Source organism: Nonomuraea sp. NPDC052265 (assembly GCF_044547985.1).
Taxonomy (GTDB): Bacteria; Actinomycetota; Actinomycetes; order Streptosporangiales; family Streptosporangiaceae; genus Nonomuraea.
In genome coordinates this window covers 1-56,996 of record NZ_JBIUBJ010000001.1, presented here as the reverse complement: position 1 = coordinate 56,996, position 56,996 = coordinate 1, and the positions used below count along the sequence as shown (strand labels likewise).

At 69.6% G+C, this 56,996-nt stretch carries 55 protein-coding genes (1 of these 55 running past the window's edge); 37 read left to right on the top strand and 18 right to left on the bottom strand.

What is annotated here, in order from left to right; genetic code table 11:
* From betA to ACIHAD_RS00255, 5 genes are all read right to left on the bottom strand, one after another.
* Positions 1-229, bottom strand: partial view of a choline dehydrogenase gene (betA, locus tag ACIHAD_RS00275; RefSeq protein ID WP_397352109.1) — the 5' portion only. Its footprint begins 1,418 nt before the window's first position; 229 of the gene's 1,647 nt are visible here — the first part of the coding sequence; it begins with the start codon at positions 227-229; its stop codon lies off the left edge, out of view.
* Positions 205-1,140 (bottom strand): ABC transporter substrate-binding protein, encoded by a 936-nt coding sequence (locus ACIHAD_RS00270; protein WP_397352108.1) that lies wholly within the window; start codon positions 1,138-1,140, stop codon positions 205-207. Before ACIHAD_RS00270 ends, betA begins: the two co-directional genes overlap by 25 nt.
* A gap of 62 nt (positions 1,141-1,202) precedes the next feature.
* Complete coding sequence (locus tag ACIHAD_RS00265; RefSeq protein ID WP_397352106.1) at positions 1,203-2,180, bottom strand: ABC transporter substrate-binding protein; 978 nt, start codon at positions 2,178-2,180, stop codon at positions 1,203-1,205.
* The gene (locus ACIHAD_RS00260) at positions 2,177-4,090 is read right to left on the bottom strand and encodes an ABC transporter permease (RefSeq protein ID WP_397352105.1); all 1,914 of its coding nucleotides are present in this window, start codon (positions 4,088-4,090) and stop codon (positions 2,177-2,179) included. Before ACIHAD_RS00260 ends, ACIHAD_RS00265 begins: the two co-directional genes overlap by 4 nt.
* Positions 4,087-5,067 (bottom strand): glycine betaine/L-proline ABC transporter ATP-binding protein, encoded by a 981-nt coding sequence (locus ACIHAD_RS00255; RefSeq protein ID WP_397352104.1) that lies wholly within the window; start codon positions 5,065-5,067, stop codon positions 4,087-4,089. Before ACIHAD_RS00255 ends, ACIHAD_RS00260 begins: the two co-directional genes overlap by 4 nt.
* Before the next feature lie 416 nt (positions 5,068-5,483).
* Between ACIHAD_RS00255 and ACIHAD_RS00250 the strand changes: the two genes are divergently transcribed.
* From ACIHAD_RS00250 to ACIHAD_RS00240, 3 genes are read left to right on the top strand one after another with little or no spacing between them, the layout of a single operon-like run.
* Complete coding sequence (locus tag ACIHAD_RS00250; protein ID WP_397352103.1) at positions 5,484-8,174, top strand: nitrate- and nitrite sensing domain-containing protein; 2,691 nt, start codon at positions 5,484-5,486, stop codon at positions 8,172-8,174.
* A complete protein-coding gene (locus ACIHAD_RS00245) occupies positions 8,174-8,596 on the top strand; it encodes a roadblock/LC7 domain-containing protein (RefSeq protein ID WP_352321436.1) in 423 nt (140 codons plus the stop codon). The genes ACIHAD_RS00250 and ACIHAD_RS00245 overlap by 1 nt, the downstream gene beginning before the upstream one ends.
* 12 nt (positions 8,597-8,608) lie before the next feature.
* Complete coding sequence (locus tag ACIHAD_RS00240) at positions 8,609-8,977, top strand: DUF742 domain-containing protein (protein WP_397352102.1); 369 nt, start codon at positions 8,609-8,611, stop codon at positions 8,975-8,977.
* Positions 8,978-8,984: 7 nt separating this feature from the next.
* Here the strand turns inward: ACIHAD_RS00240 and ACIHAD_RS00235 are convergent, their stop codons facing one another.
* On the bottom strand, positions 8,985-9,944 hold the full coding sequence (locus tag ACIHAD_RS00235; RefSeq protein ID WP_397352101.1) for an SIS domain-containing protein: 960 nt from the start codon (positions 9,942-9,944) through the stop codon (positions 8,985-8,987).
* Entirely contained in the window at positions 9,941-11,062 is a 1,122-nt protein-coding gene (locus ACIHAD_RS00230; protein WP_397352100.1) for a hypothetical protein, read from the bottom strand. Before ACIHAD_RS00230 ends, ACIHAD_RS00235 begins: the two co-directional genes overlap by 4 nt.
* A 596-nt stretch (positions 11,063-11,658) precedes the next feature.
* On the opposite strand from ACIHAD_RS00230, the gene ACIHAD_RS00225 reads away from it, so the two are divergent.
* The 4 genes from ACIHAD_RS00225 to ACIHAD_RS00210 are packed head-to-tail and all read left to right on the top strand — an operon-like array spanning position 11,659 to position 15,481.
* A complete protein-coding gene (locus ACIHAD_RS00225; protein ID WP_397352099.1) occupies positions 11,659-12,780 on the top strand; it encodes a spermidine/putrescine ABC transporter substrate-binding protein in 1,122 nt (373 codons plus the stop codon).
* An 11-nt stretch (positions 12,781-12,791) separates the two neighbouring features.
* Positions 12,792-13,646: an ABC transporter permease gene (locus ACIHAD_RS00220; RefSeq protein ID WP_397352098.1), complete on the top strand. Its 855-nt coding sequence runs from the start codon at positions 12,792-12,794 to the stop codon at positions 13,644-13,646.
* Positions 13,639-14,445 (top strand): ABC transporter permease, encoded by an 807-nt coding sequence (locus tag ACIHAD_RS00215; protein WP_397352097.1) that lies wholly within the window; start codon positions 13,639-13,641, stop codon positions 14,443-14,445. Before ACIHAD_RS00220 ends, ACIHAD_RS00215 begins: the two co-directional genes overlap by 8 nt.
* Positions 14,432-15,481, top strand: a complete 1,050-nt coding sequence (locus tag ACIHAD_RS00210) for an ABC transporter ATP-binding protein (protein ID WP_397352096.1) — start codon at positions 14,432-14,434, stop codon at positions 15,479-15,481. The genes ACIHAD_RS00215 and ACIHAD_RS00210 overlap by 14 nt, the downstream gene beginning before the upstream one ends.
* Here the strand turns inward: ACIHAD_RS00210 and ACIHAD_RS00205 are convergent.
* On the bottom strand, positions 15,475-16,080 hold the full coding sequence (locus tag ACIHAD_RS00205) for a TetR/AcrR family transcriptional regulator (RefSeq protein WP_397352095.1): 606 nt from the start codon (positions 16,078-16,080) through the stop codon (positions 15,475-15,477). The two genes, ACIHAD_RS00210 and ACIHAD_RS00205, sit on opposite strands and share 7 nt — an antisense overlap.
* 149 nt (positions 16,081-16,229) lie before the next feature.
* Between ACIHAD_RS00205 and ACIHAD_RS00200 the strand changes: the two genes are divergently transcribed.
* The 7 genes from ACIHAD_RS00200 to ACIHAD_RS00170 all read left to right on the top strand — a co-directional run bounded on the left by ACIHAD_RS00200 (position 16,230) and on the right by ACIHAD_RS00170 (position 24,051).
* A complete protein-coding gene (locus ACIHAD_RS00200; protein WP_397352094.1) occupies positions 16,230-17,480 on the top strand; it encodes a glycosyltransferase in 1,251 nt (416 codons plus the stop codon).
* Between the two features lie 17 nt (positions 17,481-17,497).
* A complete protein-coding gene (locus ACIHAD_RS00195) occupies positions 17,498-18,895 on the top strand; it encodes an aminobutyraldehyde dehydrogenase (protein ID WP_397352093.1) in 1,398 nt (465 codons plus the stop codon).
* Between the two features lie 252 nt (positions 18,896-19,147).
* Positions 19,148-22,387, top strand: coding sequence for a nitrate- and nitrite sensing domain-containing protein (locus ACIHAD_RS00190; RefSeq protein WP_397352092.1), 3,240 nt, complete (start codon positions 19,148-19,150; stop codon positions 22,385-22,387).
* A gap of 5 nt (positions 22,388-22,392) precedes the next feature.
* Positions 22,393-22,806: a roadblock/LC7 domain-containing protein gene (locus ACIHAD_RS00185; RefSeq protein WP_201760494.1), complete on the top strand. Its 414-nt coding sequence runs from the start codon at positions 22,393-22,395 to the stop codon at positions 22,804-22,806.
* A 19-nt stretch (positions 22,807-22,825) separates the two neighbouring features.
* A complete protein-coding gene (locus tag ACIHAD_RS00180; RefSeq protein WP_055507219.1) occupies positions 22,826-23,230 on the top strand; it encodes a DUF742 domain-containing protein in 405 nt (134 codons plus the stop codon).
* Between the two features lie 7 nt (positions 23,231-23,237).
* The gene (locus tag ACIHAD_RS00175) at positions 23,238-23,789 is read left to right on the top strand and encodes a GTP-binding protein (RefSeq protein ID WP_397353014.1); all 552 of its coding nucleotides are present in this window, start codon (positions 23,238-23,240) and stop codon (positions 23,787-23,789) included.
* 64 nt (positions 23,790-23,853) lie between these two features.
* Positions 23,854-24,051, top strand: coding sequence for a hypothetical protein (locus tag ACIHAD_RS00170; protein WP_397352091.1), 198 nt, complete (start codon positions 23,854-23,856; stop codon positions 24,049-24,051).
* A 12-nt stretch (positions 24,052-24,063) separates the two neighbouring features.
* Here ACIHAD_RS00170 and ACIHAD_RS00165 read toward each other — a convergent pair whose 3' ends face one another.
* Positions 24,064-24,837, bottom strand: coding sequence for an ABC transporter ATP-binding protein (locus ACIHAD_RS00165; protein ID WP_397352090.1), 774 nt, complete (start codon positions 24,835-24,837; stop codon positions 24,064-24,066).
* Positions 24,838-24,942: 105 nt separating this feature from the next.
* Positions 24,943-26,235 carry a flavin-dependent oxidoreductase gene (locus ACIHAD_RS00160; protein WP_397352089.1) on the bottom strand — a complete coding sequence of 431 codons (1,293 nt, stop codon included), beginning with the start codon at positions 26,233-26,235 and terminating at the stop codon, positions 24,943-24,945.
* 81 nt (positions 26,236-26,316) lie between these two features.
* On the opposite strand from ACIHAD_RS00160, the gene ACIHAD_RS00155 reads away from it, so the two are divergent.
* Positions 26,317-26,751, top strand: coding sequence for a pyridoxamine 5'-phosphate oxidase family protein (locus tag ACIHAD_RS00155; RefSeq protein ID WP_397352088.1), 435 nt, complete (start codon positions 26,317-26,319; stop codon positions 26,749-26,751).
* On the opposite strand, the gene ACIHAD_RS00150 is transcribed toward ACIHAD_RS00155, so the two are convergent.
* From ACIHAD_RS00150 to ACIHAD_RS00140, 3 genes are read right to left on the bottom strand one after another with little or no spacing between them, the layout of a single operon-like run.
* On the bottom strand, positions 26,738-27,568 hold the full coding sequence (locus ACIHAD_RS00150; RefSeq protein ID WP_397352087.1) for an ABC transporter permease: 831 nt from the start codon (positions 27,566-27,568) through the stop codon (positions 26,738-26,740). The two genes, ACIHAD_RS00155 and ACIHAD_RS00150, sit on opposite strands and share 14 nt — an antisense overlap.
* Entirely contained in the window at positions 27,565-28,386 is an 822-nt protein-coding gene (locus ACIHAD_RS00145; protein WP_397352086.1) for an ABC transporter permease, read from the bottom strand. Before ACIHAD_RS00145 ends, ACIHAD_RS00150 begins: the two co-directional genes overlap by 4 nt.
* A complete protein-coding gene (locus ACIHAD_RS00140) occupies positions 28,383-29,258 on the bottom strand; it encodes an ABC transporter substrate-binding protein (protein ID WP_397352085.1) in 876 nt (291 codons plus the stop codon). The genes ACIHAD_RS00145 and ACIHAD_RS00140 overlap by 4 nt, the downstream gene beginning before the upstream one ends.
* Positions 29,259-30,023: 765 nt before the next feature.
* On the opposite strand from ACIHAD_RS00140, the gene ACIHAD_RS00135 reads away from it, so the two are divergent.
* From ACIHAD_RS00135 to ACIHAD_RS00120, 4 genes are all read left to right on the top strand, one after another.
* Positions 30,024-32,846: a nitrate- and nitrite sensing domain-containing protein gene (locus ACIHAD_RS00135; RefSeq protein ID WP_397352084.1), complete on the top strand. Its 2,823-nt coding sequence runs from the start codon at positions 30,024-30,026 to the stop codon at positions 32,844-32,846.
* Positions 32,843-33,265 (top strand): roadblock/LC7 domain-containing protein, encoded by a 423-nt coding sequence (locus ACIHAD_RS00130; RefSeq protein WP_020546542.1) that lies wholly within the window; start codon positions 32,843-32,845, stop codon positions 33,263-33,265. Before ACIHAD_RS00135 ends, ACIHAD_RS00130 begins: the two co-directional genes overlap by 4 nt.
* Before the next feature lie 71 nt (positions 33,266-33,336).
* A complete protein-coding gene (locus ACIHAD_RS00125) occupies positions 33,337-33,684 on the top strand; it encodes a DUF742 domain-containing protein (protein WP_352350491.1) in 348 nt (115 codons plus the stop codon).
* A 7-nt stretch (positions 33,685-33,691) separates the two neighbouring features.
* A complete protein-coding gene (locus tag ACIHAD_RS00120; protein WP_125632596.1) occupies positions 33,692-34,258 on the top strand; it encodes an ATP/GTP-binding protein in 567 nt (188 codons plus the stop codon).
* A 25-nt stretch (positions 34,259-34,283) separates the two neighbouring features.
* Here the strand turns inward: ACIHAD_RS00120 and ACIHAD_RS00115 are convergent, their stop codons facing one another.
* From ACIHAD_RS00115 to ACIHAD_RS00100, 4 genes are read right to left on the bottom strand one after another with little or no spacing between them, the layout of a single operon-like run.
* Entirely contained in the window at positions 34,284-35,288 is a 1,005-nt protein-coding gene (locus ACIHAD_RS00115; RefSeq protein WP_397352083.1) for a methyltransferase, read from the bottom strand.
* 16 nt (positions 35,289-35,304) lie between these two features.
* On the bottom strand, positions 35,305-36,099 hold the full coding sequence (locus tag ACIHAD_RS00110) for an ABC transporter permease (RefSeq protein ID WP_397352082.1): 795 nt from the start codon (positions 36,097-36,099) through the stop codon (positions 35,305-35,307).
* On the bottom strand, positions 36,093-36,869 hold the full coding sequence (locus ACIHAD_RS00105) for an ABC transporter permease (RefSeq protein ID WP_397352081.1): 777 nt from the start codon (positions 36,867-36,869) through the stop codon (positions 36,093-36,095). Before ACIHAD_RS00105 ends, ACIHAD_RS00110 begins: the two co-directional genes overlap by 7 nt.
* Complete coding sequence (locus ACIHAD_RS00100) at positions 36,869-37,855, bottom strand: ABC transporter substrate-binding protein (RefSeq protein WP_397352080.1); 987 nt, start codon at positions 37,853-37,855, stop codon at positions 36,869-36,871. Before ACIHAD_RS00100 ends, ACIHAD_RS00105 begins: the two co-directional genes overlap by 1 nt.
* A gap of 390 nt (positions 37,856-38,245) precedes the next feature.
* On the opposite strand from ACIHAD_RS00100, the gene ACIHAD_RS00095 reads away from it, so the two are divergent.
* From ACIHAD_RS00095 to ffh, 5 genes are read left to right on the top strand one after another with little or no spacing between them, the layout of a single operon-like run.
* Positions 38,246-41,107: a nitrate- and nitrite sensing domain-containing protein gene (locus ACIHAD_RS00095; protein ID WP_397352079.1), complete on the top strand. Its 2,862-nt coding sequence runs from the start codon at positions 38,246-38,248 to the stop codon at positions 41,105-41,107.
* Complete coding sequence (locus tag ACIHAD_RS00090; protein ID WP_020546542.1) at positions 41,104-41,526, top strand: roadblock/LC7 domain-containing protein; 423 nt, start codon at positions 41,104-41,106, stop codon at positions 41,524-41,526. The genes ACIHAD_RS00095 and ACIHAD_RS00090 overlap by 4 nt, the downstream gene beginning before the upstream one ends.
* Positions 41,527-41,531: 5 nt before the next feature.
* Positions 41,532-41,924, top strand: a complete 393-nt coding sequence (locus ACIHAD_RS00085) for a DUF742 domain-containing protein (RefSeq protein ID WP_397352077.1) — start codon at positions 41,532-41,534, stop codon at positions 41,922-41,924.
* A 7-nt stretch (positions 41,925-41,931) separates the two neighbouring features.
* A complete protein-coding gene (locus ACIHAD_RS00080) occupies positions 41,932-42,492 on the top strand; it encodes a GTP-binding protein (RefSeq protein ID WP_397353013.1) in 561 nt (186 codons plus the stop codon).
* 57 nt (positions 42,493-42,549) lie between these two features.
* The gene (ffh, locus tag ACIHAD_RS00075; RefSeq protein ID WP_397352076.1) at positions 42,550-44,103 is read left to right on the top strand and encodes a signal recognition particle protein; all 1,554 of its coding nucleotides are present in this window, start codon (positions 42,550-42,552) and stop codon (positions 44,101-44,103) included.
* A gap of 310 nt (positions 44,104-44,413) precedes the next feature.
* On the opposite strand, the gene ACIHAD_RS00070 is transcribed toward ffh, so the two are convergent.
* Positions 44,414-45,712 carry a hypothetical protein gene (locus ACIHAD_RS00070; RefSeq protein WP_397352075.1) on the bottom strand — a complete coding sequence of 433 codons (1,299 nt, stop codon included), beginning with the start codon at positions 45,710-45,712 and terminating at the stop codon, positions 44,414-44,416.
* Positions 45,713-45,966: 254 nt separating this feature from the next.
* Between ACIHAD_RS00070 and rpsP the strand changes: the two genes are divergently transcribed.
* The 13 genes from rpsP (at position 45,967) to ACIHAD_RS00005 (ending at position 56,429) form a co-directional block, all read left to right on the top strand.
* On the top strand, positions 45,967-46,413 hold the full coding sequence (gene rpsP / locus ACIHAD_RS00065) for a 30S ribosomal protein S16 (protein WP_397352074.1): 447 nt from the start codon (positions 45,967-45,969) through the stop codon (positions 46,411-46,413).
* A gap of 1 nt (position 46,414) precedes the next feature.
* Positions 46,415-46,660 (top strand): RNA-binding protein, encoded by a 246-nt coding sequence (locus ACIHAD_RS00060; RefSeq protein WP_397352073.1) that lies wholly within the window; start codon positions 46,415-46,417, stop codon positions 46,658-46,660.
* Between the two features lie 74 nt (positions 46,661-46,734).
* Positions 46,735-47,235: a ribosome maturation factor RimM gene (rimM, locus tag ACIHAD_RS00055; protein ID WP_397352072.1), complete on the top strand. Its 501-nt coding sequence runs from the start codon at positions 46,735-46,737 to the stop codon at positions 47,233-47,235.
* On the top strand, positions 47,235-48,014 hold the full coding sequence (trmD, locus tag ACIHAD_RS00050) for a tRNA (guanosine(37)-N1)-methyltransferase TrmD (protein ID WP_397352071.1): 780 nt from the start codon (positions 47,235-47,237) through the stop codon (positions 48,012-48,014). The genes rimM and trmD overlap by 1 nt, the downstream gene beginning before the upstream one ends.
* A gap of 137 nt (positions 48,015-48,151) precedes the next feature.
* The gene (rplS, locus tag ACIHAD_RS00045) at positions 48,152-48,514 is read left to right on the top strand and encodes a 50S ribosomal protein L19 (RefSeq protein ID WP_357707128.1); all 363 of its coding nucleotides are present in this window, start codon (positions 48,152-48,154) and stop codon (positions 48,512-48,514) included.
* Between the two features lie 142 nt (positions 48,515-48,656).
* Complete coding sequence (gene lepB / locus ACIHAD_RS00040; RefSeq protein WP_397352070.1) at positions 48,657-49,514, top strand: signal peptidase I; 858 nt, start codon at positions 48,657-48,659, stop codon at positions 49,512-49,514.
* Positions 49,514-50,110 carry a signal peptidase I gene (gene lepB / locus ACIHAD_RS00035; protein ID WP_397352069.1) on the top strand — a complete coding sequence of 199 codons (597 nt, stop codon included), beginning with the start codon at positions 49,514-49,516 and terminating at the stop codon, positions 50,108-50,110. Before lepB (ACIHAD_RS00040) ends, lepB (ACIHAD_RS00035) begins: the two co-directional genes overlap by 1 nt.
* Positions 50,111-50,160: 50 nt before the next feature.
* A complete protein-coding gene (locus ACIHAD_RS00030; protein ID WP_397352068.1) occupies positions 50,161-50,829 on the top strand; it encodes a ribonuclease HII in 669 nt (222 codons plus the stop codon).
* 39 nt (positions 50,830-50,868) lie between these two features.
* Positions 50,869-51,192, top strand: a complete 324-nt coding sequence (locus tag ACIHAD_RS00025) for a DUF2469 domain-containing protein (RefSeq protein WP_026215037.1) — start codon at positions 50,869-50,871, stop codon at positions 51,190-51,192.
* An 850-nt stretch (positions 51,193-52,042) separates the two neighbouring features.
* The gene (locus ACIHAD_RS00020; protein WP_397352067.1) at positions 52,043-52,396 is read left to right on the top strand and encodes a YraN family protein; all 354 of its coding nucleotides are present in this window, start codon (positions 52,043-52,045) and stop codon (positions 52,394-52,396) included.
* Positions 52,397-53,938 carry a YifB family Mg chelatase-like AAA ATPase gene (locus ACIHAD_RS00015; RefSeq protein WP_397352066.1) on the top strand — a complete coding sequence of 514 codons (1,542 nt, stop codon included), beginning with the start codon at positions 52,397-52,399 and terminating at the stop codon, positions 53,936-53,938.
* Positions 53,939-54,029: 91 nt separating this feature from the next.
* Positions 54,030-55,283, top strand: a complete 1,254-nt coding sequence (gene dprA / locus ACIHAD_RS00010; protein WP_397352065.1) for a DNA-processing protein DprA — start codon at positions 54,030-54,032, stop codon at positions 55,281-55,283.
* Positions 55,284-55,361: 78 nt separating this feature from the next.
* Positions 55,362-56,429 carry a tyrosine recombinase XerC gene (locus ACIHAD_RS00005; protein ID WP_397352064.1) on the top strand — a complete coding sequence of 356 codons (1,068 nt, stop codon included), beginning with the start codon at positions 55,362-55,364 and terminating at the stop codon, positions 56,427-56,429.
* Positions 56,430-56,996: the final 567 nt, after the last annotated feature.

Sequence of the window (56,996 nt, the reverse complement as noted above, 5' to 3'; positions counted from 1 at the left end):
GCTCGGGCTCGGACTCGTACTTCCAGTCGTAGAACCGGCTGCCGATGGGGAACATCAGCGCGGCGGGCATGTGGATGAAGACGTCCCAGAGGTAGTCCGGCCGGCCCGCCTCCAGCACCAGCACGGACACCGACGGATCGGCGCTCAGCCGGTTGGCCAGGGCGCAGCCGGCCGAGCCGCCGCCCACGATGACGAAGTCGAAGCTCAACGCGGGATCCAGTCCTTCCACACGATCTTGTTCTCCTCCACCCACTGCCGGGCTGCCTGCGCGGCGGTCTTCCTGCCGTTGACCATGTCCCCGGCCACGGCGTTCTGGTTGTCGTTGGTCCAGGTGAAGTTGCGCACCAGCTCGTACGCCTTCCCGCCGCGCTCGGCGAACCGCCTGCTGACGATCTTGTCCAGCAGGTACGGCGGGTAGTCGCAGGCGACCTTGGCGGGCACGTCGTCGCACCCGATGGCGTACGCGGGCAGGTTGACCTTGACCAGTTTGACCCTGGTGAACAGCCATTGCGGCTCGTAGAAATACATGAGCAGGGGTGTGCGGTTCTTCGCCGCGGACTGCGCGGCCTTGATCAGGGCGTCCTCGCTGCCGGAGTAGACGACCTTGTAATCGAGGCCGAGGTTCTTGATGAGAACCTCGTCGTTGGTGACGAATGTCGGGTCCCCGTCGAGTACCTGACCCAAATTTCCGGTTTTGGAGGTCCGAAAGAGGGGGGCGTACTTGTTCAGGTTCCGATAGTCGGTTATGTCTGGATATTTCTTGGCCATCCACTCGGGGACGTACCAACCGATCACACCTTTGTTGCCGGTGAGGCCGGCCGACAGCGCCACCTTCTTCTGCTCGATGTACTCCTTCTTCAGGTCGTTGTGTCCCCAGTTCTCGACGATCACATCGACCTTGCCGGATTCGAAATCGCGCCAGGAATCGCTCTCGTTCATCTTGCGCGTGCTGACCTTGTAGCCCAGCTCGTGTTCGAGCAGGTAGGCCAGGACGGCGGCCTGGGCCTCGTACCCGACCCAGGCGTGCACGTCGATGTTGACCGTCCCCTTGGCGGCGGCCGCGGTCTCGGGGGCGCCGCCGGAGCAGGACGTCAGGAGCAGGGCCGCGAGCAGCGGCCCGGCCGGCTTCTTGGTTCGCATGAGAGGTCTCCGCGACCGCGGCCCCTCCGGCGGGCGGCCGGAGGAGGCGCGGTCAAGAGGGGTCACTTGGGGAGCCAGGCCTGCCACTTGGCGGTGTTGGCCTCGACCCACTTCTTGGCTGCCTGCTCGCCGGTCAGGCCGTTGTTGGTCATGTCGTTGGCGACCGCGTTCTGGTCCTCGTTGGTCCAGCTGAAGTTCTTGACCAGCTCGTACGCCTTGCCGCCGGTGTCGGCGAACTTCTTGCTGACGATCTTGTCGAGGTCCAGCTCGGCGTAGTCGCAGGCGACCTTCTTGGCGTCGGCGTCACAGCCCTCGGTGTACGGGGGCAGGTTCACCCGGGTCAGCTCGACCTTGTCGAACAGCCAGTGGGGCGTCCAGAAGTAGAACAGCAGCGCCTTCTTCTGCGCCTGCGCCTGCTCGGCCGCCTTGAGCAGGGCCGCCTCGCTGCCGCCGGTCACCACCTTGTAGTTCAGCTTGAGGTTCTTGACCAGGGCCTCGTCGTTGGTGACGTAGCTCGGGTCGCCGTCGAGGAGCTGGCCCTTGCCGCCGGACTCCGACGTCTTGAACAGGTCGGCGTACTTGTTGAGGTTCTTGGAGTCGGTGATGTCCGGGTACTTGTCGGCCATCCACTTGGGCACGTACCAGCCGATGACGCCCTTGTTGCCGGTGGAGCCCGCCGTGAGCGCGACCTTCTTCTTGTCGATGAACTTCTTCTTCAGGTCCGGGTGACCCCAGTTCTCGATGATGACGTCGACATCGCCCGTCTCGAAGCCCTCCCAGGCGACCTGCTCCTTGATCTCGGGCAGCTCCACGTTGTACTTGAGCTCGTTCTTCAGCAGGTAGGCGACGACGTTCGCGCTGGCCTCGTAACCGACCCACGGGTTGATCGCGATCTTGACGGTGCCCGCCGTCGCCGCGCCGGAGGCGGCGCCGGCCGACGGGGCGGCGGCGCTGGGGGAGGTCTCCACCTTGGCGCCACCGCCGCAACCCACGGCGGTGAGGCCGAGAACGAGCAGGCCTGCGAGCAGGCGAATCTTCATGTGCGCTTCCTCTTTCGGGGGGAAGGGCGCCTGTCGGCGCCCTGCGTGATGCGGTCGAGCATGACTCCGAGCAGGACGGTCGCGATGCCCGCCACGAAGCCCATGCCGAAATCCGTGCGCTGGGAGAAGCCGACGACCACGTCGTAGCCGAGCGCGCCCGCCCCGACCAGGCCGCCGACGACGACCATGGCCAGCGTCATCACGATGCCCTGGTTGGCCGCGAGCAGGATGGCCCGCCGCGCCATCGGGAGCTGCACCTTCCACAGGAGCTGGCCCGGGGTCGAGCCCGCCGACGTGGCCGCCTCGACGACCGTGGCGGGCACCCCTCTGATGCCGTCCTCGACCAGGCGCACCACGGGCGGCACCGCGTAGATCACCGAGGCGAAGATCGCGGTGAACCGGGTCGTCTCGAACAGGGCCAGCGCCGGCAGCAGGTAGACGAACGCGGGCATGGTCTGGGCGGCGTCCAGCAGTGGGCGCTGGATCGCCGACCAGCGCGGCGAGCGGGCCGCGGCCACGCCCAGCAGCAGGCCGATGACCAGGGTGACGAGCACCGCCACCGCGACCGTGGTCATCGTCTGCATGGCGTGCTCCCACACGCCGAGCAGCGCGATCGCCAGCAGGCAGCCGAGCGCGGTCAGCGCCGGGCGTACCCCGCTCACCCGCCAGGCGAGGGTCAGCACCGCGAGGGCGATCAGCCACCACGGGGCCGAGGTGAGCAGGCCCTCCAGCGGGTTGAGCAGGAAGGCCGAGGTCAGATCCTTGACGAACGTCGTGACCGGGTACCAGGTCGTCTCCGCCCAGCGGACGGCGTCGTTCACCTGCGCGGCGAAGCCGATCGTCAGGTTCTCCGGCCACCCCGCCGGCAGGACGGAACCGGCCACGATCCCCACGACGGCGACCGCCGCCGCGACGGCCAGGTCGAGCCGCCCGGCCGTCGTGTGCGCCTGGCGGCGGGCCACCGACATGAGCATGCGGTCGAGCACCACGGCCATGACCACGATCGCGAGGCCCGCCGGGAGCATGATGCCGACCTGGGCCCGCGACAGGCCGCGGATGATGTCGCCGCCCAGGCCGGGGGCCGAGATCAGGTTCGCGATCACGACCATGGACAGCGCCATCATGATGGTCTGGTTCACCGCCAGCGCCATCGTCGAGCGGGCCAGCGGCAGGTGCACCTTGAACAGCGTCTGCCGGCGGGTCGCGCCCAGCGACGCCGACGCCTCGACCGCCGTGGGGGAGACCTCCTCGATGGCCAGCGCCGTGATGCGGATCGCGGGCGGGATCGAGTAGATCATCGTCGCGATCGCCCCGGCCGGCGCGCCGATGTGGAAGAACAGCACGAGCGGCGCCAGGTACGCGAACGTCGGCATGATCTGCATGACGTCGAGCACCGGCGTCAGCACCCGGTGCACCCGCGGCGACAGCCCCGCCCAGACGCCGAGCGGCACGCCCACCGCCAGCGACAGCAGCACCGAGGCCGCCACCAGCGCCAGCGTGTCCACGCTCGACTGCCACAGGCCGAGCACCCCGAACGCGCCCACACCCGCCGTCGCGAGCAGCGCGATGCGCCGGCCGCCCGCCAGCCAGCCCAGCGCGCCCAGGACGCCGATCAGACCGGGCCAGTTCAGGGCCGTGAGGACGGTCTGGAAGAAGGTGTAGAGGCCGTCGACGAACAGCCGGATGTAGTTGAGGAAGTACAGGAAGAGCGGGCTCTCGTTCCGGTGGTCGTCGATCCACTCGCGCAGGTCGGTGACCGCCAGGAACTGCGGCGCCTCCTTGTCGTGCGGCAGCGTGCCGGTGCCCCGGAAGACCAGGTACGCCACGGCGAACAGCACCGCCACCCCGGCCGCACCGGCCCACCTCGGGATCCTGAGCCTGCCGGGGGCGCTGACCGCGGTGGTGCTCACGCGCCTGCCCTTACCGCCGCGTCCTCACCGGCGAGGAAGGACAGCAGGTCCACGCGGTCCACGACGCCGGTCAGCTCGTCGCCGTCCATCACCCGGATCGGGCGGGAGGAGGCCGAGGCCGCGGCGATGGCGTCCTTGACCAGGGTGGTGACGGGGAGCTGCGGGCCGTCCAGCGGCTCGCCGGGCTCGGGGTCGCGGCGGATCCAGCGCAGCGTCAGCACGTGGCTGCGCGGCACGTCGCGGACGAAGTCGGCCACGTAGTCGTCGGCCGGCGCGCCCACCAGCTCCTCGGCCGTGCCGAGCTGCACGATCGAGCCGTCCCGCATGATGGCGATCCGCTCGCCCAGCTTGAGCGCCTCGGACAGGTCGTGGGTGATGAACACCATCGTCTTGCCGACCTCGCGGTGGAGCCGGATCACCTCGGCCTGCATGTCGCGCCGGATCAGCGGGTCGAGCGCGCTGAACGGCTCGTCGAACAGCATCACCTGGGGATCGACGGCCAGCGCGCGGGCCAGGCCGACGCGCTGCTGCATGCCGCCGGAGAGCTGGTCGGGGTAGGCGTCGGCGTGTCCGTCGAGGCCCACGAGGGAGAGGATCTCGGCGGCCCGCGCGTGCCTGGCGGCCTTGGAGGTGCCCTGGATCTCCAGACCGTAGGCAACGTTGTCAACGACCTTACGGTGCGGCAACAGCCCGAAATGCTGGAAGACCATGCTCACCTGGTGACGGCGCAGTTCGCGCAGCCGGGCGGGGGAGGCGCGGCCGACGTCCTCGCCGTCGATCATGATCTGGCCGGCGCTGGGCTCGACGAGCCTGGTGAGGCAGCGTACGAGGGTGGACTTGCCGCTTCCCGACAGGCCCATGACGACGAAGACCTCGCCGGGGCGCACCTCGAAGCTCACGTCGCGGACGGCGGCGGTGCAACCGGTCCTCTCTCGCATCGCGGCGGGGTCGAGGTGTCTGTCCTCGCTGTCCAGCACCTTTTGCGCCCTGGATCCGAAGATCTTCCAAAGCCCGTCGACGCTGATAGCCGCGCTGTCGGGAGAATCCCGCACCCTCGCCTCCTCGTTTGCCGGGGCTCAACATATGCGGTGAATAACGCAAATCTCAACGCTGTGACCCGTGAGAGACCTGGCTGCTCCTCCCGTGTTATGCGCTTGGAACGCGCTAATCGCCCATAAGTGGACATATAAACATATGGTGGGGTATTTCTCGCCGGACTGAGGACGAGATGGGGCTCCAGCTTCTCGTCCCACTGGACACAGAAGTTGAATTGCGTCCCGATATGTGCGGCTGGCCACGTCCGCTTAGGATGTGTTCCAATTACCCGCACTTGCTGATTTCTCTCAAGGGGCACAGCCCTGACAAATACGCCGATTCGGGCGAGGTGCGTTCGGTGACAACACAGCTGGGCGAGAGGCGGGCCGTCGAAGGCAACTGGCGCCTGCGCAATTGGCGCGTACGTGCGCGCCTGGTCGCCCTCATCCTGGTGCCGACGGCCGCCGCCGTGCTGCTGGGCGGCGTCCAGGTGCTGTCCTCGACGGGCGCCGCCGCCGACTACGACCGGACGAACCGATTAGCCGTGCTCTCGGAGCAGGTGGGCGACCTGACCCACCAGCTCGCCGGCGAGCGGGCCAAGACCGCCTGGTACATCGCCAGGAACCGGCCCGTGAACGGGCTCGGCGGCGTCCAGTCCCAGATGGACCAGGTGGACGTCGCCATCAGAGAGGTACGCGGCACCGCCCAGCAGATCCTCGCCGACGTCGAGGGCCGCACCGCCGACCAGATCGAGAACATGCTCAGCCGCCTGGACGACCTGACCTCGCTGCGCCAGCAGGCGCTGGAGGCCAATCTGCTCCCCGGTCCCGCCGTCGACCTCTACACGACGGTGATCAGCGAGCTCCTGTCCATCCACACCGAACTCATCAAGGGCAGCTCCGACGACGAGCTGTTCCGCCAGACCCGCATGCTGGACGGCCTGGCCAGGGCGAAGGAGAGCGTCTCCTACCAGCAGGCGCTGCTCACCACCGTCCTCGTCGAGGGCGCCTTCGGCCAGGATCAGCTCAAGCGCTTCCTCGGCGAGCTGTCCGGCGAGACCGCCGAGCGCAAGGGCTTCGCCGCCGAGGCCACCGCCGACGAGCGCCGCTTCTTCGACGAGACCGTGAACGGCCGCAGCGCCGACCGCATGTTGTTCCTGCGCGAGCTCGTGCTCATCAGGGCCTCGGCCTCGCTGCCGCTGCGCGGGCTGGACCTGGCCAAGCGCGACGACGCGAAGGAGTGGTTCGAGGCATCCAACGTCGTCGTGGACTCCATGCGCACGGTCGAGCAGCGCCATGCCGCCGGGATCGTGGCGCGCAGCCGTACGCTCAGCGGCCAGGAGCAGCAGCGGGCGCTGGTCATCGCGGGCGCGGTGCTCGCGCTGCTCGTCGCCGTCCTGCTGATCACCACCGGCGTGGCCAGGTCGCTGGTCCGGCCGCTGCGCAGGCTGCGCGGCGAGGCGCTGGAGATCGCCGGGCACCGGCTGCCCGACTTCGTCCAGCACCTGCGCGAGTCGCGCGACGGCGCGGTCAACGCCGAGGTGCCGCCCATCGGCATCTTCTCCAAGGACGAGGTGGGCGAGGTCGCCCGCGCCTTCGACGAGGTGCACCGCGAGGCCGTACGGCTGGCGGGCGACGAGGCGCGGCTGCGCTCCAACGTCAACGCCATGTTCGTCAACCTGTCGCGGCGCAGCCAGACCCTGGTCGAACGGCAGCTCACCCTGATCGAGCGCCTGGAGCGCGGCGAGCGGGACGACGACCGCCTGGGCGACCTGTTCAAGCTCGACCACCTGGCCACCCGCATGCGCCGCAACAGCGAGAACCTGCTGGTCCTGGCCGGCCAGGAGGCCGCGCGCAAGTGGAGCGAGCCGGTCGAGCTGATGGACATCGTGCGCGCGGCGCTCGGCGAGGTCGAGAGCTACGACCGGGTCAGCGTCCAGGTGCAGTCGGACGCTGCCATCGCCGGGCAGGCCGTCACCGACGTGGTGCACCTGCTGGCCGAGCTGGTCGAGAACTCGGTCTCGTTCTCCTCCAGGGACACCAAGGTGATCATCTCCAGCAGCCGCATCGACGGCGGCGGGCTGATGGTCTCGGTGACCGACAACGGCATCGGCATGACCCCCGAGGAACTGGCCGAGGCCAACTGGCGGCTGGCCAACCCGCCGGTCGTGGACGTGTCCGTGTCGCGGCGGATGGGCCTGTTCGTGGTCGGGCGGCTCGCGCTGCGGCACAGCATCAAGGTGCAGCTCCGCCGCCAGGACATCGGCGGCCTGACCGCGATGGTGCTGATCCCGGAGATGCTGCTCACCGCCGTCCCGGGCACGACGGCCGGGCCCCTGCACGGGGCGATGGCCGGGCCTCAGCACGGCTCGATGGCCGGGGGCGTCCAGACCTCCATGAGCGGCGCGGGACGCCCGGACCAGCGACGGGCCGATCCCTTCCAGAGCGCCGAGCCGTACGCGCCGCCCACGGCCCCGATGCCCGCCTACGGGCACCCGTCGCTCGACCCCATGCCGTCCGCGCCCGACTCGTCCCCTTCCGGGGCGTCCCCGTCGGAGTCCCCGTCCGGGGCGTCGTTCGAGTCGTCGTTCGAGTCGTCGTCGTGGTTCACCTCGACCTCCTCGCACTCGGTCGAGGTGCCGCAGCCGGACCCGTCCGCGCCGGGGTCGTCGTACCCGTCGTTCGCCACGGGTCCCGAGCCCGCCGAGCCGGCGGCCACGAACGAGTTCCTGCCGATCTTCGCCTCGGTCGAGGAGAGCAGCTGGTTCAGCAAGGCCGCGCCGACCGCGGACCGGCGGGACCCGGCCTGGTCGTCGCCCGCCGACCAGGGCTGGCAGGCGGCGAACACGACCGCCGAGCCGGCCAGGAGCGGCACCACGAACTCCGGCCTGCCCAAGCGCACGCCGCGAGCGAATCTGGTGCCGGGCACCGCGGTCCCACAGCCGCCGCCCGCGCCGGTTCCTCCGCTGTCCCCCGACCGGCTGCGTAACAGGCTGGCCGGCTACCAGCAGGGCGTTCGCAAGGGCCGCGCCGAGCTAGAGGAGGACTGATGAAGGAGCTGAGCCAGGGGGCCAGGGACATCAACTGGCTGGTGAGCGCGTTCGTCGAGGAGGTGCCCGGCGTGGCCCACGCCGTGGTGGTCTCCGCCGACGGACTGCCGATGGCCTTCTCCCGCGGCTTCCCCAAAGACCGTGCCGACCAGCTCGCCGCCATCGCGGCCGGGCTGGTCAGCCTCACGCAGGGGTCGGCGCGGGTCTTCGAGGGCGGCGGCGTCACCCAGACCCTGGTGGAGATGGAACGCGGGCTGCTGCTGGTGATGTCGATCAGCGACGGCTCGTGCCTGGCGGTGCTGGCCGCGCCCGACTGCGACATGGGCCTGGTGGCGTATCAGATGACGATTCTGGTGGAACGCACGGGGCAGGTGTTGACCCCTGCCGTACGGGCGGAGTTGTCATCCGCGCGCCCCTGGTGATGGGAGTGGACGTTGGCATCGTGGCATGACGGGGAGCCTGAGCCCGAGCGCAGCTCGCTGGTGCGCATGTACGCCGTCACCGGCGGCAGGACGGCGCCGCGCACCGGCCTGGCCATGGAGGCGCTGGTCTCCTCGGCGACCTCGGCGCGGCTCGGCATGACCTACACCCGCGAGTACCGGGCGATCAGCGAGCTGTGCCGCCAGGTGCGCTCGGTGGCCGAGATCTCCGCGCTGCTGGCCGTCCCGCTGGGCGTCGCGCGGGTGCTGGTCGCCGACATGGAGGCCGACGGGCTGGTGAAGGTCTACCAGCCGCAGCTGGAGGCCGGCCTTCCGGACAGGAGGCTGCTCGAAAGGGTCCTGAGCGGGCTTCGCCGCCTCTGACCCGTCCCTACTGGGCGTTCCACCAGTACGCGGCCACCAGCTCGGCCACCAGCATCTCGGTGAGCAGCGCCACGTCGGGGTCGTCGTCGTGCGCGTAGCGGATCGCCGCCGCGGCGTCCTTCACCTCGCCGCCGACGGAGATCACCGTGGAGCCGCGCTCGCGCACCCAGTCCATGGCCTGCTCGTCGTAGCGGGAGCCGGGGAAGAGCAGCGCCCGGTAGTCGAGGGTCTTGGTGAGGTAGACGTCCACGTGTGACCAGTCACCCGCCTCGCAGGCGTCGGCCGCGCGGCGCGGGCCCTCGCGGAGCATCAGCGCCGACTGCTCGGCCGACGACAGCCGCTCGGCGGGGGCGATCGTGTAGACGCCGTCGGGGCCGTCGAGGAGCTCCATCGTCAGCGGGAGCCATTCGTCGCGGCGGTCCAGCAGGTCGCGGGTGGCCTCGGCGGCCCGGGTGAGCAGCGCCGGGAGGTCGCCTCCCGCCCCGGTGAGACGGGCTTCGAGCGCCAGCAGCAGGGCCAGCGTGTGCTGGAACGTCCGGCAGGCCACGCCGCCGCGCTCCTCGCCCGCGCTCATGGGCACCACCAGGTCGGCCGCCTCGGTGACGGGCGAGCCGGGCACGTTGGTGATCGCGGCCACGTACGACGGGCCCCCGGCGTAGCGGGCGAGGGCGTCGAGGGTCTCGCGGCTGCCGCCGGTGGCCGAGATCGGCACGACCAGCGTGCCGGGACCGGCCGGGTAGGTCGCCGCGGCGGAGGCGTAGTCGGCGTAGGCGTCCACGCCGACCGCGCGCAGGCGCAGGGCCGCGACCCCGGCGGCGTACCGGGAGCTGCCCATGCCGAGGAACAACACCCGGCGCACCCCCTCGGGCAGCCCGGCGAAGGGGTCGGCCGCGCGCAGCCCGTCGGCGAGGGCGGCCAGGGCGGCGGGCTTGGCCTCCAGGTCGGCCAGGTAGAGCTCGGGATTCACGGCAGGTTCTCCTCGGGGTACCAGGTGCGCAGCACGCCCATGGGGGCGTAGCGCCAGCGGGGCAGGTGGCGGGCGGCGTAGATCAGCTCGCGGCACTCCTGCTCGACCTCGAACGGGCGCAGCAGCGTCTCGTCCAGGAGATCGGGCCGGCCCTTGTCGGACAGGCGGCGGCGGTAGGCGGCCAGCAGGCCGGCGCGGGCCTTCGCCGCCCAGGCCGCGGCGTGGGCGGGCGGGGTGCCCCGGCGTCTGATCGCGACCTGGGCCACGTGCTCCAGGCTCGTGGTGAGCTGGGCGACGTCCCTGGCGGCCGGCTGGCGCACGCCGGTGTCGGCCACGGTGGGGTTGCCGTCGAAGTCGATCACGGCGTACCCGTCGCGCCAGCGCAGGATCTGGCCCACGTGCAGGTCGCCGTGGATCCTGATCGACGGGCCCGCGACGCCCGCCCGCAGCGGCTCCAGCTCGCGGGCCAGGGCGCCGGCCCGCGTGGCCAGCCACTCGCCGTCGGCGCCGCCGGTGAGGGAGAGCGCCTCGGCCAGCGCGTCCGCGGCCCGCGCCGCCGGGTCCGCCTGCCCCCCGGACGAGCCGCCGGGCAGGCCGGCCAGCGCCACGTGCAGGTCGGCGGCCAGGCGGCCGAGCTCGCCGGCGAACTCCGTGCCGCCCGACCCGGCCTCGTCCACGCACCACTCCCAGCCGTCGCGCGCCTCGGGCAGGTAGCCCGTCACCAGCGCCAGCAGCTCCTCGCCGGTGTCCGACGCGCGGGTCAGGGCCAGGTACGGGGGCGCGGTGTCGGCGAAGCCGACCTCGACGAGATGGGCGAAGATCTCGGGCGTCGGGTGGGGCAGCGGGACCGGCGGGGTCAGCCACTTCACGACCACCCGCTCGTCCACCACGACCGAGTGGTTGGTCTGGTCGACGTGCGGCCCGAAGCCGCGCTCGGCGGCCGTCGCTCCCGGAGCGGGAAGGGGACGGAACCGGCGGATCCCGAAGGGGGGCGGCGGGTCGTCCGCGAGCGCCCGCAGCAAAGTCGTGGACAGGCCGTGGTCCCGGTCGGAGACGGGCTCCTCCGCGAGGGCAGCGAGCCGACGCGCAATTGAATCCCAGTTCAACAGATTGCCCATGGTTCCCGATCGACGTATGGAAGGAAGTCTCGCTCATGTTGATATCCGCTGCAACTCCGCCGGGTCGGCGGTAATCGCAGCGGGTCATCGCATGAGGGAAAGCCGCCGCGTCGGGCAGGAGGGTACTGCCTTGATCGCGGTGGTCGCTCACGGCGACCCCGGCTCCTCTCCCGACGGGCGCCGCCTCCGGGCGGACGATCCGTCCCGACCGGCCCGGTGGCGACCGTGGCGATCGGACCGGCCCGGTGTGGAGGCGACCGTCGTCCTGTCCTGGGCGGATCCTGATCTTTCGCCCGTTTCCTCTGCACCCGCCAGGGATTGCGCGCCCCCGAACCGCTAGATTACGGCTGGGAGAGATGGCGCGAAGAGCGCGGCCCAAAGGCGGTCCGTACGCGAGGTGAGAGGTCCCTCACGGACCGGGATGAGGCGACTCCGTTATTGAATCTCGATTCAACACTCTGATCAAACTTCCTGGTAGCAATGTCGGGAAAAGTCTTGCTCATGTTGATTTCTGCTGCAACACTCCTGCTCTGGTCTGCCGTGTCCAGTAAGGTCGCGCGACCCCTCAATCCTCAGCACCAGAAGGAGTAGCGGCCGTGTCCCGTAACCGGTTCACCCGTCGTCTTCCGGCCGCCGTGGCGGTGGCCGGCCTCGCGCTAGCCGTCGCGGCGTGCGGCGGTGAGTCGTCGACCAGCTCAGACGGCACGACCGCGGCCAAGGCGGAGCAGCTCCAGCCCAACGCCGACCTGACCAAGCAGTCGCTCCAGGTGACGGTATGGGACGGTTACACGCCCAAGGAACTGCCTGAGAAGGTCAAGGAGAAGCTCAAGGTGCAGGAGATGAAGGTGACCCTGCACGCCACCAACGAAGAGGCGATGGCCAAGCTGACCGCCTCCGGTGACAGCGGCATCGACGTGGCCTTCGTCTCGGGCCAGTACGCCCAGGCGCTCAGCGCCCAGGGCCTGCTGGAGCCGATCCACGCCGAGCTGATCCCCAACCTGGCCAACCTCTACCCCGAGGCCACCCAGCTCTCCTACGACAAGGGCAACAAGTACTCGGTGCCCTACACCTGGGGCACGACCGGCATCTGCTACCGCAGCGACCTGGTGAAGACGCCGCCGACGAGCTGGAACGACATCCTCAAGCCCCCGTCCTGGGCCGAGAAGAAGGTCACCATGATGACCACCGAGCGCTGGCTGGCCCTGCCCGCGCTCAAGTCCCTCGGCTACTCGGTCAACACCGAGAAGGACGAGGAGATCAACAAGGCCAAGGAGCTCCTGGTCTCGCAGAAGCCGCACCTGCTCTCCTACGACGACACCACCTTCGGCGACAAGCTGAAGTCCGGCGAGGCGATCATGGTCGAGGCGTGGGACGGCTGGTGCCCGACCACGGACGAGAAGCAGAACATCAAGTTCGTGGTGCCGAAGGAGGGCAGCGACCTCTGGGTGGACACCATGGTGATCATGAAGTCCTCCAAGAACAAGGAAGCGGCCCACGCCTTCATCAACATGATCCTCGACCCGGAGACCCACCGCTGGGCCGCCGAGAACATCAACTACAAGGTCCCCAACAAGGCCGCCATGGACAAGGTGACCATCGCCAAGGGCTCGCTGCTGGACATCAAGCCGGCGGAGCTGCTCAACGGTGAGTCGATCATCGACCTGGGGCAGGCGTCGACCAAGTTCAGCCGCCTGTCGCAGGAAGTCACGGCCGGATAGTCGTTGGTGCAGTGAGATCCGAGGTCAAGGCCCGGCCGGTGTCCCGTGATCGGGGGCGCCGGCTGGGCGCGTTCGTTTTCCTTTCGCCAGGTCTGACGTACCTGGTCGTGCTGCTGCTGGTGCCGCTGGCGCTGGTGCTCAGCTACACGGTCTTCCAGCGGGGCCGCTTCGGCGGCGTGGTCTACGAGTTCACGCTGGAGAACTTCCAACGCCTGTTCGACTCGCTCTACCTGGGCGTGGTCGCCGACTCGCTGAAGATCGCGGCGATCACCACGGTGATCGCGCTGCTGCTCGGCTACCCGACGGCGTACCTGATCGCGCAGCTCCCGACGAAGTGGAAGACCATCGCCCTGGTGGCGATCGTGCTGCCCTTCTGGACGAACTTCATCATCCGCGTCTACGCGTGGATCATCATGCTCAGCGGTCCCGGGCTGATCAACTCCCTGCTGGGCACGAAGATGGAGCTGCTCTACAACCAGGGCACGATCGTCACCGGGCTGCTCTACTCGTACCTGCCGCTCATGGTGCTGCCGTTGTACTCCACGATCGAGAAGCTCGACCCGCAACTGCGCGAGGCGTCGGCCAATCTGGGGGCCTCGGCGTTCACCACGTTCAGGAAGGTGACGCTGCCGCTCACGCTCCCCGGCGTGCTGACCGGCGCGATGTTCGTGTTCGTGCCGAGCTTCGGCAACTTCGTCATCCCCGAGATGCTCGGCGGCAGCAAGTCGATCATGGTGGGCAACCTGGTCCGCAACCAGTTCCTGACCGCGCGCGACTGGCCGTTCGGCTCGGCGCTGGTGCTGGCGCTGATCGCGGTGCTGATCCTGCTGCTGCTCGTGCAGGCGTGGGCGGCCCGCCGTGCGTAGACCCAAGCTGCTGTACGTGCCCTTCTGGGCCACCTACGTCTTCCTCTACGTGCCGATCATCGTGCTGGTCGTCATGTCGTTCAACTCCGGCAAGTCGGCCTACACCTACGAGGGCTTCAGCCTCAAGTGGTACGGCGAGCTGGCCGCCGACGAGAAGATCAGGGACGGCCTGGTCAACACGCTGATCGTGGCCCTGGGCTCGACGGCGATCGCCACCGTGCTCGGCACCCTGCTGGCCGTCGGCCTGGCCAGGTACACCAAGTCCAAGATCCTCGACGCGCTCTCGCTCATGCCGGCCGTGCTGCCGGACCTGGTGCTCGCGATCGGCCTGCTGCTCCTGTACGCCCTGATCAACCAGTTCCTGGCACAGTGGGACGCCCAGTTCGCGCTCGGCCTGCCCACGGTGACCATCGCGCACGCGCTGTTCTCGATGGCGTTCGTCGCGGCCGTGGTGCGCACCCGGCTCACCAACGCCGACATGTCGCTGGAGGAGGCCTCGCGCGACCTGGGGGCCGGGCCGGTGGTCACGTTCATGAAGATCACGCTGCCGCAGCTCGTGCCCGGGATCGTCGCGGGGGCGCTGCTGGCGTTCACGCTGTCCCTGGACGAGTTCGTGATCGCGTTCTTCACGATCGGCAACGCCGAGCCGACGCTGCCGATCGTCATCTACTCAATGGTTCGTTTCGGGGTGACCCCGAAGATCAACGCGCTGGCCGCGATCCTGCTCCTCGTGAGCTTCACGGCGGTGATCGCCGGGCAGCGGATGACCAAGATCGGGGAGTCACGTGCTCAGAATTGACGGGATCACCCGCAGGTTCGGCGACGTCACCGCACTGGACGGCGTCTCGCTGGAGATCGAGCAGGGCGAGTTCTTCGCCCTGCTCGGGCCGTCCGGCTGCGGCAAGACCACCCTGCTGCGCATCATCGCCGGGTTCGAGTCGCCCGACGGGGGCACGGTCACGCTCGACGGCGAGGACCTGCTGGCCAAGCAGCCCAACCGGCGGCCGATCAGCCTCATGTTCCAGTCGTACGCGCTGTTCCCGCACATGAGCGTGGCCAAGAACGTGGCCTACGGCCTGGAGCGGGAGAAGCTGCCCCGGCAGGAGATCAAGCAGCGCGTCGGCGAGGTGCTGGAGACCGTGGGCCTGTCGGCGCACGCCTCGCGCAAGCCCGCGCAGCTGTCCGGCGGCCAGCGGCAGCGGGTCGCGCTGGCCCGTTCCATCGTCAAGCGCCCGCGCCTGCTGCTGCTCGACGAGCCGCTGTCGGCCCTGGACAAGAAGGTCCGCGCCGACATGCAGCTGGAGCTCAAGCGGCTGCAGAACGAGGTCGGCATCACCTTCGTGGTCGTCACGCACGACCAGGAGGAGGCCATGTCGCTGGCCGACCGCATCGCGGTCTTCGACAGCGGCACCGTGCGCCAGGTGGACGCCCCCGTCGCCCTGTACGAGCGCCCGCGCTCACCGTTCGTGGCCGACTTCGTCGGGGCGAACAACCTCTTCGAGGGCGTCTACACCGGCCTGGACGGGATCAAGAGCGACGAGTTCGGCATGCTGGCCGGCACGCCGCTCGACGAGCTCGCCGCCGACTCCAAGGCGCTGCTCGCGGTGCGTCCCGAGAAGGTCGAGCTGGCCGACGAGAACGCGGCCAGGGGCCTGAAGGGCAGCGTCCTGGACGTGAGCTTCTACGGCGGCGTCTCGCACGTCTCCGTGGACGTGCCCGGACGGGCCAAGCCCGTGCTCGCCGCGGTGCAGGGGGCGAGCACGGTGCAGCCCGGCGCCAAGGTGAAGGTGCGCTGGGAAGCCCAGGACGCCGTCATCATGACGGTCGATCAATGAGCCAGGTCGTTGCCCGTCGCCGCCCGCGCGTACGACAGGATCAGGTCGGCCGCCTCGTCGGGGCCGATCAGCGGGTGCCGGGCGGTGATGCGGTAGCCGTAGGCGTCCTCCAGGGCCACCAGGTTGCGCGCGACGGTCACGGAGTCGGCCGTCAGCCGGAAGACCCCGAGCGCGGCTCCCGTGTCCAGGATCGCCTGGTACATCGACACCTGGCGGTCGTACAGCGAGGTGAGCAGCACGCCGTAGACCCGGTGGCGGCCCGCGGCGCCGCCCAGCTCGTTGAGCAGGCGCACGTCGGGGTCGAGCGGCCCGGTCGGCAACCCCGACCGGATCGTGACGACCAGCTTCTCGACCGGGTCGGTGAAGTCGGCCAGGCGGCGCATACGCAGCTCGTAGAAGCGCTCCATGCCCGCGTGCTGCGCCTCGACCAGGAGTTCGCCCAGGTCGGGGTAGTGGTAGAGCACGGCGCCGGAGGTCAGACCGGCCTCCTCGGCGACGTGCGAGAGCTGTACTCCGTCGATGCCGTGACGGATGATGGCTCGGCGCGCGGCCTCGATCAAGTCGATGCGCCGGTCACTACGGCTTTTGCGCTGGGCCACGACCACCACCCCCCGTGCGTTTGGTCATCATTCAGATCGGCCGTGACCATAGTGCACTTAACTTGCGCTTCACGCTAGATGAGTATTTGAATTCCTCTTCAATTTGACGAGTTCCCCCGGAGTTCACGATGTCCCTCACCATCCTTTTCATGCCAGAGAGCGCGTACGGCCCCACGAACAACTGCATCGGCGTCGGCGACATTCTCCGCCGTCGCGGGCACCGCGTCGTCTTCGCCGCGGAGTCGTCCTGGAAGGGCAAGCTCGAAGCGCTCGGCTTCGAGGAGGACCTCGTCGACCTGGCCCCGCCGCCCGAGAACGCCGAGGAGCAGGACGCCGGCCAGTTCTGGAAGGACTTCATCCGCGAGACCGCGCCGGAGTACCGCAAGAGCACGCTGGAGCAGCTCGACACCGTCACCAAGCCCATCTGGGACTCCCTCATCGACGGCGCCAAGTACTGCGAGCCGCAGCTCAAGGCCATCATCGAGCGGGTGAACCCGGACGTGATCGTCGAGGACAACGTGATCACGTTCCCGGCGCTGCTCACGGCGGGCAAGAAGTTCGTCCGCATCGTCTCCTGCAACCCGCTGGAGGTGCGCGGCGAGAACGTCGCGCCGGTCTTCTCCGGCCTGCCCGCCGGCGACCGCTCCGACTGGGACGCCTTCCGCGCCGAGTACGACCGCACCCACCGCGAGGTCTGGACCGCCTTCAACGAGTGGTGCGTCGAGCAGGGCACCGCCCCGCTGTCCGACCTGGACTTCATCCACGAGGGCGACCTGAACCTCTACGTCTTCCCCGAGATCCTCGACTACACCGACGCCCGCCCGCTCGGCCCGAGCTGGCACCGGCTGGACTCCTCGGTGCGCGAGACCGACGAGGACTTCACGCTGCCCTTCGAGCGCAACGACGGGTCGCTCATCTACTTCTCGCTCGGCTCTCTCGGCTCCTCCGACGTGGAGCTGATGCAGCGCGTGATCGACATCCTGGCCGGCACGCGGCACCAGTACATCGTCTCCAAGGGCCCGCTGCACGAGGAGATCAAGCTCGCCGACAACATGTACGGCGCCGAGTTCCTGCCGCAGACGAAGATCATCCCGCTGTGCGACCTGGTCATCACGCACGGCGGCAACAACACCACCACCGAGGCGGCGCACTTCGGCAAGCCGATGATCGTGCTGCCGCTGTTCTGGGACCAGTACGACAACGCCCAGCGCGTGGACGAGCTGGGCTACGGTGTCAGGCTCTCCACCTACACCTTCACCGACGAGGAGCTGACCGGCGCTGTGGAGCGCCTGCTCGGCGACACCGAGATGCGCGCGAGGCTCGCCGCCGCCGGCGAGGAGATCCGCCGCCGCGACGGCCTGCGCAAGGCCGCCGACCTGATCGAACAGCTCGGCCAGTAGGGATTTCGAGGACTTCCATGCGTGAACTGATCAACCCCGCCACCGGCCTCCCGTGCGCCGAGATCCCGGACACGCCGGTGGCGGACGTGGCGGCGGCCGTCCGGACCGCCCGGGGCGCGTTCGAGGAGTGGTCGCAGACCACCCCCGCCGAGCGCCAGCGGCTGCTGCTGCGCCTGGCCGACCTGGTGGAGGCCGACGCCGAGGAGCTGACCAGGCTGGAGGTGGAGGAGACCGGCAAGCCGGCGGCCGTGTTCAGGGATGGCGAGCTGCCCTTCGCCGTCGACAACCTGCGCTTCTTCGCCGGCGCCGCCCGCTCTCTGGAGGGGTCGGGCGCCGGGGTGTTCAGCGCCGGTTACACCTCGGTGCTGCTGCGCCGGCCCGTCGGGGTGGTGGGGTCGATCGCGCCGTGGAACTTCCCGTTCGTCATGGCGGTGTGGAAGGTCGGCCCGGCCGTGGCCGCGGGCAACGCCGTGGTCATCAAGCCGGCGCCGCAGACGCCGCGCACGACGCTGCGCCTGGCCGAGCTGTTCGCCAAGGCGGGCGCGCCCGAAGGGCTCGTCCAGGCGGTCACCGGCGACGCCGAGGTCGGCCAGGCGCTGGTGAGCGACCCGGGCGTGGACATGGTCAGCGTCACCGGCTCGACCGGCACCGGCCGGGCGGTCATGACCGGCGCGGCGGCCACGCTCAAGCGGGTGCACCTCGAACTCGGCGGCAAGGCGCCCGCCCTGGTCTTCCAGGACGCCGACCTGGCCGAGATGGCCCGCGGCGTGGCCATGGGCGCCACGTACAACACCGGCCAGGACTGCACCGCGGCCACCCGCGTCTACGTCGCCCGCGAGATCTACGACGACGCCGTGGAGGCCATCCGGGCGACCCTCGCCGAGATCACCGTGGGCGACCCCTGGGACCCGGCGACGGACATCGGCCCGCTGATCTCGGCCGCCCACCGCGAGCGGGTGCACGGCTTTGTCTCGCGCTCGGGCGGCCGGATCGTGCACGGCGGCGCGCCCGTCGAGGGGCCCGGCTTCTTCTACCCGCCCACGCTTGTGACCGATGTCGCACAGGAGAGCGAGATCGTTCAGGGGGAACTTTTCGGACCGGTCCTTGTGGCGGTGCCGTTCGACGGCGAGGACGAGGCCGTCCGGCTGGCCAACGACACCCCGTACGGGCTCGCCTCGTCGGTGTGGTCGCGCGACGTCGCGCGGGCGATGCGCGTGTCCCACCGGCTGGACGTGGGCGTGACCTGGGTGAACGATCATCTCCCGATCGCCAGCGAGGCGCCGCACGGCGGCGTGAAGGGCAGCGGGTTCGGCAAGGACATGAGCCAGGAGGCGGTGCAGGAGTATTCGGTGACGCGTCACCTGATGGTCAAGCACGCGGCACCCGTGGAGCGGGATTCGTTCCGGCCCGCCTGAAAACGTGTACGGCGATATGACGCCCAAAGCGCTGCTTTGGGTGCATTTAGTGGGAAATGTACGGTTGGCCGTCTGGTACGGACTGTGTTCCAATTACCCAGCCGGACAGAATCCCATGCGCCACACGCGTGTCTGATTTTCTTTCGAGCACGTACCGGCGAGAGGTTGCGAGAGTCAGTGAGGACGGAAAACCCCAGGCACACGAGGTCAGGGGAGTACACAGGCGGAAGGTTCCGGCTGGGGAACTGGCGTGTGCGCTCAAGGCTGATCGCGCTGATCCTCATCCCCACCATCGTGGGCGTGCTCCTCGCGGGTGTGCAGCTCGCCAACGCCATCGGGACGAGCTCCGAGTACCGCCGGCTGACCCAGGTCGCCGAGCTGGTGCAGCGCATCGGCGGGCTCACCCACGAGCTGGCCAAGGAACGCACGCTCACCGCGTGGTACGTCACCGACCAGTCGAAGGCCGGACGGTTCGTCCAGCTCAAGACCCAGCGCGCGGCCGTCGACGCGGCCAAGAAGAAAGTGCTGGCCTCGGCGAACGCCATCGACGCCGCGCACTCGGCCCGTATCCGCGACGGTGTGGAGAACATGCGCCGGTGGCTCACCGGCCTCGACAGCCTCCGCACGTCGATGGTGGCCGAGGGCGTGCCCCCGCGAGCCGCGATCACCACGTACACCACGATGATCGACGTCTTCTCCGCGATCCAGGGCGACCTGGGCGACGGCGTGAACGACGACGACCTCCAGGGTGACGTGGCCGCTCTCGGCTCGTTGCAGCGCGTCAAGGAAGAAGTCTCCAGGCAGCAGGCCATTGTCATGATCGCGCTCATCGAGCGTGAGCTGGACTACGACGACCTGTCGGAGTTCCTCGGTTCGTGGAGCCGCCAGCAGGCCGAGCTGACCTCCTTCGAGCGGGAGGCCGACCCGGCGGACCTGAAGGCGTACCAGAAGGGCATGCGCGGCCCGGACATCGACCGCGCCGACGCCATGCGGCAGCGCGCCCTGGCCCAGGTCCGCGAGTACAACCGGATCAGGGACCTCGACGTCACCTCCGCCCGCGACCTGAGCCGCTGGTACGACAGCACCACCCTGGCCGGCAACGCCATGCGCAAGGTCGAGGACGGCCTGGCCACCAAGATCGTGACCAGGGCCCGCGAGCTCAGCGACACCGAGCAGCGCAACGCCATCATCAGCGGTGCGACCATCCTCGTCCTGCTGCTGCTCGTCCTGATCATCACCACCCGGGTGGCCGGTTCGCTGGTCCGCCCGCTGCGCCGGCTGCGCGCCGAGGCGCTCCAGGTGGCCACCACCCGGCTGCCCGAGACCGTCCGCATCCTGCGCGAGTCCGGCGAGGGCGCGCAGGTGCCCGAGGTGCCCTCGGTCGGCGTCAACACCCGTGACGAGATCGGTGAAGTGGCCCGGGCCTTCGACGAGGTCCACCGCGAGGCGCTCCGGCTGGCCGGTGACGAGGCCAAGCTGCGCGCCAACGTCAACGCCATGTTCGTCAACCTCTCCCGCCGCAGCCAGACGCTGGTCGAACGGCAGCTCCAGCTCATCGAGGGCCTGGAACAGGGCGAGGAGGACGAGCAGCGGCTCGCGAACCTCTTCCGCCTCGACCACCTGGCCACCCGCATGCGCCGCAACAGCGAGAACCTCCTGGTCCTCGCCGGCCAGGAGGCCGCGCGCAAGTGGAGCGAGCCGGTGCCGCTGGTCGACATCGCCCGCGCCTCGCTGTCGGAGGTCGAGAACTACGAACGCGTCCAGATCAAGATCCCGTCCGGCACGCTGATCGTCGGCCCGGCCGTCACCGACGCCGTCCACCTGCTCGCCGAGCTGATCGAGAACGCGATCTCCTTCTCACCCCGCGAGAGCAAGGTCGAGGTCTCCAGCGTGGCCGCCGACGGCGGCGTCATGATCTCCATCAACGACCTGGGCATCGGCATGAGCCCCGAAGAGCTCGCCGAGGCCAACTGGCGCCTGGCCAACCCGCCCGTCGTGGACGTCGGCGTCTCCCGCCGCATGGGCCTGTTCGTGGTCGGCCGCCTGGCGCTGCGCCACGGCATCCGCGTCCAGCTCAGCATGCGGGAGACCGGCGGCCTGAGCGCGCTGGTGATGATGCCCGACATGCTCATCAGCGGCGGCGCGGGCATGCCGCAGCAGGCCGGCAGCCAGTACGAGGCGTTCACCACGTTCGACCCGAGCCAGTTCGGCCTCCCCGCCCAGCCCGCCGAGGCGAGCCAGAACGGCGGCCACGTCTCCGCGCCGGACGCGGCCGACCGGGTGCTGGACACGCAGTGGCCGGGCTCGCTGCCCGCGCCGGGCACCGGCAACTGGCCGTCCTTCGCCGACGAGCCCGCCCAGGGGGAGACCCGCTGGGGTTCCTTCGGCGAGGAGCCGGGCCGGGACGAGCCGCGCTGGCCGTCGTTCGCCGAGGACCCCAAGCCGTCCTTCGGCGACGAGCCCAAGCCCTTCTTCGCCGAAGAGCCCAAGCCGTTCTTCGGTGAGGAACCCAGGCCGTTCCCCGGTGAGGAGCCGCCCGCGGCCCCGGCGCAGCCCGAGCCGCAGCCGCAGGCCCAGTCCCCGTGGGGCGAGCAGCGCTGGCCCTCCTTCGCCGAGCAGCCGCCGCCGATCCAGGACGACGAGCCCCGCTGGCCCTCCTTCGCCACCGAGCCGCCGCAGAGCGGGACGGAGGAGCCCCGCTGGTCCTCCTTCGGCTCGCCGTCCTTCGGCGACACCTCGCTCGGCCAGTCGGCCTTCGGCGAGGAGCAGCGGCGATCCCTGTTCGAGTCGGTCGACCGGCCGAGCCCCCCGCCGTACGGCGAGGAGCCCTACCGCTCGGCGTTCGGCGACCTCCAGGGGTTCGGCGCGGAGGAGCCCAAGCCCGCCGACCAGTACGAGCAGAGCCGTCCGGGCGCCTACGGCCCGTTCGGGCAGGGCGACTACTCCTCGCAGGACCTGACCGGCCCGCTCCCCGTGGTGCGCACCTCGGCTCTGGAGGAGCAGAGCGAGGAGTTCCTGCCGATCTTCTCGTCCGTCGGCTCGGACTGGTTCCGCAGGCCCGACCCCGAGCAGCTGCGCCACGACCAGGAGCACGAGCACGAGATCACCGCCGTGCACCCGGCCGTGCCCGCCGAGCCTCCGTCGGCGGCGCCGCCCGCCGCCCCGGAGGTGGGCCGGTCCGGGCTGCCGCAGCGCAAGCCCGGCCAGTCGGGCGCCGGCGCGTCGTGGTCCTCGCCCGCCGACTCCGGCTTCCAGGCGGCCCAGGCCGCCGCGCAGCCCGCCCAGTCCGGCATCACGGCCTCGGGCCTGCCGCGCCGCGTGCCCAAGGCCAACCTCGTGCCCGGTACGGCCAGTCTCGCCGAGCCGCAGCCCACGTCGCCGCCGCCGCAGATCTCGCCCGAGCGGTTGCGCAGCAGGCTCTCCAGCTTCCAGCAGGGAGTGCGGCAAGGCCGCGCGTTCACCCGCGGAGAAGAGAATGAGGAGGACAAATGAGAGAGATGAGCCAGGGAGCGCGTGGCATCAGCTGGCTGATCACCGACTTCGTGAACAACGTGCCGGGCGTCGCGCACACCGTCGTGGTGTCGTCCGACGGCCTGCCGCTGGCCTTCTCGGAGGGTTTCCCGAAGGACCGGGCCGACCAGCTCGCCGCGGTCGCCTCGGGCGTGATCAGTTTGACGCAGGGCGCCGCGCGGGTCTTCGAGGGCGGTATGGTCACCCAGACCGTCATCGAGATGCAGCGCGGGCTCTTGATGATCATGTCCATCAGCGACGGTTCCTGTCTGGCCGTCCTGGCGGCCCCCGACTGTGACATGGGCCTCGTGGCGTACCAGATGACGCTGCTGGTCGAGCGGGCCGGTCAGGTGCTGACCCCGGCCGTACGCGCTGAGCTGCAAGCGGCCCGCCCCCGCTAGCGGGCGGTGACAGGAGATCATGGTGTCAGGTCAGGGTTGGGCTGGTGATAGCACTCCGCCGCATCCGGCGGCCCCTCGTCCGCAGAAGCCGAGCTCCCTGGTACGGCCCTATGCCGTGACCGGGGGGCGCACCGCGCCGCGGATGAAGTTCGCCATGGAGGCTTTGGTGTCCTCCGTGACGTCGGAATACCAAGACATTTCCCTACTGAGTCCGGAGTATCAGGCGATCATTCAACTGACCCGGAACGTCCGGTCGGTTGCCGAGATCTCCGCCCTTTTACGCCAGCCCCTTGGTGTGGTCCGGGTGCTGATCGCCGACATGGCGTCGGAGGGCCTGATCCGCGTGCACCAGCCTGCGCTGGACGCGGGAAAGCCGGACCTCAACTTGCTCGAAAGGGTGCTCAGTGGACTTCGCAGGCTCTAGCCCCGGTCTGACCTCGACGAAGATCGTCGTGGCCGGGGGCTTCGGCGTGGGGAAGACGACGTTCGTGGGAGCGGTCTCGGAGATCCTGCCGCTCACCACGGAAGCGGTCATGACGGACGCCTCGGCACACGTCGATGACATCTCGCTCACGCCGAACAAGACGACCACCACCGTGGCGATGGACTTCGGACGTGTGTCGCTGGATCGCGACCTGATCCTTTACCTGTTCGGCACCCCCGGACAGCACCGCTTCTGGTTCATGTGGGACGACCTCGTCCGCGGCGCGATCGGCGCCGTCGTCCTGGTGGACACGCGCCGTCTCGCGGACAGCTTCCCCGCGATCGACTACTTCGAAGAGGCCAAGCTGCCCTTCGTGATCGGCATCAACGGCTGGGACGGCCAGTTTGCCCACGCCGAGGACGAGATCCGGGAGGCCCTGTCCGTCGGCGGGCACATCCCGATCGTCCGCCTCGACGCCCGCCAGCGCGACATGGTGAAATCCACCCTGATCACGCTGGTGGAGCACGCGCTCACCCGCCACTCGCACACACCTGTATAGACGGGCGCACACCGGGCGCGCGCATCCCGTCCGCGCGCGCCCGCCAAGGTGACGGGCCACGACCATGGAACGGTGGATGCCGGGCGGCGACCTGGACGTCGCCCGCGTGGGCTACGGCGCGATGAAGCTGACGGGCCGGCCCAGGGGCGAGCGGCCGGACGGGGAGACCGCCCTGGCCGTGCTGCGTTTCCAGCCGATCACCGCCGGGCGCATCCCGCCGGGGGGACGACACCGGCCTCCGGCGGCCCGCACCCGCGGCTGAGGCCGGTCCGCGTCAGACGGCGGCGGCGTGGCCGCGCACCAGGCGGCCGACCTCGGCGCGCAGGTGGACGAAGTCGGGGTGCTCGCGGGTGGTGATCTGGTCGCGCGGCCCCGGCAGATCGACCTTCAGGTCGCCGACCACGTGCGCGGGCGCCTTCGACAGCACCACGACGCGGTCGCCGACGTAGACGCTCTCGTCGATGTCGTGCGTGATGAGCACGATCGTCATCTGGTGGTGGCCGCGCACCTTCAGCACGAGGTCTTCCAGGTCTTCGCGGGTCTGGGCGTCGACCGAGCCGAACGGCTCGTCCATGAGCATGAGCGAGGGCCGGTAGGCCAGCGCCCGCGCGATCGCCACCCGCTGCTGCATGCCGCCCGAGAGCTGGAACGGGTACTTCTTCTCGGCGCCCTGGAGCCCGACCGACTCCAGCGCCTCCTGGGCGGCCTCGCGGCGCTGCCGCTTGTCCATGCCCCGGCGGCGCAGCGGCAGGGCGACGTTGTCGGCCACCGACATCCACGGGAACAGTGAGCGGCTGTAGTCCTGGAAGACCACCGCCAGGTTGTCGGGCGTCTGCCGTACCAGCTCGCCCTCGACCCTGACCTCGCCGCCCGTGGGCCTGATCAGCCCGGCGATGGACCGCAGCAGGGTGGACTTCCCGGCGCCCGACGGCCCGACGATGCACAGCAGCTCGCCCGCGGCGACGCTCAGGTTCAGCCCTTCGATGGCGTGGTGAGCGTTGGGGCCACCGCCGCCGTACACGTGGGAGAGGTTCTCTATCTCGAGCATGGATGTCCTAGGGGGCGAGGCCGCGAGCGGAGGACCGACTCGGGAAGCCAGAAATGTCGGTATGGCTCTACGGTGTCGGATCTTACCCTTGAGTCTTCACGGCTGTCATGGGATGCGTACGCTCCACGACTCCCGCTCGTTCAGCGCCCGGACGTCGGCGTCGGAGATGCGCCGCTGCGCCCCGGCCATCGCGGCCAGCTCGGCCTCCGTCAGCACGTCGGCGATGTCGGCGAACCCGTCGGGCGCGCGCTCGGTCACCAGCCCGATCGTATCCTCGATCGGCAACGCCCGATGCGCCAGCACCAGCGCCGACGTGGGCGGACGCCGTTCCTCCTCGTACGTCTCGAGCGCCGTGACCGGGTCGCCGGACGTCGCCAGGCACCGGGCCAGCACCCGCGCGTCGAGCACGGCCTGCGAGCCGCCGTTCGAGCCGATCGGGTACATGGGGTGCGCGGCGTCGCCCAGCAGCGTCACCCGGCCCTCCCCCCAGACGGGCAGCGGGTCGCGGTCGACCATCGGGTACTCCAGGATGCGGGCGGAGGCCGCCGGCAATCCCTGGACGTCGGCCGGACGGTACCGCCAATGCGCGAAGTGGGCGGCCACCTCCTCCAGCCGGCCCTCGCGCGACCAGTCGGCCTCCGCGACGAGGCCGGGCTCGGCCACCTTGACCTCGGCCACCCAGTTGACCAGCCGGGGATTCCGGGCAGAGACGTGATACGTCACGAACTTCCCGGCCCGGTTGGAGCCGCCCACCAGCACCGTGGCGCCGTCCAGGATGGGGTCGGCCTCGGCCACCCCGCGCCACATCCTGATGCCCGCCCACAGCAGCGGATCGCCCGACGGGTGCAGCAGCGCGCGTACCGTGGACTGCACGCCGTCCGCGCCGACGAGCACGTCCACCCGTTCCTCCAGCAGCTCGCCGCCCTGCCGGAGCCGGACGAGGACCTCCTTGCCGTCCTGCTCGAAGCCCTCCAGGCGCACGCCCGTCCGCACCGGGCCGACCCGTTCCTCGACCGCGGCCAGCAACGCCATCTGCAGCTCGCCGCGATGGATGCTGTACTGCGGCCAGCGGTAACCGGCCGACCGCCCGCGCGGCAGCGCCAGGATCACGTTGCCGTGCCGGTCGGCGAAGGTCATGAAGCTCGTCTCCACGCCCAGCGCGGCCAGCTCGCCGGCCAGCCCGAGCTCGGTCAGCTCCCGTACGGCGTGCGGCTGCAGATTGATCCCGACGCCGAGCGGCCTCAGCGCGGCGGCCGCCTCCACGACCACGCACTCCAGCCCGGCCGCCGCCAGGCTGAGCGCGGTGGTGAGCCCGCCGATCCCGCCGCCCACGATCATCGTCCGCACGTCGCCCCCAGAGGTGTCGATCCGGTCATCGGTGTTCCTGACGCGGAACATGACGCTAAGTTTCTCGCCCTTTGCACGTCGAAGAACAGATTTATCCCACTAACCTCGTTCCTATCTGGTGTGAGGTGTGTGATGCGCGGATTCAGTGACGGGGAGTTCGCCTACCTGCTCGAGCACGACCTGGCGCGGCTCGCCACGGCGGGAGCCGGGGGAACGCCGCACGTCGTGCCGGTGAGGATCCATCTCCAGCCGGACCGCGGCATGATCGCGGTCGGCTCCCGCATGCTGCCCGGCGGCGTGCGTCCGCGGCGCTACCGCGCCGACGTCAGGAGCAACCCCGAGGTGTCGCTCGTCGTGGACGACTTCACCGAGGAGGGGCCGCGCGGCGTCCTCGTCCAGGGGGTCGGGCGGGTCCACCCCAAGGGCGGCGAACGGCTCAAACCCGGGTACGAGCCCGTATGGGTGGAGATCATGCCGCTCGCCGTCGCGTCGTGGGGCATCGACTCGGGCGCCTACGAACCGCCGCGCAGCCGCCCGGTCGCCGCCGGCACGTTCACTGCTCCGTGAGCCGCTGCGCGCCGAGGTGCCAGGCCAGCACCCGCCGCTCGGCCACCAGGAACAGCTCGTTGAGCAGGTAGCCCAGCACGCCCAGCAGCACGATCCCGGCCCACATCGCGGGCAGGTCGAACGTCGAGTACGCGTTCGTGAGCTGGAACCCGATGCCGTCGGAGGCCCCCGGCAGCAGTTCGGCGAAGACCATCACGATCAGCGACAGGGACAGCGCCAGCCGCAGCCCGGCGAACATCTTCGGCAGCGCCGACGGCAGGACGACCCGCAGCAGGCGCTCGGTCCGCGACAGCCGGAACACCCGCCCGGTGTCCAGGTGCAGCGGATCGACCGCCCGCGCGCCGTCGGCCGTGTTGAGCAGCACCGGCCACACGACGCTGAACATGATGAACGCGAGCTGCATGCGCAGCCCGAACCCGAACACCACCAGGAACACGGTGACCAGCGCGGGCGGCGGGATCGCGCGCAGGAACTGCAGCACGCCGTCGAGGTAGTCGTAGACCCGCGCGGACAGGCCGAACGCCAGCCCGAGCACCACCCCGGCCACGCCTCCGCCCGCGAACCCGGCGGCCATCCTGCCCAGGCTCGGCAGGACGTTGTCGACGGCCTCGCCGGTCAGGAACAGGCTGCCGGGCGGGCCGGAGAACCACATCTGGTGCATCCGGCCCACGATCGTCGTCGGCGGGGGGAAGAACGCGCTGCCCGCCAGCCGCGTGCCCACCTCCCAGCCCAGGACGAGCACGACCAGCACGGCCACCCGGAACGCCGTGCCGCGCCCGCCGTCGCGCGCCGACGGCCCGCGCCCGGCCCTGGTCACGCCCCCTCCGTCAGCCGGGCGTGGTGCCAGCCGAAGGCACGCCGCTCGGCCGCCACCAGCAAGGCGTTGACCAGCACGCCGAACAGCCCCACCCAGAACACCCCGGCCAGGATGTCGGTCATCCTGGCCGGGACCGCGATCCCGGCGAAGAAGATGAACACGCCGATGCCCTCCCCGCGCCCGGCCACGATCTCGGTGCTGACGGTCAGGATGAGCGCCACGGACGCCGCCAGCCGCACGCCCGTCGTGATGAACGGCGCCGCCGACGGCAGGCTGACGCGCAGCAGCACCGACAGCGGGCCGAAGCCGTAGGAGCGCAGGGTCTCCTTGGCGACGGGGTCGACGCCGCGCAGGCCGTACATGGTGTTGTAGAGGATGGGCCACATGGCGGCGTAGAGCACGAGCGTGACGCGGAGTTGCAGGCCGGTCCCGATCACGAGGGCGACCAGCGGGATCAGCGCCACGGACGGGATCGGCCGCAGGAACTCCACCACCGAGCGCGTGGCGGCGTCGATCACCGGCACGCTGCCGAGCAGCAGGCCGAGCGGCACCGCCACCAGCACCGCGAGGCCCAGCCCGAGGGCCCAGGCGAGCAGGCTGGTCAGGGCGTGGTCGCGGAAGGCGGGATCGGCGAGCAGCGCGGCGCCGCGCCCGACGATCCGCGTGGCCGGCGGCAGCACCTCGGCGTCCACCAGCCCCGACCGGCTCAGCAGCTCGACGAGGACGGCGAAGCCCGCCGCCCCCGCCGCCCGGCGCGACCACCGCGTGGCGGCGCCGGCCGGACGGCGGACGACGACTCCCGTCGTGGTGGTGCTCACCCTGACGTGGTCGGCGACATCAACGTCTTGACGTCGATCTCCTTGCCGAGCCACTTGGCCTCCCACATCCAGTCGGCCACCCGCTGCAGCCGCACCGGGTTGTCGGAACTGGAGAAGTAGGGGAAGGTGACCGTCGCCGCCGTGGACGCGTCGATCTGCGTGAAGTTCGGCAGCACCTTGGCCACCACCTCACGGTTGTTCTCCATCAGCTTGGCCGCGTTGTGGATGGCCCGCTGGAAGGCCGCCGCCGTCTTCGGGTTCTTCTCGTACCAGTCCTGGGTGCTGATGTATCCCGAGATCGGGAACTCCGCCGCCGGCCCGGAGGCGGGGTCGAGGATCTTGCGCGCGCCCATCTGCGAGGTCGCCGCGGTGACCTGCGGTTCGCCCAGGTACGCCGCGTCGATCTGGCCGTTCTTCCACGAGGCCATGATGTTCTGGAACGTCACGGGGACGTACTTGATCGTGGCCGGGTCGATGTTGTTGGCCTTGAGCACCTGGGTGAGCGCGAGCTCCTGGAAGTTGTGCAGGACGTTGACGTTGATCGTCTTGCCCGCGAGGTCCTTCGGCGTCTTGATGGGGGAGTTGGGCAGCGCCATGATGCTGAGCGAGTCGGGGGCGGCCCGCGAGCCCTCGGCGAGCACGTGGATCTTGATCGCCCCCTTGTCGTGCGCCTGGAACATCGACACGTAGTTGCCGAACATGGCGTCGATCTCGCCGTTGACCAGCATGGGGATCGCCTCGGGGGCGGCCTGGACGACCTGCGGGGTGACGTCGAGCCCCTCTTGCTCGAAGAGCTTCTGGTCGATGGCGACGTAGATGGCGGCACTGTCGATGGCGGGCAGGGTGGCGATCTTGAGCTTCGTCTTCTCCAAGGCGCCGCCGCCGCCGTTCGCGGAGGCGGAAGGTGGTGCGCCGGCGGTGGTTGAGCCGCCGGTGCTGCACGCTACGGCGCCTAAAGTCACAGCGAACCCGATGATGGCGGCCTTGGCGGAGCGGCCAAGCCTCATGTCAGGGACTCCCTTCAAGACGTGGAGCCGGGGGGACCGGGTGGCTGAACTGCCCCCGGGGCTGAGTGCCTGACGAACAAGCAGGAAACGACCGTAGCACCACATTGGCAGTCATTATCAAGAAAATGACTCTTGTGGTTGCAATGTCCGTTTGCCGCTCTATCGTAAATAGAGGCGTGAGATGTCTTTGTCCGTTTTGGGAAAGAAGGTGGCGACCGGGGCGTCTGTTACTGGTGGGACTAGCTGACCTGGATCGTTCCGCGGGCGGAAGGGGGCTTGCGGAACACGTTTCGGCTGCCCGTTTTTGCAGGTAAACGGCGGTCTACCAATTTTGTCACAATTTTTGGACAATCCGGGATATAAGCCTCAGAGGGGCACTATAGGTGGTTGGTCCTGACCGGTACCTGTGCTCAAATGGCCCTCATCTCGATTGTACATATTGCCCCACGTGCATTTACCTGCATGGTCTTCGAGAATTCCCCTCCGGGGCGAGAGGTTGCGAGGCAAGTGAGAACGCAGAGCGCTGAAGCTTCCGCTGACCGCGAGCCGCACGGGCGCCAGAAGCGACGGCTGCCCAAACCAGCTTCTAACAGGTTCGGATTGGGCAATTGGCACGTACGATCGCGCCTTGTGGCATTGATCGTCGTGCCCACGGCCGTCGCGGTGGGTCTGGGCGGGCTGAACGTGATCACCTCCCTCAGGGACGCCGACACCTACCAGACACTCAGGGAGGTCGCCGAGCTCAGCGAGCAGCTCGGCGCCGTCACGCACGAACTGGCCTTCGAGCGGGACGAGACCGCCCTCTACATCGCGCAAGGCCGTCCGGAGAGTCGCGCGGCCCAGCTCCGCACCACCTACAGCGGGGTCGACAACCTCATCGACGAGGCCAAGGTGCGGGCCGGCGCCCTCACCGACACCCACGCCGATTCCGTACGCCCGGTGCTGCGCCGCCTGGAGGAGATCCAGACCCTGCGCGACACCGCCGTCAAGGGCAAGATCCAGCCCCTGCCGATGATCCAGAAGTACTCCCAGATCATCGCCACCCTCCTGCAGTTCCACGACCAGGTGGGACAGGTCGCCGTGGACGACGACATCTCCCACAGCGCCAGCTCCATGGCGGCCATCGCGCGCGCGAAGGAGCAGGCGTCCAAGCAGCGCGGCATCCTGGCCAGCGCCCTGGACAAGAAGAGCTTCGACAGCGGCGAGCTCGACGCCCTCTCCGACGCCAAGGCGCGCGAGGAGAGCGAGGAGACCCTGTTCGCCACCCTGGCCAGCATCGACCAGCTGGAGCTCTACCGCGACACCGTCGTGGGCAGGGACGTCGACCAGACCGACCTGTTCCGGCTGCGGGCCATGGCCCAGTCCGTCGAGGCCAAGCCTCTGAGCATCGGCGTACGGTCGGACAAGGACGTCGGCACCTGGTTCGACGTCAGCACGGGCAAGATCGACGCCCTGCGCAGCGTGGAGAAGTCGCTGGCCTCCTCGGTGATCCTGCGGGCCCGCGCCCTGGAGGAGGCGGCCAACCGCTCGGCGCTGATCTCCGGTGTGCTCATCATGATCCTGCTGATCGTGGTGCTGATCATCATCACCTTCATCGCCCGCTCGCTCATCAGGCCGCTGCGCAGGCTGCGCGGCGAGGCCCTGGACATCGCCGGGAAACGTCTGCCGGAGACCGTGCGGCAGCTCCGCGAGGCGGGTGACGGCAAGGTCGGGCCCGTCCCGCCGATCGGGGTGGACACCCACGACGAGATCGGCGAGGTGGCGCGCGCCTTCGACGAGGTCCACCGCGAGGCGGTCCGGCTGGCCGGCGAGGAGGCGCGGCTGCGCTCGAACGTCAACGCGATGTTCGTGAACCTGTCGCGCCGCAGTCAGACGCTGGTGGAGCGGCAGATCACCCTGATCGACGGCCTGGAGCAGGGTGAGCAGGACGAGCAGCGGCTCGGCAACCTGTTCAAGCTGGACCACCTGGCCACCCGTATGCGGCGCAACAGTGAGAACCTGCTGGTGCTGGCCGGTCAGGACCCGCCGCGCCGCTGGAGCCAGCCGGTCAAGATGGTGGACGTCGCCCGCGCCTCCCTGTCGGAGGTCGAGAGCTACGAGCGCGTGGTGCTCCAGGTGCCCGACGGCGTGTCGGTGGCCGGCCAGGCCGTCAACGACGTCATCCACCTGCTGGCCGAGCTGGTGGAGAACGCGCTGTCGTTCTCGCCGCGCGAGACGCGGGTGGCGGTGTCGGGCAGCAGGATCGACGGCGGCGGCGTGATGTTGTCGATCACCGACTCCGGCATCGGCATGACCCCCGAGGAGCTGGCCCAGGCCAACGACCGGCTCACCGACTCGCCCAGCGTCGACGTGTCGGTCTCGCGGCGGATGGGCCTGTTCGTGGTCGCCAGGCTGGCCCACCGGCACGGCATCAGGGTGCAGCTCCGACCGCACAACTCGGGCGGGCTGACCGCCATGGTGCTCGTCCCGGAGAACATGCTGGGCTCGCAGCCGCCCGGCTTCGCCGGCATGCAGCCGCCGGTGCTCGCCGAGAGCACGTCGGGGAGCGAACCGTACGTGGGGCCGCACGCGGCGCCGCCGGCCACCGACTGGCCGCCGATCTCGGCTCCGCCCGAGCCCGACTGGCCCGCGGTCGCCTCCTCAGCCGGGGCCGACTGGCCGCCCGCGCCGCCCGCGCCGGGGGCCGACTGGCCGCAGTCGCCGCTCACCCCGGCCGCCGACTGGCCGCAGTCGCCACCGGCCGCCGGGCAGGACTGGCCGCGGCCCACCTATCAGATGGGCCCGGCGCACCCGTCGTACCCGTCGAACCCGGAGGCGGGGGGCAACTGGCCGCAGTGGCCGTCCGACGGCTGGCCCGCCGACGCGCACGGCGGCGGTTTCGACAGCCACGACATCTGGTCCCCGCCGCGCCACAACGGCGACCGCGGGCTGCCCGAACGTCCCGCGGCCGAGCCGCCGCCCCCCTGGAAGCAGGACGGCTTCCAGCGGCCGCGGCCCGACTTCCCCGAGACCGAGTCGGCGGCCACCGGCCCGATCCCGCCCGTGCCGCCCGCCTCCGCCGGCGACGACTACCTGCCGATCTTCGCCGCCGTCGAGTCGGCCTGGTTCGGCCGCGACGAGGGCGGCTGGGGCTCGACGAAGGCCGACGCCGGCTGGAGCGCGGCCGAGGCGGTGGCCGAACCGGCCCGCGACGGCACGACAGCGGCCGGCCTGCCCAAACGGGTGCCCAAGGCGAACCTGGTGCCGGGCTCGGCCGACACCTCCGCCTCGCCCAAGGGCGTGTCGCCGATGCCCTCGGTCTCGCCGGACCGGGTGCGGAACAGGTTGTCCAGCTTCCAGCAGGGCTTCCGGGCCGCGCGCGACGACATCACCGAGGGCAGGGCGTTCCAGCCGGGCCCTCGCGGCTCCTACAACGGTGAATCCCACAACAGTGACAGAGAGGAGGGCGCATGAACGACCTGAGCCACGCGGCGCGCGGAGTCGACTGGTTGATCACCGACTTCGTCAGCACGGTCCCCGGGGTGGCACATGCGGTGGTCGTCTCGTCCGACGGGTTGCCGCTTGCGGCCTCGTCGGGTTTCCCGGCTGACCGGGCTGACCAGTTGGCTGCGATCGCGTCCGGGCTGGTGAGCCTGACGCAGGGTGCGGCCAGGGTGTTCGAGGGCGGTGCGGTCAATCAGACGATCGTGGAGATGCAGCGCGGGCTGATGCTGATCATGTCGATCAGCGACGGTTCGTGTCTCGCGGTGCTGGCGGCTCCGGACTGTGACATGGGCCTGGTGGCGTACCAGATGACCTTGATGGTGGATCGCGCCGGTCAGGTGCTCACCCCGGCGGTGCGGGCCGAACTGCGCGCCAGCCAGACCAGGTGATGTAGGTGACGGACCAGAGATGGAACAGCGGCGGCTGGGCACCTCCGCCCAAGCCACAGCCCCAGTCGCAGCTGCACCCCGACCCCGCCTCACCCGTCCGCCCGTACGCGGTGACGGGTGGGCGGACGGCGCCCAGGGTCAAGCTGGCGATGGAGGCCCTGGTGTCGTCGGCGACCGCCGAGCACCGGGAGTTCTCGCACATCACGCCGGAGTATCAGGCGATCAGTCAGCTGTGCAGGCAGGTCCGGTCGGTGGCCGAGGTGTCGGCGCTGCTGCGGATCCCGCTGGGCGTGGTGCGTGTTCTGATCGCCGACATGGCGGCCGAGGGCCTGGTCCGCGTGCATCAGCCACAGCTGGACGCCGGTAGGCCGGACGTTAATCTGCTCGAAAGGGTGCTCAGTGGACTTCGCAGGCTCTAGCCCCGGCTTGACTTCAACGAAGATCGTGGTGGCCGGTGGTTTCGGGGTGGGCAAGACGACGTTCGTCGGCGCGGTCTCGGAGATCATGCCGTTGACCACGGAGGCGGTGATGACCGACGCCTCGGCGGGGATCGACGACCTGGGCATGACGCCGCTGAAGTCGACCACGACCGTCGCGATGGACTTCGGCCGGGTCTCCCTCGACCGTGACCTGATCCTCTATCTGTTCGGCACGCCGGGCCAGCACCGGTTCTGGTTCATGTGGGACGACCTGGTGCGCGGCGCGATCGGCGCGGTCGTGCTGGTGGACACGCGTCGCCTGGCCGACAGCTTCCCGGCGCTCGACTACTTCGAGGAGGCGCAACTGCCGTTCGTGGTGGGCGTCAACGGCTGGGACGGTCAGTACCCGCACAGCGACGCCGAGGTCCGCGACGCCCTCACGCTGGCCCCCCACATCCCGCTCGTACGGCTGGACGCGCGCTCCAAGGACTCGGTCAAGAGCGCTCTGATCCACCTGGTCGAGCACGCCCTGTCGATCAGGATGGCGGTGCCGGGCTGGAGCGGCGGCGGCTGATCCGGCCCGCCGCCGCCCCTTGTGCTCAGCGGGGACGGGCCTCGATGAGGCCGGCTCCCGAGCCCAGCTCGACGACCTCGGCCAGGCGCAGGTCCGCCCGGTCGAGCAGCGCCCTGTACTCCTCGCGGCTGCGCTCGGTGCCGCCGTCGAAGATCGCCAGCATCCGCATGTCGATGTCCTTGCCCAGGTGCGGCGCCTCGTCGTCGGGCAGCGCCACCTCCAGCACCAGGACGCGGCCGTCGGGGTTCATCGCCCGGCGGACGTTGCGCAGGATCTTCACCGCGTCCTCGTCGTCCCAGTTGTGCAGGACGCTGGCCAGCAGGTAGACGTCGCCGCCGGCCGGGACCCCGGCGAAGAAGTCACCGGTGACGACCTCGCTCCGCTCGCCCAGCCCCTCGGCGGCCAGCAGTTCCCTGGCCCGGTCGGCCACGTGCTCCAGGTCGAACAGGATGCCGCGCATGTCCGGGTTGGCGTGCAGCACCGTGGCCAGGATGTGGCCCTTGCCGCCGGCCACGTCCACCATGGTCGCGGTGGCCGGGAAGTCGTACCGCTTGGCCAGACCCTCGGTGAAGGGGATGGCGCGGGCGGTCATGTAGTCGTCGAACAGCTTCCCCGCTCCCGGGTTCGCCGCCAGGTACTCGTACAGATGGCCGTAGCGGGCGACGAAGGCCGAGCCGCCGTCGCGCACGGTGGCGGGCAGGTTGCCCATGGCGTGCCAGAAGCCCTCCTCGCCGAGCATGCGGATCGACGAGCGCACCGAGTCCGGGACGTCCGAGCGCAGCGCCGTGCCGCGCTCGGTCAGGTCATAGGTGTCCGGCCCGGCGCCGCGGACGACGCCCATCCCGGCCAGCTCGCGCAGCACGCGGCGCAGCCGCGGGGCGTCGGCGTCGCAGCGGGCGGCCAGGTCGGTGGTGGTGAGGGGACCGTGGGCGAGATGGTCGGCCAGGCCGAGCTCCGCCATGGTCAGCAGAGCGGCGAAGCGCGAGATGTCGGCCACGGCCCCCCAAAGGAGGTCATCCGAGTGGGGCATGGGGTCCTTCCAGAAGTCAGACGTTGCGGTTGGCCTGCCGGTGCCAGACCAGCAGGCGGTGCTCGGCCAGCACGAACAGCGAGTTCACGAGGTAGCCGAGGATGCCGAGCAGGGCGATCGCGGCCCACACGTCGGGCCCGTCGAAGCTGCGCTGGGCCTGCAGAAGCTGGTAGCCGATGCCGTCCGTGCTGCCGAACAGCTCGGAGATCACCATGAGGATCAGCGCCAGCGACAGGCTCAGCCGTAGCCCGGCGAAGATCTTCGGCGAGGCGGCGGGGAGCACGACCACGCGCAGGCGCTGTGCTTTGGACAGGCCGAACACGGTGGCGGTCTCGGTGTAGGTGCGGTCCACGGCCCGGACGCCCTCGATCGTGTTGAGCAGCACCGGCCAGATCACGCCGAACACGATCGTGGCGAGCTGCATGCTGAGCTGCGCGTGCTCGGTGCGCGCGAACAGCGCGACGAACAGCGGCAGCAGCAGCGGCGGCGGGATCGCCCGGCCGAACTCGAACAGCGCGTCCACGTAGTCCGTGGCCGCCTTGGAACGGCCGAGCGCCACGCCGAGCAGCACCCCGAGCAGCGAGGCCAGGATCCAGCCGCTGAACATGCGGCCGAGGCTGGGCAGGATGTTGCCGATCGCCTCTTCGGTGAGGAACAGGTGGGAGACGGGCCCGGAGAACCACATCCGGTACATGCTGGTGACGATGGTGAGCGGCGGCGGGAAGTTGCCGTCGTCGACGAGCCGCCCGAGCAGCTCCCAGACGACCAGCACGAGCGGCACCACCCACAGCCTGGACAGCCGCCTCACCATTCCGACGCTCCCATCCGGACGCGGTGCCAGCGGAACAGCCGCCGCTCGCCGGCCAGCAGGACGAGGTTCGCGAACACCCCGAACGCCCCGGCCCAGAACGTCGCCGCCATGATCAGGTCCATCCGGTTGCCGCTGCCCGCCTGGATCGTGTAGACCCCGATCCCGGCCGTGCCGCCGGCCAGCAGCTCGGCGCTGACCGCGAGCACGAGCGCGATGCCGGCCGCGATCCTGATGCCGGTCGCGACGAAGGGGGCGGCGCTCGGCAGGCTGACCCGGGCCAGCACGGCGAGGCGGCCGAAGCCGAAGCTGCGCAGCGACTCCTTGGCCAGCGGGTCCACGTCCTGCATGCCGTACAGGGTGTTGATCAGGATCGGCCACATCGAGGCGTACACGATGACCGAGACCTTCATCAGGCCGTCCACCGGGATCAGCAGGATCGCCAGCGGGATGATCGCCACCGAGGGGATCGGGCGCATGAACTCCAGCAGCGGCCGGATCGCCCGCTCCACCGGGGGCACCGCGCCCAGCAGCACGCCCAGCGGCACGGCCACGGCGATGGAGACGAGCAGGCCGAGCGCCCAGTTCGTGAGGGTGGTGGCCAGCCCCTCCAAGAACACCGGGTCGGCGAGGAGGCGCGCGGCTTCGTACAGGATGACGGACGGCGCCGGGAAGATCACGCCGTCGCTCAGCGCGAAGCGGATGACCAGCTCACCGGCGATGAGGAACCCCGCGGCGCCGGCGGCGCCGCGGAGCAGACGCGCGGTGTTCATCAGCTTGCAGGGGCGGCGATGACCGACTTCACGTCGACCGGGCTGGTGAGGTACTTGTACTCCAGCATCAGGTCGGCGACCTTCTGCAGCCGGTTCTCGTTCAGCTCGCTCGGGTACGTGCCGAGCGTGATCACCGAAGCCGTCTTGGCGTCGATCTTGGTGTACTTCGGCAGCGTCTCCTCGATCGCCTTGCGGTCACTGGAGGCGAGCTGCTGCGCCTTGGCGATGGCCCGCTGGAAGGCGGCCAGCGTCTTCGGGTACTTCTGCACCCAGTCCTCGGTGGCCATCCAGCCGGCGATGGGGAAGTCCTCCGTCTGGCCGGTCATGGTGTCGGCGAGCTTGCGGAAGCCGAAGGCGCTCTGGTTGGCGGTGATGAAGGGCTCGGTCATCCAGCCCGCGTCCGCCTGCCCGGTGTTGATCGCGTTGCCCTGCTCCGGGAACGGCTTCTCCATGAACTTGACGTCGGCCTCGGCCAGACCGGCGACCTTGAGCTGCGTCTCCACGGCCAGGGTGGCGATGTTCCTGAGGTTGTTGACGTAGACCGTCTTGCCCTTCAGGTCCGCCACCGTCTTGATGGGGGAGTCCTTGGGCACCATGATGTTGAACGTGTTCGGCGCGGCCTGGTACATGTCCGCGACCAGCTTGATCTTCTTGCCCTTGCTCACCGCGAGGAAGGTCGAGACGTAGTTGGTCTGGGAGATGTCGAGCGCGCCGCTCTCGATCTGCGGCAACGCCGCCGCGCCACCGGTGATGGTGACCGGCTCGACGGTCAGTCCCTCTTCCTTGAAGAAGCCCTTGGCGTTGGCAAGATAGACCGACACAACGTCGGGCACGGGGAGTGCGCCGACCTTGATGGTGGTCTTCTCCAGGCCCTTGCCGTTGGCCGAGGTGTTCGCGGTTTCGCCGCCGCCTCCGCCGCAGCCGGCAAGGGTGAGCGCCAGAGCCACGCCGACGACAATGGCGTGACCGCGCATAGTGCGTGTCATGGGGGGGTTCTCCTACCAGGGGGAAGTTCCGGAGATCGGCACGGGATGCCGGGCGTGAAGCGTACCGGAGCAGAGTTCGGATCTACAGCGCTATGCCGTGTATATGTAGGTTTATCGCGAAAATATGACAAATCAACGTTATAGATGTAAATCTAGAGATTAAGTACGATTGATGGCGATATGTCCGGATTGGGGCAGTGGTTGCGCTCCGTGTGCGATGGCATGCGACGTGAAGGGAGTGCAATGTGGAACGGTTGAAAACCCCCGAAACGTTGGCCTAAGTATGAGGTTTGTGCTCAAATTGGGCCTCGAACTTGCCTGCGATCACTCGTCCGCGTGACGAAGCCGCTGATTCCCCCTGAAGCAGGCCATGGCGAGAGGTTGCCACCAGTGAGGACAACAACGACCGGCCCCGGTCGTGGCAGGGCTCCGGACGCCCCGGAAAAGGCCGCGGACGGCGAGGTGCAGCAGGCCCACCCGTCCAAGGCGGGCAGCCCGTTCGCGCTGCGCAACTGGCGCGTGCGTACCCGCCTCATCGCCCTCATCGCCATCCCCACGGTCGTCGCCGTCATCCTCGGCGCCCTGCGGGTCACGACGTCGATCAGCAGCGCCCAGCAGTACCAGGACATCAGCAGCGTGGGGACCCTGGTCGCACAGCTCGGCGAGCTCTCCCGCGACCTCGGCCTCGAACGCGACCTGGCCACCCGCCACGTCGCCTCCAACCGCGCGTCCGCCGACGAGCAGCGGTTGAAGAGCCAGCACGAGATCGTCGACAAGCGCATCGCCGGCACCCTCGACGCGGCGAAGAAGACTGAGACGTCCCTGTCCGACCTCGGCAAGAAGGCCCTCGACCACATCCGGATCCGGCTCAGCCAGATCCCCTCGATGCGCAAGACGGTCGCCGAGACCAAGCTCCCGCCGCTGCCCACCAGCGAGAAGTACTCCGAGACCATCGCCGAGCTGCTGCAGCTCTACGACGAGCTCGGCCAGGGCTCCACGGACGAGGAGATCATCGCCACCAGCGCGGCCCTGCGCGCCGTCGCCCGCGCCGAGGAGGAGGCGTCCAAGCAGCGCGGCCTGCTGACCAGCGCGCTGATCAGGGGCACGTTCGAGGAGCCGGAGTACAACGCCTTCCTCGACGCCCGCTCCCGCCGCAACAGCGAGCGCGACGCCTTCCGCGCCGTCGCCACGCCCGCGCAGCGCCAGTTCTACGACAACACCGTCGCCAGCCTGAAGATCGGCCGCGCCGAGTTCTACGCCAGCCGCGCCGTGCTGCTGCACAACGCCAACCAGTCGCTGCGCCGGCTCGACACCTCGACCAGGGACGACACCGACCAGTGGTTCCAGTCCATCACCGAGACCGTCGAGCGCCTGCACACCGTGCAGAAGTCGCTGTCGGAGCAGATCGCCACCCGAAGCGCCGACATCGCCAGCAGCGACCGGCAAGTCGCCGCGATCAACATCGGCATCGTGGCCGGCCTCCTCGTCCTGGTCCTCGCGATCACCGCCCTGATGGCCGGCTCGCTGGTACGCCCGCTGCGCCGCCTCCGCGGCGACGCCCTGAAGATCGCCGGTCAGACGCTGCCCGACCTGGTCAGGCAGCTCCGCAACACCGACGTCAGCCCCGAACAGCTCCATGTCCCGCCGATCGAGGTCAACTCCAAGGACGAGATCGGTGAAGTCGCCCGCGCCTTCGACGAGGTCCACCGCGAAGCCGTACGACTGGCCGGCGAGGAGTCCAGGCTGCGCTCGAACGTCAACGCGATGTTCGTGAACCTGTCGCGCCGCAGTCAGACGCTGGTGGAGCGGCAGATCACCCTGATCGACGGCCTGGAGCAGGGTGAGCAGGACGAGCAGCGGCTCGGCAACCTGTTCAAGCTGGACCACCTGGCCACCCGTATGCGGCGCAACAGTGAGAACCTGCTGGTGCTGGCCGGTCAGGACCCGCCGCGCCGCTGGAGCCAGCCGGTCAAGCTGGTGGACGTCGCCCGCGCCTCCCTGTCGGAGGTCGAGAACTACGAGCGCGTCGTCCTGGAGGTGCCCGAGGGCGTCTCCATCGCCGGCCAGGCCGTCAACGACGTCATCCACCTGCTGGCCGAGCTCATCGAGAACGCGCTGTCGTTCTCCCCGCGCGAGACCCGCGTCCCCGTCTCCGGCAGCAGGATCGACGGCGGCGGGATCATGCTCTCCATCAGCGACTCCGGCATCGGCATGACCGGCGACGAGCTGGTCGCGGCCAACGAGCGCCTGACCGACGCCCCCACCGTGGACGTGTCGGTCTCCCGCCGCATGGGCCTGTTCGTGGTCGCCAGGCTGGCCCACCGGCACGGCATCAGGGTGCAGCTCCGACCGCACGGCTCCGGCGGCCTGACCGCCATGGTCCTCATCCCCGAGTCGCTGCTCGGCGCGCAGCCGGCCGCGGTCGCCGGCGCGGGTGGCAACACCACCGCCACGACCGCCCGCGAGGACGCCTTCGCCGGCTCCCAGCCCGCCGCCGGCGCCCAGCAGTGGCCCGGCGCCTCGGGCTTCGGGCTCGCCCCCGGGCATCCGTCCTACCCGTCGTATCCGTCCGAGCCGGCCGGGGGGTCCTGGCCGTCGATGCCGGCCTCGTTGCCGTCCGCGATGCCGCAGTGGCCTTCGACCGAGTCGACGAACACGGGCTCCGACTGGCTGCCGGACTCGTCGTCCGATGTCTGGGTGTCCTCGCGCGGGCCGGTCACCGGGGAGCACGCGCCGCCGCAGCGCGGCCTGCCCACCGAGGAGCCCCGCCCGTGGTCGGCTCCGCAGGAGACGCCGCCGGCCGCGCCCAAGTACGACTACCCCGAGACGGAGTCGGCCGCCACCGGCCCGATCCCCGTGGTCAAGCCCGCCTCCGGCGGGGACGAGTACCTGCCGATCTTCGCCGCCGTGGAGTCGGCCTGGTTCGACCACGGTGAGACCAGCGCCACCTGGGGCTCGGCCAAGGCCGACGCCGGTTGGAGCGCGGCGGCGTCCGTGGTGGAGCCCGTACGCGACGGCTCGACGGCGGCCGGGCTGCCCAAGCGGGTGCCCAAGGCCAACCTGGTGCCCGGATCGGCGGACACGGCGTCCGCGCCCAAGGGCGTGGCTCCCATGCCGTCGGTCTCGCCGGACCGGGTGCGCAGCAGGTTGTCGAGCTTCCAGCAGGGCTTCCGAGCAGCGCGTGACGACATCAGCGAGGGCAGGACATACCAATCCGGTCCTAGGAACGACAGTAGGGAGGAGGGCGCGTGAATGACCTGAGCCACGCGGCACGCGGGGTCGACTGGTTGATCACCGACTTCGTCAGTACCGTCCCGGGGGTCGCGCACGCGGTGGTCGTGTCATCCGATGGGTTGCCGCTCGCGGCCTCGTCGGGTTTTCCGGCTGACCGGGCTGATCAGCTGGCTGCGATCGCGTCCGGGCTGGTGAGCCTGACGCAGGGTGCGGCCAGGGTGTTCGAGGGCGGTGCGGTCAATCAGACGATCGTGGAGATGCAGCGCGGGCTGATGCTGATCATGTCGATCAGCGACGGTTCGTGTCTCGCGGTGCTGGCGGCTCCGGACTGTGACATGGGGTTGGTGGCGTACCAGATGACCTTGATGGTGGATCGCGCCGGTCAGGTGCTGACTCCGGCGGTGCGTGCCGAACTGCGCGCCAGCCAGACCAGGTGATGTAGGTGACGGATTCCTGGAACAGCGGCGGTTGGGAACCCCAGCCGCAGGTCAGCTCGGACCCGGCGTCGCCGGTCCGCCCGTACGCGGTGACGGGCGGGCGTACCGCGCCCAAGGTCAAGCTGGCCATGGAGGCCCTGGTCTCGTCGGCGACCGCCGAGCACCGGGAGTTCTCCCACATCACCCCCGAGTACAAGGCGATCAGCCAGCTCTGCCGCCAGGTCCGGTCGGTCGCCGAGGTCTCGGCGCTGCTGCGGATCCCGCTCGGGGTGGTGCGTGTTCTGATCGCCGACATGGCGGCCGAGGGCCTCGTACGGGTGCATCAGCCGCAGCTGGATGCGGGTAGGCCGGACGTCAACCTGCTGGAAAGGGTGCTCAGTGGACTTCGCAGGCTCTAGCCCCGGTCTGACCTCGACGAAGATCGTCGTGGCCGGCGGCTTCGGCGTGGGCAAGACGACGTTCGTCGGCGCCGTCTCGGAGATCATGCCGCTCACCACGGAGGCCGTCATGACCGACGCCTCCGCGGGCATCGACGACCTGGGCATGACGCCGCTGAAGTCGACCACGACCGTCGCGATGGACTTCGGCCGCGTCTCCCTCGACCGCGACCTGATCCTGTACCTGTTCGGCACGCCCGGACAGCACCGGTTCTGGTTCATGTGGGACGACCTGGTCCGCGGCGCCATCGGCGCCGTCGTCCTGGTCGACACGCGCCGCCTGGCCGACAGCTTCCCCGCGATCGACTATTTCGAGGAGGCGCAGCTCCCCTTCATCGTGGGGGTCAACGGCTGGGACGGCACGTACGCCCACAGCGACGCCGAGGTCCGCGACGCCCTCACGCTGGCCCCCCACATCCCGCTGGTCCGCCTCGACGCCCGCCAGAAGGACTCGGTCAAAAGTGCTCTGATCAACCTCGTCGAGCACGCGTTGACCGTCCGGATGGCCGTGCCAGGCTGGAGCGGCTAGGAGAGCGGATAGGCTGAAGTCTTAGACGTACATTCGCTTCGAGGACTGGCCAACCACGTGTTCGAGACGCTTTCCGACCGGCTGACATCGGTCTTCTCCTCCCTCCGATCCAAGGGTCGGCTGTCCGACGCCGACATCGACGCCACCGCCCGCGAGATCCGCATCGCCCTGCTTGAGGCCGATGTCGCGCTCCCGGTGGTCAAGGCGTTCGTCGCCCAGGTCAAGGAGCGCGCCCGCGGCGCCGAGGTCTCCCAGGCGCTCAACCCGGCGCAGCAGGTCGTCAAGATCGTCAATGACGAGCTGATCGAGATCCTCGGCGGCGAGACCCGCAGGCTCCGCTTCGCCAAGACCCCGCCGACCGTCGTCATGCTCGCGGGTCTCCAGGGTGCCGGTAAGACCACCCTGGCCGGCAAGCTGGCCCGGTGGCTGCGCGAGCAGGGTCACGCGCCCATGCTGGTCGCCGCCGACCTCCAGCGGCCCAACGCCGTGCAGCAGCTCCAGGTCGTGGGCGAGCGCGCCCAGGTCGCGGTCTTCGCGCCCGAGCCCGGCAGCGGCGTCGGCGACCCGATCGCCGTCGCCCGCCGCTCGATCGACGAGGCCAGGCGGCTCAACCACGACATCGTCATCATCGACACCGCCGGCCGCCTGGGCATCGACCAGGAGATGATGAAGCAGGCCGCCGACATCCGCGACGCGGTCCGCCCCGACGAGGTCCTGTTCGTGGTCGACGCCATGATCGGCCAGGACGCCGTCACCACGGCCCAGGCGTTCATGGACGGCGTCGGCTTCGACGGCGTCGTGCTGACCAAGCTCGACGGCGACGCCCGCGGCGGCGCCGCGCTGTCGGTGCGGCACATCACCGGCCGCCCGATCATGTTCGCCTCCACGGGCGAGAAGCTGGAAGACTTCGACGCCTTCCACCCCGACCGGATGGCCTCCCGCATCCTCGACATGGGTGACATCCTCACCCTGATCGAGCAGGCGCAGAAGACGTTCGACGAGGAGCAGGCCGCCAAGATGGCGGGCAAGCTCACCTCGGGCGAGAACTTCACGCTCGACGACTTCCTCGAGCAGATGATGATGGTCCAGAAGATGGGCCCCATCAAGAACCTGCTCGGCATGATGCCCGGCATGGGGCAGATGCGTGACCAGCTCAACTCCATCGACGACCGCGACCTCGACCGCATCGCCGCCATCATCCGCTCGATGACGCCCGGCGAGCGGCAGGAGCCGAAGATCATCAACGGCTCCCGCCGCGCCCGCATCGCCGCCGGTTCCGGCGTCACGGTCAGCGCCGTGAGCAACCTCGTCACGCGCTTCTTCGAGGCGCAGAAGATGATGAAGCGGGTGGCCGGGGGCATGGGCCTTCCGGGCATGCCCGGCGGGCGCGGGAAGGCGTCCAAGGTCCAGAAGAAGGCCAAGAAGGGGCGGCGCGTCAGCGGCGACCCGCGCAAGGCGGCCCTGGAGAAGTCGGCGTCCCCGTCCCCCGACGGCGAGGGCGGCGCGCCCAAGGCCGCGGGAGTGCTGGGGAACCTGGGCGGCAAGCTCCCGCCCGGCCTCGAACTGCCTCCGGGCTTCGACCCGTCGAAGCTGAAGCTGCCCGGCCAGTAGCGGGCGACCGGGGCGGGCGTCCCGGTTCACCTCCGCCCGCCCCTGCCCTGTCGCGCGGGATCGGCGTTTCGTCCGGGTCCCGTGGCGCGGCCTCGTCCCTTGGGACGGTCCGGGATCCACGCGCCGGCGCTCTGAGGGCGGGCCTCACGCCGATGCCATGACGGCGGTTCGCATGTGGGTGCTCTTTGATGGTGGTTGCGGGTCGGCGCTGTGTCGCCGTCCTCGCGGCGCGCCCTCGCTCGCTCGAACGGGCGCGCCCGGGACCATGGCTGGTCACCGGGCGCGCGGAGGTGGGGCCGTTCGGTCTGCTCTAACGGCAGAGGAGCAGCCACTGCAGAGCGGGGTCCATGAGGAGCCACCCCGAGGCGATCGCTGAGGGCATCCACATCGGCAGGCCGGTGAGCGGCGGCTCCTGGGCCACCCATGCTCCTTCAGGTGCCGGACCACCCTGGTCGCCGTGGTCGGCGGGGCCTTGGTGACCGCTTGGGTCGCCGTGGTGGTGCGGCTCATGAGGCTTCTGCGGCCATTCGCAATGGGGCCAGTGGCTCTTCTCGTGCACCTGGTGTGGCTTGTGCGGCCCGTGGGTGCAGTCATGGGTGGGCGTCGGGCTCGGCGTCGGCGTGGGGGTGGACGTCGGGGTCACCGTGGGCGTCGGGGTCACCACGGGTGTGACCGTGGGCGTCACGGTGGGCGTCGGAGTCGGAGTGGGTGTCGGGGGCACCGTGGGCGTGACCGTGGGAGTCACGGTGGGCGTGACCGTGGGTGTGGGAGTCACGGTTGGAGTCACGGTGGGCGTGACCGTGGGCGTCGGCGTCACGGTGGGTGTGGGTGTGGGTGTGGGTGTGGGTGTGGGTGTGGGTGTCGGGGTGGGTTGGTTGGGGACGCAGTTGGCTTCCACCCGGCCGATGGTGACCTCCGTGAGCAAGCCTTCGTAGACGACGTTGCCGTCGTCGTCCAGCAGGCGGGCCGAGATCGAGATCGTCATGTCCGCCTCGGCGGAGGTCGCGTCGTTCGTCGTCGCGTTGTCGGTCCTGACCACCGTCAGGGTCCCGGAGGCCACGCCGGGATACCCGAGCTGCGCTCCCGTCGCGGGCACCTCCGTGGTCCCCTGCTCCACGGGTACGCCGAGCACCGTGATGGTCCCGGGCGCCGCCTGCACGGACGACATCGCCGGAGCCGGCGGTGTGCACCGCGCGTGCGTCTCCACGTTGCCCGTGACCAGCAGCGGTTCGGACGCGTCCGGGTTGAGCTGCACCGAGGCGACGACCAGCTGGGCGCTGGCCTCCCAGACGTCCGGCGCGTCGAGGCCGTTCGCCTGGAGTTGTTCGTTGGCCAGGTCGGTGAAGTCGGTGACTCCGTCCGGGTCGCTCCAGTCGCCGTTGTCGGTGCCGGGGTCGGGCCCGACGGACGCCGTGCCCCAGGTGCCGGAGAAGCCCGGCTGGCCCAGCTCCGGGATCTCGGTGATGGTCAGGCCGATACCGTCGGCATTGGCGAACTCGCCCGCCGCGGCGGTGGCCGTAAGCCCGAACAAGGCGCCGGTGAGCAGGACGGACGCGCCGGCGGTGAGCAGCCGCGCACGCGTGAACAGCGGAGTGGTCGTGGTGGTCACCCACTCATTCCGCAGGGAAGTTGATCAAGTCGGGCGAGGTGACACGCGGCCCTTGCCGAGCCTTTGCCGCGGCCTGCCGGGACCGGTCGAAGGCACTGTCCACGGTCTGGCAGAATGACATGTTGGAACATCGTGACCAGGTGGGTGCCCTCTCATCTCCCGCCGGCCGCGCCTGTCCCTGGAGCGTCGTCTCATCGTGCCCCACTCGATGAGGTGCCGTTCACCCACGCTCGAATGCAGGAGAGACCACACCAGTGGCAGTCAAGATCAAGCTCAAGCGGCTCGGCATGATCCGCAACGCTCAGTACCGAATCGTCATCGCCGACAGCCGCACCAAGCGTGACGGCCGGGCGATCGAGGAGATCGGCCTGTACCACCCGAAGGAAAACCCTTCGCGCATCGAGGTCAACGCCGAGCGTGCGGCCTACTGGCTGGGTGTCGGCGCGCAGCCGACCGAGCCGGTGCTCAAGCTGCTCAAGCTCACCGGTGACTGGCAGAAGTACAAGGGCGAGGCCGCCCCGGCGCCGATGAAGGTCGCCGAGCCCGCGCCCGACCGCCACGCCCTCTACGAGGCCGCGGCCAAGGAGGCGCTGTCCGGTGGCGACACCGGTGCGGCCGCCACCACGGCGCCCAAGCGTGCCAAGAAGAAGGAAGAGACCGAGGCCGCCCCCGCCGAGACCCCGACCGAGGGCGAGGGCTGACGTGCTCGAGGAGGCTCTCGAGCACCTCGTTAAGGGCATCGTCGAACATCCCGACGATGTCCGGGTCCGCGCTCGCCGCATTCGCAGCGGGCGCGCCCTGGAGGTCCGGGTGCACCCCGAGGACCTGGGCAAGGTCATCGGACGCGGCGGGCGCACCGCCAAGGCGCTGCGCACCGTTGTGAACGCCCTGGCCGACGGGAAGTACGTACGGGTCGATCTGCTCGACCTGGACGAAGCAGTCCGTTAGCGTCAGGAATTCGCGCCCTCATCGGTCCTGAACGGCCGATGGGGGCGCTTGCGTTAGGAGAGGGTGAGTTTCACGTGCAGCTGGTCGTCGGCCGGATAGGCCGTCCGCACGGTGTACGCGGCGAGGTGACCGTGGAGGTGCGCACCGACGATCCCGAGCTGCGCCTCGCCGAGGGCCTGTCCATCGCGACCGACCCGGCGAGCAGGGGGCCGCTCGTCGTCGAGGCTCGCCGCTGGCACAAGGGCGTGCTCCTGGTCGCGTTCGAGGGGGTTCACGACCGCGACGGCGCCGAGGAGCTCCGGGGCACCATGCTGGTCATCGACTCCGCCGAGGTGGAGCCGTCGGACGACCCGGACGAGTTCCACGACCACCAGCTCGTCGGGCTGGCGGTGGAGACCGTGTCGGGCGAGCCCGTCGGCGAGATCACCGACGTTCTGCACCACGGCCAGGACCTGCTGGTCGTACGCCGGCGCGGCCAGGACGACGCGCTCATCCCGTTCGTGAAGGCCCTGGTGCCCGAGGTCGATCTGACGGGCGGGCGCCTGGTCGTCGACCCGCCAGAGGGCCTGCTGTGATGCGCCTCGACATCATCTCCATCTTCCCCGAGTACTTCGCCCCGCTCGACGTCTCCCTGATCGGCAAGGCGCGCGAGCGCGGCACCCTCGACGTACGCGTCCACCAGCTCCGCGACTGGGCGCACGACGTGCACAGGACGGTCGACGACACGCCGTACGGCGGCGGTCCCGGCATGGTGATGAAGCCCGAGGTCTGGGGCGAGGCCGTCGACTCCGTGATCGGCGACGGCGCGCCGCGGGTGATCGTGCCGACGCCGAGCGGGCGGCCGTTCACCCAGGAGCTGGCCCAGGAGCTGGCCGCCGAGCCGTGGCTGCTGTTCGCCTGCGGGCGCTACGAGGGCATCGACTCGCGCGTCATGGCCGAGTACGGCGCCCGGCTGCGGGTCGACGAGGTCAGCATCGGCGACTACGTGCTGGCCGGCGGCGAGGTCGCGGTGCTGGTGATGGTCGAGGCCGTCGGCAGGCTGCTGCCCGGCGTGCTGGGCAACGCCCAGTCGGCCGTGGACGACTCCTTCGCCCCGGGGTCGATGCAGAACCTGGTGGAAGGCCCGGTCTACACCAAGCCGCCGGTCTGGCGCGGGCACGAGGTTCCCGCCGTCCTGCTGTCCGGACATCACGGAAAAGTCGCTCGGTGGCGGCGGGACGAGGCGCTCCGGCGTACCGTGCGGAACCGGCCGGAACTCGCGGCGGCGCTCGATCCGGAGACGCTCGACAAGCACGACAGGAAGCTGCTCGAAGAGCTCTCGTTTCGCGTCCGGCCGGAAGATGTGGCAAACTGAATCGCTGCCGACTGTCACACGGTTGGTCTGCCATGCCCGGGTAACGGTCCCGGGTTCATCAAATCAGCAAGCGTGTCCACCGCGAGCCTCGGCCGGGTGGACCTCCGCGTGCTCGCGAGGACTTGAGGACAGCTCTCATGCACACGAAGATCCAGGAGCTCGAGAAGGCGACCCTTCGGAGCGACGTCCCGGCGTTCCGCCCCGGTGACACGCTCGAGGTCCACGTCCGAGTCGTCGAAGGCAACCGCTCCCGTATCCAGGTCTTCAAGGGCTTCGTGCTGCGGCGGCAGGGCAGCGGCGCCCGCGAGACCTTCACGGTCCGCAAGGTCAGCTACGGCGTCGGCGTCGAGCGCACCTTCCCGGTGCACAGCCCGGTCATCGAGAAGATCGTGCTCGTGACCCGCGGTGACGTTCGTCGCGCCAAGCTCTACTACATGCGCGACCTGCGCGGCAAGGCCGCCCGCATCCGCGAGAAGCGCGAGGCGACGCCCGCGAAGTAACCCGAATCTTTCCCGAAAGGCCCGTGCACCGCACGGGCCTTTCGGCTTTGCGGGGCCATTTCCTTTATGTGGAGCGACTCGTGCGTGGGTGTAACGTCGGTCGAGGCTTGTCGAGCCGTTCCATCATCTAGGCTCGTCAGCGATGACAAGCGAAGACCAGGAGTACGGCGCTTCGCGCCGCCCTGTCGAGGACGAGGTGGACGTGGTCGCCGAAGAGACTCAGAAGCCGGCAAAGGGCGACAAGGAGAAGAAGGGGTCGTTCTGGAAAGAACTTCCCGTTCTTGTCGTGGTAGCCCTCGTGCTGGCCCTGATCATCAAGACGTTCGTGATCCAGGCCTTCTACATTCCGTCGGAGTCCATGGAGAACACCCTGCTCAAGAACGACAGGGTCCTGGTCAACAAGCTCGTCTACCACACCCGTGACATCGAGCGCGGCGACGTGGTGGTCTTCTCCGGCGTCGACTCCTGGGACGGCGAGTTCGACATGGAGGAGCCGTCCAACCCCATCGCGGCCTTCTTCCGCTGGGTCGGCACGGCCTTCGGCGTCGTGCCCGGAGAGAAGGACTACATCAAGCGGGTCATCGGCGTGGGCGGCGACCACGTCAAGTGCTGCGACTCCAAGGGCCGCATCACGGTCAACGGCACGGCCATCGACGAGGAGAGCTATCTCTATCCGGGCAATGTGCCGTCCGACAGGTTCTTCGACATCACCGTGCCGCCCGGGCGGCTGTGGGTGATGGGCGACCACCGTTCCGTCTCGCTCGACTCGCGCTCCCATACCGGTGACCAGGGCGGCGGCTCGATCCCCGAGGGTCAGGTCATCGGCCGGGCCTTCGTGATCGTCTGGCCGTTCAACCGGGCGGGCGTGCTGTCCATACCCGACACCTTCGCGCAGCCCGCGCTCCAGGCACTCGGTGGCTCCGTACCGCTGGTGGCCGGGTTCGGGCTGGCCGTACCCTTGGTCCTGGTTCGTCGGCGCCGGTTGGGGAGGAAGCGCTGATGGCCGTCACCAAGAAGGCGGAGGGCGTGGCCAAAGAGAAGAAAAAGGGCGGCTTCCGGGAGACCGTCCTGCTGCTGGTGCTCGGTGTGGGCATCGCGCTGTTGTTGCAGGCGTTCGTCATCGGGTCGTTCTACATCCCGTCGGAGTCGATGGAGAACACCCTGCTGATCAACGACCGGGTCTTCGTCAACAAGCTGGCGGGCAGTCCCGAGCGCGGCGACATCGTGGTCTTCAAGGGCTGGCGCACCGGCGAGGACACCATCAAGCGGGTCATCGGCGTCGGCGGCGACAAGGTGGAGTGCTGCGACTCCAAGCACCGCATCATCGTCAACGGCACGCCGCTCGACGAGGAGTCCTACCTCTACCCCGGCGACTTCGGAGGCGGCGACAAGTTCAGCGTCACCGTCCCGGCCGGCAAGTTGTGGCTGATGGGCGACCACCGCACCGCCTCGGCGGACTCGCGCGCCCACATGGACGAGCCCGGCGGCGGCTTCATCTCCGTCGACGACGTGATCGGCAAGGCGGTCGTCCGCTACTGGCCGCTGTCGCGCGGTTACCTGTTCTCCACGCCCGAGACTTTCGACAAGGTCAAGTAAGGGGCTTTCGGTCGCGGTTTGCGGCGAATGGGGCGTACGCTGCGAGTGTCATGACAGTTGCGTTCCGCCCTCGACCGAGCGTCGTCCGGCGCGATTCCGGACTTTACGCCTATGAGCGGGCGCTGGCCCGCCGTGGGCTGACCCCGATCGCTGGGGTCGACGAGGCGGGCCGCGGCGCCTGCGCCGGGCCGCTGGTCGTCGCGGCCGTCGTCCTGCGCAGGGAGATCGGCGGTCTGGGCGACTCCAAGTTGCTGTCCGCGCCGGTGCGCGAGCGTCTGTACGACCGCGTCGTCGCCACCGCCCACGTGGGCGTCGTGGTGATCCCGGCCGCGGAGATCGATGCCCGGGGGCTGCACAGGAGCAACGTCTCAGGAATGCGGCGGGCTGTGGCGCAGTTGCCATGTGACCCGGAGTACATCCTCACGGACGGCTTCCCGGTTCCCGGCATGCCCGCGCCGTCCCTGGCGGTGTGGAAAGGGGACCAGGTGGCCGCCTGCGTGGCGGCCGCGTCCATCGTGGCCAAGGTGACGAGGGACCGCCTGATGGTCGAACTGGATCGAAGATTTCCTCAGTACGGTTTCGCCGAGCACAAGGGGTATGTCACGCCAGGACACCGTTTGGCACTGGAGAGACATGGCCCGTGCCCCGAACACCGTTACTCCTTCGTCACGGTGGCCAAGGGCATGGGTGAAAATGAGATGGGGGCCGGGGTTGCCTGAGCAGGCGAGCCGGGGGACCGGTACGACAGGAGGACCGCGATGAGCGCAGAGGATCTCGAAAAATACGAAACCGAGATGGAGCTGCAGCTTTACCGCGAATACCGCGATGTCGTCGGTTTGTTCACATACGTCGTGGAGACTGAGCGTCGTTTCTATCTGACCAACTCGGTCGACCTCGACGTCCGTACCGCGGAGAACGGCGACGTCTTCTTCGATGTGAAGATGCAGGACGCCTGGGTGTGGGACATGTACCGGCCGGCGCGGTTCGTGAAGAACGTGCGAGTGGTCACGTTCAAGGATGTGAACGTGGAAGAGCTGGCCAAGGCGGACCTGGAGATGCCCAAGGAAGGGTTCTCGGGGTAGATCCGATCGAGGGCCGGTCGACGCGGGGGCGACGGGTCGGGTCGTCGGGCGCCGGCGGCGTCTTGACCTGGGCGCCGTGGCCGTCGGCTGCGCGTCCGCAGCGGTACGTCGGCTCCGACCACGCCCTCACCTGGGGCCCCGGGTTTTCGGTGCCCGGCGTCGCGCGGCAGGGCCGCAACTCGCCGGCGCCACTGGCCGTAGCGTGTGCCATGAGGGAATGAACATGGCTCAGGCCTCAGCTGTCACCCGGTGGGCGTCACCCGCCTCACATTGAGTGTTACCGCCCCAGATGGGCGGCTCCCGCCCCCAGTGGGGTCACGCGCCCTTCTGCCACGGACTGGGGCGTGACCGGCCTCACGATGAGTGTCACGGCCCCCGGTGGGGTCACGTGCCGCCTGCCACCCGCCGGGCGTCACCTCATCCCGCGGCAGCATCACTCCCACGGTGGCGCGATCCTGCACGCGCTTCGCGTCACTCGCCAGACGTCGGTCGCCTGCAACGCCGCAGGAGGTCCGGGGGCCACTCTCCGTCGCCTCCTTGAGTCGTGCAGACGCTGGCCTGGCGCACCACGGCGCGCGTCTCCACGGGCCGTCACACCGCACCCCCGCCGATCGCACGGTGTCTCGTCCCGCATTCCGGGATGCGGCGCGTTATCCCGTCCCGGCAGGTGGGCGCGCCGGCGTCGCATGTAGGGGGGCGAGAACCATCCCGGAGCTCGGAGTTGTCCACAGGCCGCCGCCCTCTCCTCCCGGCTATCCCCAAAATCCCGTTCGCCTCCTTCCGAGCCCCCCGCCATCCGCCAAGGTCGGTCACCGGACAACACCGGCAGACGGATGAACGGAGGCGGCGCATGGCCCCGAAAGACGAGCTCGGCAAAGAAGGCGAGCACCTGGCCGCGATCTACCTACAAGCCAAGGGGATGACCATCCTCGAACGCAACTGGCGCTGCCGCCGCGGCGAGATCGACATCATCGCCGAGGACGGTCAGGTCCTGGTGGTCGTCGAGGTCAAGACCCGATCGAGCAGATCCCACGGCACAGCCCTGGAGTCCGTGAGCCGCACCAAACTGGCCCGGCTCCGCATGCTGGCCACCAAATGGCTGTCGGCGCAGTCCCGTTCCTTCGACGCCGTACGCATAGACGTGATCGCCCTTGAGCGCTTCGCGGGCAACTTCGCCCTGCGGCACATCCGGGGGGCGATCTAGATGACCGTGGCCCGGACCCGCAGCGTCGCGCTGGTCGGAGTGAGCGGCCGCAGCGTCGAGGTGGAGGCCGACGTGGGCAACGGCCTGGCCGGCATCCACCTCATCGGCCTGCCCGACACGGCGCTCAGCGAAGCCCGCGACCGGGTGCGATCCGCCGTCGTCAACAGCGGCTACCCGTGGCCGGACGCCCGCATCACCGTCAGCCTCTTCCCCGCCAGCCTCCCCAAACGCGGATCCCAGTTCGACCTGGCCATCGCCATGGCCATCCTCGGGGCCGCCGGAGTCGTCCCGGCGGAACGCATCGCCGAGCCCTTCTTCCTGGGCGAGCTCGGCCTCGACGGCCGCATCAGGGCAGTACGCGGCGTTCTCCCGTCCATCCTCGGCGCCGCGGCCGCGCATGAGGAGGCCACGGTGATCGTCCCGGCGGAGAACGCGGGGGAAGCCGGTCTGGTCCCCGACGTGAAGGTGGTCCCGGTGGCTCACCTGCGCCAGTTGGTCGAGTGGCTACGCAAAGGCGACAAGCCACCCGAAGCCGAGTCGGATGGCCGCGTCGAGACGCCCAAGCCCGTGCCCCAGCCCGCCGTCGACCTGGCGGACGTCGTCGGCCAGCCGGTGGCCCGGCGGGCGCTGGAAGTGTGTGCGGCCGGCGGTCACAACCTGTGGATGGTGGGCCCGCCCGGCACCGGCAAGACCCTCCTGGCCGAACGCCTTCCCACCCTCCTGCCGGACCTGGAGCTCGACCACGCCCTGGAGGTCACGGCCATCCATTCCGTCGCGGGTCTGCTCCCGCCCGACAGCCCCATGATCAGCCGTCCGCCGTTCGTCAGCCCTCACCACACGGCGACGGCGGCCGCGATCATCGGGGGTGGCAGCACGGTCGTCCGTCCAGGTGCGGTCTCCCTCGCGCACAGGGGCCTGCTGTTCATGGACGAGGCTCCCGAGTTCCCCCGTCACGTCCTCGACTCGTTGCGGCAACCGCTTGAATCCGGGCGCGTCACCGTGTCCAGATCCGCGGCGTCGGTCACGTTCCCCGCCCGGTTCATGCTGGTGCTGGCCGCGAACCCGTGCCCCTGCGCCCAGGCCGACGACCAGGCCGGCGCGACCTGCCGTTGCTCGCCCACCACCAGACGCCGATACCTGGGCCGACTGTCCGGCCCCCTGCTCGACCGCATCGACATGAAGGTCACGGTCGCCCGCTCGTCCAGACGCGAGCTCCTGGCCGACCGTCAGTTCGTCGAATCCAGCGAAACCGTGGCGGAACGCGTCCTGCTGGCCCGCCAACGCGCCGTCAAGCGCCTGGTCCACACCCCTTGGCGCACGAACGCCGAGATCCCCTCCTCCGTCCTGCACGCCGACTTCCGTCCGTCCGACGCGGCGATGAAGCCCATGACCTCCTGCCTCGACTCGGGCTCCCTCACCGCCCGCGGCCTCGACCGCACAGTGCGCGTCGCCTGGACCCTCGCCGACCTCGCAGGCAAAGACCGCCCCGAAGAGGACGAGACCACCACCGCCCTCGGTTTCTGGCTCGGAGTACGCCCGTGACCCCGGCCGCCCGCATGCCAACGAACCTGCCCATGAAGATCACCAGGAGGCCCGTATGACCAGTCCAGAGCATGAGGCACGTGCGGCTCTCATGCGAGCCGCCGATGTGGGCGACACCGCCATGGGCCGCCTGGTGGTGCATCTTGGTGCCTCGGGCACGGTGGAGGCGATCCGCGAGCGCACACTTCCGCCCGCCTTCATCGCCCAGGAGTCGCGGCAGGAACGTCCGTGTGACCTGTCGGGGCGGCTCAACGCGTGGTTCGTCCGGCTGGCGGCCTCGAAACCCGCTGCCGACCTGGAGGCGGGTGAGCAGTGTGGAGCGAGGCTGATCATCCCGGGCGATCCCGAATGGCCCACGCAGCTGGACCACCTCGGTCCGAGCCGTCCCCTCGGCCTCTGGCTGCACGGCACGGCCGACCTCCGCTTCGCCTGCCTCAAGTCCGTGGCCGTCGTAGGGGCCCGAGCCGCCACCCAGTACGGCCTGCACATCGCGGCCAACTTCGGCATCGGCCTCAGCGAGGCAGGCTGGTCCGTCGTCTCCGGCGGCGCGTACGGGGTGGACGGCGCGGCGCACAAGGGCGCCCTGCTGGCCGACTCGTCCACGGTGGTCGTACTGGCCTGCGGAGTGGACATCTGCTACCCGAGCGGCCACCAGGACCTGTTCGCCAAGGCCCGCGACCAGGGCGTCGTGATGAGCGAGTGCCCGCCCGGCGTCCACCCCACCCGCGCTCGCTTCCTGATCAGGAACCGCCTCATAGCCGCCCTCACCAGAGGAACGGCCGTGGTGGAGGCAGCCCTGCGCAGCGGTGCCCTGAACACCGCCGGGCACGCGCTCTCCCTCAACCGACACCTGGGCGCCGTGCCTGGCCCCACCACGTCCGCGATGTCGGCCGGCTGCCACAAACTGCTACGCGAACGCAAGGCGGTCTGCGTCACCACGCCAGAGGAAATGATCGAACTGGTCGGCGTCATGGGCGACGACTTGGCCCCGCAGACCAGAACCCCCGTCGTCCCCCGTGACCGTCTCGGCGAATCGACCAAGAGAGTCCTGGACGCCATCCCCACCCGCGGCGGCGCCGGTCCGGCATCGATAGCGGTCTCAGCGGGGGTCAGCATGGACATCACGCTGAGCGCCCTGGGTGGCCTGGCCGCCGCCGGCTACATAGAACGAGCAGCCGGCGGTTGGCGCCTCCGCAAGACCGCAGCCAGCTACCTGAAAGCCCCTGAAACCATGGCCCTGGCCCCACCTCCCGCCAACGAAGCCCCAGCCACAGACCCACCTCCACCTGCGGAAGACGACACCCCACCCCCACCGCACCCCCAAGAACTCGCGATCCCCTTCTGACCGGGGCATGCGGGTGACGAGTTCCTGGGGTGAGATGACGAGGGAAGGGGGCACGGATCGCACGAAGATGACCGACATGTGGACGGCGCGACGCGCAGCCAAGCCGCAGTCAGTCCCTGTAACGTCCCCTGCGCGATCACCGGGACGGCGGAGCTGCCGATCGCCCCGATGGGCAGTACAGCAGTGAGACGGGTGGCGGATCTTCGTGCGAATGGTGGGAAAGCCTTGGACGACGACTTGAACGACAGCTCGAACCACGACCTGGACGCCGACGAAGTCCTCGCGGAATTCGAGAGGTATCTGCGGTTCGAGCGTGACCTCTCTCCGCACACAGTGCGTGCCTATCTCTCCGACATCACCGCCCTCCTCGACCACCTGCGCGGTCGGCTTTTCGGCCTGGACATCGGCGAGCTGCGAGCCTGGCTGGCCGACCAGCACGGCGCCGGCAAGGCAAGAGCCACGCTGGCTCGCAGAACAGCCTGCGTCCGCACCTTCACCGCGTACTGTCACCGCCGGGGTTGGCTGGCCACCGATCCCGGACTGTTGCTGGGAAGCGCCAAGGCGCCCCACTCCTTGCCCGCCGTGCTCGACCAGGAGCAGGCGCAGGCCGTCCTGAACGCGCCCCCCTCCACCGGAGACCCCAAGGACCTCCGAGACCAGGCTCTCCTTGAGCTCCTGTACGCCACAGGTGTGCGGGTGGGTGAACTCTGCGCGCTCGACGTCGACGACGTGGACCGGGACCGGCATGTCATCAGGGTCCTGGGCAAGGGACGAAAGGAGCGTTCCGTGCCGTTCGGGCTGCCGGCGCTTCGAGCCCTCGACCGATGGTGCATCAACGGACGCCCCATCTGGGTCCGAGAACGCTCCGGGCCGGCCCTCTTCCTCGGAGTCCGTGGCGGCCGGATCGACGCGGGCACCGTACGCCGGGTGGTGCACGCGCGACTGGCACAGACCGAGGGCACGCCGGACATGGGCCCACACGGCCTGAGGCACACCGCGGCGACTCACCTGCTCGAAGGGGGAGCGGACCTGCGCAGCGTCCAGGAACTACTCGGTCACGCGTCCCTCAACACCACCCAGATCTACACCCACGTCTCGATCGACCGCCTCCGCACCGCATACCGCCAAGCCCACCCCCGCGCCTGACCGAAGCCGCCAGGGCCTCAATGCCCCCGATCGCCCACCGCCCGGAGACGGCTGAGCGAGAAGGACGCGCGTCGCCGTATGAGCGAAGAGGGGGCCCTGGACACGCACGGCCCTGGTGACGCCAACGCCCCACACCTGACAACACCTCGGCCCGAGGACCCGATGCTGTGACGACATGGCGGTGGGGCCGATGCGGGAGGGCATGGAGGCATGAGAAGCGACGGCGCGAAGGTGTGGTTCTGCGGACGCAGGTTGTGAAGGCACGACGGCGTGAGGGTCAAGGTGACGGTGACCGCCTGATCGATGAGCATCGCAACCAGTGGGGGCGCGGAGAAGGCGTGCAGCGACGCCGGAGCGCCTGAGATGAGGAGCTCAGAGAACCGGACTGCACCGGTTTGGCCGCCATCCCAGATCGCTGGCCGCCATCCCAGATCAAGGACGCGTCTGAATCCGGGCCTCTCAGGTGTGAGGGGGTCACGTCCACGGACGTGGTGTATGAATCGATCTTCGCGTGATCCTGTTTTTGCAGGTTAAGCGCTAAGTGTCTGCGGGAGCGGGTTCTGGGCC

Excerpts from the sequence above, each read along its gene's own strand:
- trmD (WP_397352071.1), top strand. The coding sequence starts at position 47,235 with ATGCGCCTCGACATCATCTCCATCTTCCCCGAGTACTTCGCCCCGCTC.
- ACIHAD_RS00155 (WP_397352088.1), top strand. The coding sequence starts at position 26,317 with ATGCGCGGATTCAGTGACGGGGAGTTCGCCTACCTGCTCGAGCACGAC.
- ACIHAD_RS00130 (WP_020546542.1), top strand. The coding sequence starts at position 32,843 with ATGAACGACCTGAGCCACGCGGCGCGCGGAGTCGACTGGTTGATCACC.
- ACIHAD_RS00110 (WP_397352082.1), bottom strand. The coding sequence starts at position 36,099 with ATGGTGAGGCGGCTGTCCAGGCTGTGGGTGGTGCCGCTCGTGCTGGTC.
- ACIHAD_RS00270 (WP_397352108.1), bottom strand. The coding sequence starts at position 1,140 with ATGCGAACCAAGAAGCCGGCCGGGCCGCTGCTCGCGGCCCTGCTCCTG.
- lepB (WP_397352069.1), top strand. The coding sequence starts at position 49,514 with ATGGCCGTCACCAAGAAGGCGGAGGGCGTGGCCAAAGAGAAGAAAAAG.
- ACIHAD_RS00200 (WP_397352094.1), top strand. The coding sequence starts at position 16,230 with ATGCCAGAGAGCGCGTACGGCCCCACGAACAACTGCATCGGCGTCGGC.
- dprA (WP_397352065.1), top strand. The coding sequence starts at position 54,030 with ATGCGAGCCGCCGATGTGGGCGACACCGCCATGGGCCGCCTGGTGGTG.
- lepB (WP_397352070.1), top strand. The coding sequence starts at position 48,657 with ATGACAAGCGAAGACCAGGAGTACGGCGCTTCGCGCCGCCCTGTCGAG.
- rplS (WP_357707128.1), top strand. The coding sequence starts at position 48,152 with ATGCACACGAAGATCCAGGAGCTCGAGAAGGCGACCCTTCGGAGCGAC.
- ACIHAD_RS00100 (WP_397352080.1), bottom strand. The coding sequence starts at position 37,855 with ATGACACGCACTATGCGCGGTCACGCCATTGTCGTCGGCGTGGCTCTG.
- ACIHAD_RS00180 (WP_055507219.1), top strand. The coding sequence starts at position 22,826 with ATGGTGTCAGGTCAGGGTTGGGCTGGTGATAGCACTCCGCCGCATCCG.
- ACIHAD_RS00025 (WP_026215037.1), top strand. The coding sequence starts at position 50,869 with ATGAGCGCAGAGGATCTCGAAAAATACGAAACCGAGATGGAGCTGCAG.
- ACIHAD_RS00160 (WP_397352089.1), bottom strand. The coding sequence starts at position 26,235 with ATGTTCCGCGTCAGGAACACCGATGACCGGATCGACACCTCTGGGGGC.
- ACIHAD_RS00115 (WP_397352083.1), bottom strand. The coding sequence starts at position 35,288 with ATGCCCCACTCGGATGACCTCCTTTGGGGGGCCGTGGCCGACATCTCG.
- ACIHAD_RS00020 (WP_397352067.1), top strand. The coding sequence starts at position 52,043 with ATGGCCCCGAAAGACGAGCTCGGCAAAGAAGGCGAGCACCTGGCCGCG.
- ACIHAD_RS00245 (WP_352321436.1), top strand. The coding sequence starts at position 8,174 with ATGAAGGAGCTGAGCCAGGGGGCCAGGGACATCAACTGGCTGGTGAGC.
- ACIHAD_RS00170 (WP_397352091.1), top strand. The coding sequence starts at position 23,854 with ATGGAACGGTGGATGCCGGGCGGCGACCTGGACGTCGCCCGCGTGGGC.
- ACIHAD_RS00195 (WP_397352093.1), top strand. The coding sequence starts at position 17,498 with ATGCGTGAACTGATCAACCCCGCCACCGGCCTCCCGTGCGCCGAGATC.
- ACIHAD_RS00185 (WP_201760494.1), top strand. The coding sequence starts at position 22,393 with ATGAGCCAGGGAGCGCGTGGCATCAGCTGGCTGATCACCGACTTCGTG.
- ACIHAD_RS00030 (WP_397352068.1), top strand. The coding sequence starts at position 50,161 with ATGACAGTTGCGTTCCGCCCTCGACCGAGCGTCGTCCGGCGCGATTCC.
- ACIHAD_RS00015 (WP_397352066.1), top strand. The coding sequence starts at position 52,397 with ATGACCGTGGCCCGGACCCGCAGCGTCGCGCTGGTCGGAGTGAGCGGC.
- ACIHAD_RS00105 (WP_397352081.1), bottom strand. The coding sequence starts at position 36,869 with ATGAACACCGCGCGTCTGCTCCGCGGCGCCGCCGGCGCCGCGGGGTTC.
- ACIHAD_RS00165 (WP_397352090.1), bottom strand. The coding sequence starts at position 24,837 with ATGCTCGAGATAGAGAACCTCTCCCACGTGTACGGCGGCGGTGGCCCC.
- ACIHAD_RS00230 (WP_397352100.1), bottom strand. The coding sequence starts at position 11,062 with ATGGGCAATCTGTTGAACTGGGATTCAATTGCGCGTCGGCTCGCTGCC.
- ACIHAD_RS00265 (WP_397352106.1), bottom strand. The coding sequence starts at position 2,180 with ATGAAGATTCGCCTGCTCGCAGGCCTGCTCGTTCTCGGCCTCACCGCC.